The 57,671-nt window shown below is 73.6% G+C and carries 47 protein-coding genes (2 of these 47 running past the window's edge); 19 read left to right on the top strand and 28 right to left on the bottom strand.

The window, feature by feature from the left end:
* The 18 genes from CD790_RS16240 to CD790_RS16325 all read right to left on the bottom strand — a co-directional run.
* A protein-coding gene (locus CD790_RS16240; protein ID WP_144383939.1) for an AMP-binding protein crosses the window boundary here: on the bottom strand, positions 1–3,560 show its 5' portion. 166 nt of this gene lie to the left of the window's left edge; the window shows 3,560 of its 3,726 coding nt (coding positions 1–3,560); its start codon is at positions 3,558–3,560; its stop codon lies beyond the left edge, outside the window.
* Between the two features lie 8 nt (positions 3,561–3,568).
* Positions 3,569–3,886 (bottom strand): acyl carrier protein, encoded by a 318-nt coding sequence (locus CD790_RS16245; RefSeq protein WP_144383940.1) that lies wholly within the window; start codon positions 3,884–3,886, stop codon positions 3,569–3,571.
* Positions 3,879–5,405 carry a PEP-utilizing enzyme gene (locus CD790_RS16250; protein WP_144383941.1) on the bottom strand — a complete coding sequence of 509 codons (1,527 nt, stop codon included), beginning with the start codon at positions 5,403–5,405 and terminating at the stop codon, positions 3,879–3,881. The genes CD790_RS16245 and CD790_RS16250 overlap by 8 nt, the downstream gene beginning before the upstream one ends.
* The gene (locus CD790_RS16255) at positions 5,402–6,403 is read right to left on the bottom strand and encodes an NAD(P)-dependent oxidoreductase (protein WP_144383942.1); all 1,002 of its coding nucleotides are present in this window, start codon (positions 6,401–6,403) and stop codon (positions 5,402–5,404) included. The genes CD790_RS16250 and CD790_RS16255 overlap by 4 nt, the downstream gene beginning before the upstream one ends.
* Complete coding sequence (locus tag CD790_RS16260) at positions 6,400–7,602, bottom strand: SDR family oxidoreductase (protein WP_144383943.1); 1,203 nt, start codon at positions 7,600–7,602, stop codon at positions 6,400–6,402. Before CD790_RS16260 ends, CD790_RS16255 begins: the two co-directional genes overlap by 4 nt.
* Complete coding sequence (locus CD790_RS16265; RefSeq protein WP_144383944.1) at positions 7,599–8,783, bottom strand: acyl-CoA dehydrogenase family protein; 1,185 nt, start codon at positions 8,781–8,783, stop codon at positions 7,599–7,601. The genes CD790_RS16260 and CD790_RS16265 overlap by 4 nt, the downstream gene beginning before the upstream one ends.
* A 118-nt stretch (positions 8,784–8,901) precedes the next feature.
* On the bottom strand, positions 8,902–9,900 hold the full coding sequence (locus tag CD790_RS16270; RefSeq protein WP_144383945.1) for a prenyltransferase: 999 nt from the start codon (positions 9,898–9,900) through the stop codon (positions 8,902–8,904).
* Positions 9,890–11,011, bottom strand: coding sequence for a 3-dehydroquinate synthase II (locus CD790_RS16275; protein ID WP_186319049.1), 1,122 nt, complete (start codon positions 11,009–11,011; stop codon positions 9,890–9,892). The genes CD790_RS16270 and CD790_RS16275 overlap by 11 nt, the downstream gene beginning before the upstream one ends.
* 122 nt (positions 11,012–11,133) lie before the next feature.
* The gene (locus tag CD790_RS16280) at positions 11,134–11,955 is read right to left on the bottom strand and encodes a class I fructose-bisphosphate aldolase (protein WP_144383947.1); all 822 of its coding nucleotides are present in this window, start codon (positions 11,953–11,955) and stop codon (positions 11,134–11,136) included.
* A gap of 81 nt (positions 11,956–12,036) precedes the next feature.
* On the bottom strand, positions 12,037–14,553 hold the full coding sequence (locus tag CD790_RS16285) for an FtsX-like permease family protein (protein WP_144383948.1): 2,517 nt from the start codon (positions 14,551–14,553) through the stop codon (positions 12,037–12,039).
* Positions 14,553–15,251, bottom strand: a complete 699-nt coding sequence (locus CD790_RS16290; protein WP_144383949.1) for an ABC transporter ATP-binding protein — start codon at positions 15,249–15,251, stop codon at positions 14,553–14,555. The genes CD790_RS16285 and CD790_RS16290 overlap by 1 nt, the downstream gene beginning before the upstream one ends.
* Positions 15,252–15,368: 117 nt before the next feature.
* Positions 15,369–16,913, bottom strand: coding sequence for a class I adenylate-forming enzyme family protein (locus CD790_RS16295; protein WP_144383950.1), 1,545 nt, complete (start codon positions 16,911–16,913; stop codon positions 15,369–15,371).
* A gap of 206 nt (positions 16,914–17,119) precedes the next feature.
* On the bottom strand, positions 17,120–18,088 hold the full coding sequence (locus CD790_RS16300) for an ornithine cyclodeaminase family protein (RefSeq protein WP_144383951.1): 969 nt from the start codon (positions 18,086–18,088) through the stop codon (positions 17,120–17,122).
* Entirely contained in the window at positions 18,082–19,353 is a 1,272-nt protein-coding gene (locus CD790_RS16305; protein ID WP_144383952.1) for a DegT/DnrJ/EryC1/StrS aminotransferase family protein, read from the bottom strand. The genes CD790_RS16300 and CD790_RS16305 overlap by 7 nt, the downstream gene beginning before the upstream one ends.
* 14 nt (positions 19,354–19,367) lie before the next feature.
* Positions 19,368–20,744 carry a cation:dicarboxylate symporter family transporter gene (locus CD790_RS16310; protein ID WP_144383953.1) on the bottom strand — a complete coding sequence of 459 codons (1,377 nt, stop codon included), beginning with the start codon at positions 20,742–20,744 and terminating at the stop codon, positions 19,368–19,370.
* A 4-nt stretch (positions 20,745–20,748) separates the two neighbouring features.
* A complete protein-coding gene (locus CD790_RS16315) occupies positions 20,749–21,348 on the bottom strand; it encodes an NADPH-dependent FMN reductase (RefSeq protein WP_186319050.1) in 600 nt (199 codons plus the stop codon).
* A gap of 283 nt (positions 21,349–21,631) precedes the next feature.
* A complete protein-coding gene (locus CD790_RS16320; protein ID WP_144383955.1) occupies positions 21,632–22,339 on the bottom strand; it encodes a helix-turn-helix transcriptional regulator in 708 nt (235 codons plus the stop codon).
* Between the two features lie 112 nt (positions 22,340–22,451).
* On the bottom strand, positions 22,452–23,762 hold the full coding sequence (locus CD790_RS16325; RefSeq protein WP_186319051.1) for a cation:dicarboxylate symporter family transporter: 1,311 nt from the start codon (positions 23,760–23,762) through the stop codon (positions 22,452–22,454).
* A 269-nt stretch (positions 23,763–24,031) separates the two neighbouring features.
* On the opposite strand from CD790_RS16325, the gene CD790_RS16330 reads away from it, so the two are divergent.
* From CD790_RS16330 to CD790_RS16380, 10 genes are all read left to right on the top strand, one after another.
* Positions 24,032–24,712, top strand: a complete 681-nt coding sequence (locus CD790_RS16330; protein ID WP_144383957.1) for a response regulator transcription factor — start codon at positions 24,032–24,034, stop codon at positions 24,710–24,712.
* Positions 24,713–24,723: 11 nt separating this feature from the next.
* The gene (locus tag CD790_RS16335; protein ID WP_144383958.1) at positions 24,724–26,148 is read left to right on the top strand and encodes a HAMP domain-containing sensor histidine kinase; all 1,425 of its coding nucleotides are present in this window, start codon (positions 24,724–24,726) and stop codon (positions 26,146–26,148) included.
* Positions 26,149–26,265: 117 nt separating this feature from the next.
* Positions 26,266–26,913 carry a helix-turn-helix transcriptional regulator gene (locus CD790_RS36610; RefSeq protein ID WP_313956514.1) on the top strand — a complete coding sequence of 216 codons (648 nt, stop codon included), beginning with the start codon at positions 26,266–26,268 and terminating at the stop codon, positions 26,911–26,913.
* Between the two features lie 187 nt (positions 26,914–27,100).
* Positions 27,101–27,808, top strand: coding sequence for a succinate dehydrogenase (locus CD790_RS16350; protein WP_144383959.1), 708 nt, complete (start codon positions 27,101–27,103; stop codon positions 27,806–27,808).
* 2 nt (positions 27,809–27,810) lie between these two features.
* Positions 27,811–29,769, top strand: coding sequence for a fumarate reductase/succinate dehydrogenase flavoprotein subunit (locus CD790_RS16355; protein ID WP_144383960.1), 1,959 nt, complete (start codon positions 27,811–27,813; stop codon positions 29,767–29,769).
* Positions 29,766–30,512, top strand: a complete 747-nt coding sequence (locus CD790_RS16360; protein WP_144383961.1) for a succinate dehydrogenase/fumarate reductase iron-sulfur subunit — start codon at positions 29,766–29,768, stop codon at positions 30,510–30,512. The genes CD790_RS16355 and CD790_RS16360 overlap by 4 nt, the downstream gene beginning before the upstream one ends.
* 291 nt (positions 30,513–30,803) lie before the next feature.
* Positions 30,804–34,199 (top strand): LodA/GoxA family CTQ-dependent oxidase, encoded by a 3,396-nt coding sequence (locus CD790_RS16365; protein ID WP_144383962.1) that lies wholly within the window; start codon positions 30,804–30,806, stop codon positions 34,197–34,199.
* Positions 34,196–35,665 carry an NAD(P)/FAD-dependent oxidoreductase gene (locus CD790_RS16370; protein ID WP_144383963.1) on the top strand — a complete coding sequence of 490 codons (1,470 nt, stop codon included), beginning with the start codon at positions 34,196–34,198 and terminating at the stop codon, positions 35,663–35,665. Before CD790_RS16365 ends, CD790_RS16370 begins: the two co-directional genes overlap by 4 nt.
* A 10-nt stretch (positions 35,666–35,675) precedes the next feature.
* Positions 35,676–38,351 carry a SpoIIE family protein phosphatase gene (locus tag CD790_RS16375; RefSeq protein WP_260867622.1) on the top strand — a complete coding sequence of 892 codons (2,676 nt, stop codon included), beginning with the start codon at positions 35,676–35,678 and terminating at the stop codon, positions 38,349–38,351.
* A gap of 50 nt (positions 38,352–38,401) precedes the next feature.
* Complete coding sequence (locus CD790_RS16380; protein ID WP_260867623.1) at positions 38,402–39,376, top strand: serine protease; 975 nt, start codon at positions 38,402–38,404, stop codon at positions 39,374–39,376.
* Here CD790_RS16380 and CD790_RS34635 read toward each other — a convergent pair.
* Positions 39,357–40,475: a terpene synthase family protein gene (locus CD790_RS34635; protein WP_186319052.1), complete on the bottom strand. Its 1,119-nt coding sequence runs from the start codon at positions 40,473–40,475 to the stop codon at positions 39,357–39,359. The genes CD790_RS16380 and CD790_RS34635 overlap by 20 nt on opposite strands.
* Before the next feature lie 221 nt (positions 40,476–40,696).
* The gene (locus tag CD790_RS16390; protein WP_144383964.1) at positions 40,697–42,208 is read right to left on the bottom strand and encodes a PLP-dependent aminotransferase family protein; all 1,512 of its coding nucleotides are present in this window, start codon (positions 42,206–42,208) and stop codon (positions 40,697–40,699) included.
* A gap of 28 nt (positions 42,209–42,236) precedes the next feature.
* On the opposite strand from CD790_RS16390, the gene CD790_RS16395 reads away from it, so the two are divergent.
* Positions 42,237–43,124, top strand: a complete 888-nt coding sequence (locus tag CD790_RS16395) for a methyltransferase domain-containing protein (RefSeq protein ID WP_144383965.1) — start codon at positions 42,237–42,239, stop codon at positions 43,122–43,124.
* A 39-nt stretch (positions 43,125–43,163) separates the two neighbouring features.
* On the opposite strand, the gene CD790_RS16400 is transcribed toward CD790_RS16395, so the two are convergent.
* The 3 genes from CD790_RS16400 to CD790_RS16410 form a co-directional block, all read right to left on the bottom strand.
* A complete protein-coding gene (locus CD790_RS16400) occupies positions 43,164–44,495 on the bottom strand; it encodes a YncE family protein (protein ID WP_144383966.1) in 1,332 nt (443 codons plus the stop codon).
* 264 nt (positions 44,496–44,759) lie between these two features.
* Positions 44,760–45,068: an AzlD domain-containing protein gene (locus tag CD790_RS16405; protein WP_144383967.1), complete on the bottom strand. Its 309-nt coding sequence runs from the start codon at positions 45,066–45,068 to the stop codon at positions 44,760–44,762.
* Positions 45,065–45,733 carry an AzlC family ABC transporter permease gene (locus CD790_RS16410; protein WP_144383968.1) on the bottom strand — a complete coding sequence of 223 codons (669 nt, stop codon included), beginning with the start codon at positions 45,731–45,733 and terminating at the stop codon, positions 45,065–45,067. Before CD790_RS16410 ends, CD790_RS16405 begins: the two co-directional genes overlap by 4 nt.
* Positions 45,734–45,798: 65 nt before the next feature.
* On the opposite strand from CD790_RS16410, the gene CD790_RS16415 reads away from it, so the two are divergent.
* From CD790_RS16415 to CD790_RS16425, 3 genes are all read left to right on the top strand, one after another.
* Positions 45,799–46,359 carry a helix-turn-helix domain-containing protein gene (locus tag CD790_RS16415; RefSeq protein WP_186319053.1) on the top strand — a complete coding sequence of 187 codons (561 nt, stop codon included), beginning with the start codon at positions 45,799–45,801 and terminating at the stop codon, positions 46,357–46,359.
* A 104-nt stretch (positions 46,360–46,463) separates the two neighbouring features.
* Complete coding sequence (locus CD790_RS16420; protein ID WP_144383970.1) at positions 46,464–47,054, top strand: isochorismatase family protein; 591 nt, start codon at positions 46,464–46,466, stop codon at positions 47,052–47,054.
* A gap of 133 nt (positions 47,055–47,187) precedes the next feature.
* Entirely contained in the window at positions 47,188–47,943 is a 756-nt protein-coding gene (locus tag CD790_RS16425) for a sulfite exporter TauE/SafE family protein (protein ID WP_144383971.1), read from the top strand.
* Here CD790_RS16425 and CD790_RS16430 read toward each other — a convergent pair.
* Complete coding sequence (locus tag CD790_RS16430; RefSeq protein ID WP_186319054.1) at positions 47,927–49,159, bottom strand: hypothetical protein; 1,233 nt, start codon at positions 49,157–49,159, stop codon at positions 47,927–47,929. The genes CD790_RS16425 and CD790_RS16430 overlap by 17 nt on opposite strands.
* Before the next feature lie 158 nt (positions 49,160–49,317).
* The gene (locus CD790_RS16435) at positions 49,318–50,115 is read right to left on the bottom strand and encodes a VOC family protein (RefSeq protein ID WP_144383972.1); all 798 of its coding nucleotides are present in this window, start codon (positions 50,113–50,115) and stop codon (positions 49,318–49,320) included.
* Positions 50,116–50,239: 124 nt separating this feature from the next.
* On the opposite strand from CD790_RS16435, the gene CD790_RS16440 reads away from it, so the two are divergent.
* Both CD790_RS16440 and CD790_RS16445 read left to right on the top strand, forming a co-directional pair.
* Positions 50,240–51,160 carry a cobalamin-binding protein gene (locus tag CD790_RS16440; RefSeq protein ID WP_144383973.1) on the top strand — a complete coding sequence of 307 codons (921 nt, stop codon included), beginning with the start codon at positions 50,240–50,242 and terminating at the stop codon, positions 51,158–51,160.
* Positions 51,161–51,270: 110 nt separating this feature from the next.
* A complete protein-coding gene (locus tag CD790_RS16445) occupies positions 51,271–52,407 on the top strand; it encodes a PP2C family protein-serine/threonine phosphatase (protein WP_144383974.1) in 1,137 nt (378 codons plus the stop codon).
* Between the two features lie 43 nt (positions 52,408–52,450).
* On the opposite strand, the gene CD790_RS16450 is transcribed toward CD790_RS16445, so the two are convergent.
* Complete coding sequence (locus CD790_RS16450) at positions 52,451–52,777, bottom strand: putative quinol monooxygenase (protein ID WP_144383975.1); 327 nt, start codon at positions 52,775–52,777, stop codon at positions 52,451–52,453.
* Positions 52,778–53,074: 297 nt separating this feature from the next.
* On the opposite strand from CD790_RS16450, the gene CD790_RS16455 reads away from it, so the two are divergent.
* Positions 53,075–53,962 carry a sigma-70 family RNA polymerase sigma factor gene (locus CD790_RS16455; protein ID WP_144383976.1) on the top strand — a complete coding sequence of 296 codons (888 nt, stop codon included), beginning with the start codon at positions 53,075–53,077 and terminating at the stop codon, positions 53,960–53,962.
* A gap of 60 nt (positions 53,963–54,022) precedes the next feature.
* Here CD790_RS16455 and CD790_RS16460 read toward each other — a convergent pair whose 3' ends face one another.
* On the bottom strand, positions 54,023–54,784 hold the full coding sequence (locus tag CD790_RS16460; protein ID WP_144383977.1) for an IclR family transcriptional regulator: 762 nt from the start codon (positions 54,782–54,784) through the stop codon (positions 54,023–54,025).
* Positions 54,785–54,943: 159 nt separating this feature from the next.
* Between CD790_RS16460 and CD790_RS16465 the strand changes: the two genes are divergently transcribed.
* Positions 54,944–55,417: a VOC family protein gene (locus CD790_RS16465; RefSeq protein ID WP_144383978.1), complete on the top strand. Its 474-nt coding sequence runs from the start codon at positions 54,944–54,946 to the stop codon at positions 55,415–55,417.
* 64 nt (positions 55,418–55,481) lie between these two features.
* Here CD790_RS16465 and CD790_RS16470 read toward each other — a convergent pair whose 3' ends face one another.
* The gene (locus tag CD790_RS16470) at positions 55,482–57,059 is read right to left on the bottom strand and encodes a DHA2 family efflux MFS transporter permease subunit (protein ID WP_144383979.1); all 1,578 of its coding nucleotides are present in this window, start codon (positions 57,057–57,059) and stop codon (positions 55,482–55,484) included.
* Between the two features lie 341 nt (positions 57,060–57,400).
* Here CD790_RS16470 and CD790_RS16475 point away from each other — a divergent pair, with 341 nt between their 5' ends.
* Positions 57,401–57,671: the 5' portion of a hypothetical protein gene (locus CD790_RS16475; RefSeq protein ID WP_144383980.1), read on the top strand. The gene runs 230 nt beyond the window's last position; 271 of the gene's 501 nt are visible here — the first part of the coding sequence; it begins with the start codon at positions 57,401–57,403; the stop codon falls past the right edge of the window.

A 57,671-nucleotide genomic window follows, 5' to 3' on the forward strand; every position in this document is an offset into this window, starting at 1 on the left:
CGCGCCGCCCAGGTCTCGGCCACCGCCGGGTCGCCCGTGGCGACGAGGGAGCCGTCGCCCGCAGCGGGCAGCTCGTCCTCCGCGGCGCAGACCAGCGCCCGTTCCGGGGCTGATGCGGCGGCCGTCGGGTCCGAGTCCGCCGCGACGGCCAGCGGCCGGCCGGTGGCCCGGTCCACCAGAACCACGGCTCTTCCGGCCTCGACCGCGGCCGCGTCCGTGGCCTCCGGCGCCGCCGTACGGCAGACCACCGTCCCCGTCGCCACGGCGCCCGGCAGCTCCGGCGCCCGGTCCAGGTCGGGGTCGCCGGGGGCGGGTGGCACCCGGCCCAGCCAGACGCGGCCGGTGGTGCCGCAGACCGTGACCTCCGGGAGCGGTTCCCCGTCGGGCTCCGCGGCGCGTAGCCGGGCCGCGAGGTCGGGGTCCAGGAGCTGGGCGCCGACGACGGTGGGGAGGTCCAACTCGCGGGCGACGACGGCCGCGTGCGAGGTGCCCCCGCCCTCCAGGGTGAGGACCGCGGCGGCCTGGGTCATGGCGGGGAAGTCCGCGGGCTCGGTGGTCGGGCGGAGCAGCACCGCCGTGCCCGGCGGGTGCCGGAACACCTCCTCGACGCCGGTGACCAGCGGGCCGTGCGCGACGCCGGCGCAGGCGGGCAGGCCGACCGCCAGCAGCCCCGGCGGCTCGCCGGCGACCCGCGCGGGCGGCGAGGCGAACAGCGCGTCCGCGTCCAACCGGGCCAGGGCCTGCCGCGCGGTGAGCCGGCCGTCCCGCCACATGCGCTGGGCGACCCGGTTGAGGACGTGTGGCGCGGCGGCCGCGGGGCGCACCTGGACCAGCCACAGCCTGCCGCGTTCGACCACGAACTCGACATCGGCCATGGCGCCCAGCTCGTGGTGGAGCCGGGCGACCAGCTCGGTCAGCAGCCGGTGCGCCCGGGGGTCCTGCGCCTCCAGCGCGGCGACCGCCTGCGGGGTGCGGGTGCCGGAGACCAGGTCCTCCCCGGTGGATCCGGTGAGGTACTCGCCGAACAGCCCCTCGTCCCCGTTGATCGGGTTGTGGCTGAACACCACCCCGCTGCCGGAGGCGCCGCCGGCCATGCCGTACGCCAGCGCCTGCACCACCACCGCGGGGCCGGGCCGCTCCGGGATGCCGTGCGCCCGCCGGTACCGTCGGGCGCGCTCCGAGTTCCAGGAGGCGCGCACCGCCTCGACGGAGACCCGCACCTGGTCGACCGGGTCCACGGGGTAGTCGGCGCCGGTGAGTTCGGCGTAGAGCCGGCGCAGCCGGTCGTACCGCTCCGCCGGGCCGCCGGTGGGGTCCCCCTCGGCGGCGGCCAGCCGCGCCGGGTCGGCGCAGCCGACGTGGCGGCACAGCTGGCGGGCCTGGGTGAGCAGCGCCTCCCAGGCGGCGGCGCGGTCGCCCAACCGGCGGGCCAGCGGCTCGACGTCCGAGGGGGACAGCCCGATGCCGAGCAGGGTGTCCATCATCCCGGGCATGCTCCGTGGCGGGCTGGAGCGCACCGCGAGTCCCACCGCGGACTCGCGCGGCGCCATGGTGTCCGCCGCCGCCTCGGCCAGCGCGCCGAGCAGCTCGCGGATCCGCTCCGCGTCCACCGGGCGCGCGGCGAGTTCGGCCGAGGCCAGCACCGCGAACGGCGGTACGGGGAGGCCGAGTCGGCGCATCAGGGTCAGGTGGTGGCCCTTGCCGCCGAGGAGGGCGCGCGACTCCTCCGCCGAGCGCGGCGCGGCCCCGGCCGGTTGGGCGGCCCCGGCCGGTTGGGCGGCCCCGGCCGGGCGGGCGGCCCCGGCCGCGTCCTCCCCCTCGGCCTCGTCCCCGTGCCGCGGCACGACCCGTGAGCGGCCGCTGTCGGGGTCGGTGGTGAAGGCGTAGGGGAAGTCCTCGCCCAGGCGCACCGGGGTGCCGGTGAGCTCGCCGCCGACCAGCGACCGCCAGAGCTTGCCGCGCTGCGGTTTGCCGCTGGTGGTGCGGGGCACGGCGAGCGCGCCCACATGCAGCACGGCGACGCGGTCGGCGGAGAGCCCGAAGGACTCCAGGACGTCCCCGAGTCGGGTCACGTCGAGCGTCTCCGCCCCGCGCTGGACGGTGACCAGCACCGCGGGGGTGCCGGAGACGGAGTTGAGGACGACGGCGAGCTTGTCGTGCTGGAGCTCCAGCACCCGCACCAGCGCCAGCTCCACGTCCTCGGCGGTGACGTACCGCCCGTTGACCTTGACGGAGTCGCCGACCCGGCCCAGGACGTAGATCTGCTCCTCGTGGCGGAAGCCGAGGTCGCCGGTGCGGTAGCCGCCGGTGGTGAACCGCTCGTCCTCCGGCGGCGCGCCGAAGTAGCCGCGGGAGAGCGCGGGCGAGCGGACCAGCAGTTCGCCGACGTGCCCGTCGGGCAGCGCGTGGCCGTCCTCGTCGGTCACCGTGATGTCGACGCCGACCAGCTCGGTGCCGCAGGACACCACGCTGTGCAGCGTCCGGTCGCCGGGTTCGGCCCCGGCGAGCCGGCGCCGGCCCGCGATCCGCACCGGGGCGCCCTGGCTGAACTCGGTGGAGCCCAGCAGCAGCGCCTCCGGCTCCCGACCGTGGCCGACGCCGGAGACCGCGAGGGTCGCCTCGGCCATGCCGTACGAGGGCGACAGCGCCTCGCGGGTCAGCCCGTGCGGGGCGAGCAGCCCGTGGAAGGCGTCGAGCACGGACATGCTGACCCGGTCGGAGCCGACGATCAGCGCCCGCCAGCGGCCGAAGTCCATGCCCTCCAGGTCCTCCGGGCGCACCCGGCGGACCACCCGCTCCAGGGCGAAGTTGGGGATCGCGGAGATGGTGCCGCCGCGCTCACCGAAGATCTTCAGCCACTCCAGCGGGCGACGGACGAAGTGCTCGGGCCGCATCAGCGACACCTCGCAGCCGAGCACCACGGGGGTCAGGAACAGCCCGATGAGTCCCATGTCGTGGTGGAGCGGCAGCCAGGAGCCGAAGGAGGACCCCGGTTCGAGGCGGTACTTGTCCTCCAGCAGCGCGACCTGCGCGAGCGCGGCCTCACTGGTGAGCGTCACGCCGCGCGGGGCGCTGGAGGAGCCGGAGGTGAACTGGACGAGTGCCAGGTCGTCCTTGTCCAGCACGACGCGGGTGCGGTCCTCGGCGGGTGGCAGCGGCCGCCGCGCGTCGATGACGCGCGGCGCCGCTTCCGGCAGCCCGGCCAGCAGGTCCAGCACGGGCCCCTCGGCGACGACGCAGCCGGGGCGCAGGGTGTCCAGCAGCCCGGCGACGAAGGTGCCGTAGTCGACGGGGCCCTGGTAGCCGCGGGGGGCGATCGGCGTCGGGGTGGCGCCGACGGCCATGGCGGCGAAGAAGTACCGGGTGAACTCCGGCCCGGAGGGCAGGACCAGCGCGACCCGGTCCCCCCGGCCGATCCCGTGCCGCCGCAACTCGGCGGCGGCGGCGAACACCTGGTCCGCGAAGTCCGCGTAGGTGTGGCGGGTCCACTGCTTGCCGTCGTAAGTGGTGATCCCGGCGTCGGTGGCCGGATTGTCGAGCCAGCTCGTCAGGTCGCGCATCCGGTCTCCTACACCGCCTGCCCGGTATCGGCGCCGGTGGCGGCGACCTTGCTCTGGATGACGGCGGCGAGGTCGCCGACGGTGCCCGCGGTGTAGGTCTCCGGGGTGTCGATCAGCTCGATGCCGAACTCCTCCTCGACGCGGGTGAGGACCTCCAGCAGGGCGAGCGAGTCCAGCCGGATGTCCTGGCTGATGGAGTCGGTCAGCCGCAGGTCGCGGCGGGGGCGGTCGACGGCGATGGCGTCCTCGAGCGTGGCCACGATGGCCTCGATGGAGTGCGGGGCCGCGGTGCCGGCGGCCGTGTCGACGGCGGTGTTCTCAGTCAAGGATCCTCACTTCTCCCGTATCACCGTTCACGTGCACGCGGCGGCCCGGTGCGATGTCGGAGGCCAGCGGGTGCGACACCACGGCCGGCACCCCCATCTCCCGGCACAGGATCGCGACGTGCGAGTACTGACTGCCGCGCGCGGTCACCACCGCGCCGACGAAGGGCAGGATGGGCATGATGTTGGCGTCGGCGCTCTCGCAGACCAGGACCACGCCGTCCTCGGTCGGCATGTCCTCCACGCCGATGGCCACGCCCTCGAACACCCCGGGCGAGACGCCGGTGGGGCGGCGCCGGGGCACCGCGTCCGGGGAGGCCCCCGGACGCAGGTCCAGATAGTCCGGCATGACCAGGCCCAGCGCCTCGGCGCAGGACTCCCGCCGCCGGTCGATCTCCACGGGGTCGGGCACGGCCGGGCCGCTGAGCTCGTCCATGGACAGGTACGGCCAGTCGGCGTCGGCCACGCCGCGGGCGCGGGCCAGCTCCCGGGCGAGGGTGCGGTGCACGTGCAGCAGCCGCATCGCCAGGGACTTGCTCTGCTCGCGCACCGACATCATGTCGCCGAGGAAGAGCACGGAGGCGTCGACGGCCCGGCCGCGCAGCGCCCCCCGCATGCCGATGAGCGCCTCGCGCGGACTGACCTCGGCCGGGCCGCCGTTGCCCTCCATGGGCTTGGCGAGCGGGCGCACCGCGTACTCGGCCCAGGGCAGGTGCTGGTCGGCGACCTCGTAGAAGACCTTGTCCAGGAAGCCGGCGGGGCCGTCCGCCATGGGGCCGAGGCCGAACAGCCGGTTCCACGGCAGCTCGGCGGGCTCGCGCAGCCAGCCGGCCACCGAGTCGGCGTGGGGCACCAGTCTGTCGGTGACCTTGCGGCGCACGACCTCGGCGGCGACGGCGCCGGAGGTGCAGGTGATGTGCACCTCCCAGGCGATCTCCAGCAGCCGTTTGCCGCGGGCCGTGAACTCGCCCAGCCGCCAGTCGAGTCCGCCGGCGGCGGTCGCGTCCCGCACGTCCTGCTCGAAGGCGAAGACCTGCTGCTCCAGCCTGGCGTTGCGGGTGCGCAGCCGCAGCAGCTCGGTGAGCATCCGCGGGCCCACCATGACCTTGCGCCAGCCCATGACCCGCTCCACGTCGGAGGGGGGCGGCGGCTGGACGCCTTCGAAGTACGCCTCGGTGACGTCCTGCGGCTCGGTGAGCACGACCTCCTCGGCGACATGGCAGTACGCCGTGAGGTTGTGGTACGGGCGCAGGCCCAGGTAGCCGGTGAAGACGTAGGTCGAGCCGGTGGTCCAGCGGGGGTGGCCGAGGACCCGGCCGACGAAGCGTCGGGTGCCCAGCTCCATGGGACGGCCGACCAGCGACCAGGACATCGGGGAGAGTCGCTCGGGGGCGACCTCGCCGAAGTTGCCCGCGGAGTAGACCCGCAGGTGGGGGTGGACATGGGTGTCCACCCGGCTGAAGGGCGGCTGCCGACCGGTGTCCCGCTCGGTGCCGTCGGGCGCGAGGGCGGGTGTCGTCATCGAAGGCTCACTTCCGCGTCCACGGGCAGCAGCACCCGCCGCGCGTCGCGCAGGATGTCCGCTGTCGCCGAGATGTATCCGGGTCGTTCGGCCGGCACCGGCCGGGGCAGGGCGTCGAGCACCTGGGGGTCTAGGGTGGGCAGCGGCGAGGCGTACTCCAGGGTGCTGGCCGCGAGCCCCAGCCGGCGCACCGCCTGGCGTTGCAGCCAGCGGCCCCGGGTGCCGCCCTCCACCAGTCGCGGCACGACGTTCCACGGCTGGCACAGCTCGTGCAGCACGCGCGCCAGGGTGGGCCGGGCCGGGTCGAAGTAGGTGCAGACGGCGGGGGCTTCGGCGGCCCGCGCCAGCTCGGCGACCACCTGTCCGGCGGCGGCCACGTCGCCGACGTAGACCGGGTAGCGGCCGCCGTGTTCCAGGAACAGCGGCATGCCCTGGAGCAGGTTGGGCAGCGCCTGGAGCGGTCCTCCGGTGCGCGGCACCAGCTCGGCGGGGGCGGGGCCGAGCAGCGGCCCGAAGCGGACGACGCTCACCGGGACCCGCCGCTCGTGTCGGGCCACCGCCTCGCCGCGGTACTTGGCGTACTCGTACCAGTTGCGGAAGGTCTGGCCGACGGCGAGTTCGCGGTTGCCGACCAGGCCCTCGGCGCGGCCGAGCGCCAGCAGGGACGAGGTGTGCACCACGCGCTGGACGTTCGGCAGCTCCGCCGCCGTGTTCAGCACGTTCCGGGTGCCGGTCACATGGAGGTTGACCAGGGCGGAGGGGTCCAGGTCCCAGTCGACCGAGCCGAAGCAGGACACCACGGCGGTCACGTCGGACAGCTCCTCCAGCGCCTCGGGGCCCAGCCCGAGGTGGGTGGCGGTGACGTCGCCGACGATTCCGGTGCCGTGCCGGGCGTGGCCGCGCCGGCTGAGCTCCACCACCTGGTGCCCGGCCTCGCTGAGGGAGCGGGTCACCCAGTAGCCGAGGTATCCGGTGGATCCGATGACGAGAACCTTCACTGGAACCTCCCGAGCGGCAGGTCGGCCACCGGCTCCGCGGGGCGCTGTTCGGCCAGGTCGAAGGTGATGCGCAGGGTCGTCTCCAGCGGCACCGCGGGCAGCCAGCCGCCGGTCAGGGCGGCGAACCGACCGCGTTCGAAGACCCGGTTGACGGTGACGTAGCGCAGTCCGTGCAGCCGGTTGCCGGCCTGTCGGCTCCAGCGCACATAGCGGGTGCCGACCCGGGTCACGGTCTGGAGTACGCCGCGCGAGGCGGGGACCAGGCGGGGCACGTGGTAGCGGGAGCCGGCGTCCATGCCCTCCAGCTGGGCCAGCAGCGCGGCCAGGGTGGGGGCGCGTTCACCGGCCGCGACCTGCGCGATCACGCCGGAACGCCAGCCGGTGAAGCCGTCGCCGCGGCCGTGGCCGACCAGCCGCAGCAGCGACTCGCCGATCACGTCGCGGGGCAGGGTGTCCACGCGGGCGCCGCGCTGCGCGGGCAGCACCCGCAGCGCGGAGTCCTCCTCGCGCCGGGACACCAGCTGGTACAGCGAGCTGCGCCGGGTGGTGCGCCCGGTCGCCGAGTTGCCGACCACCCCGCCGACGCGGGCCACCAGCACGGGGTGTCCGGTGCGTCGGGCGCGGGCGATCAGCGCCCGCTCGGAGGTCCACTTGCTGAGCTCGTACGGGGTGCGGTCGGTGTCCGGGGAGAGCAGGTCCTCCACCACGCTGCCGTCGCCGAGCCCGGCGACGAAGACCGAACTCGCCGACAGATAGGGGACCGTGCGGCCGAGCCGCGCGCCCAGCCCCTGGGCCACCTCCAGCCCGTTGACCGCGCCGAGGACGTTCACCTTGTCCAGCAGGGCGTGGCTGGCGGTCCAGTCGGTGGCCCCGGCCAGGTTGAGCACGGCGTCGATCTCGCCGAGCCGCTCCAGGTCGGACTCGGTCAGGCCCCAGCCGGGCGCGGTGACCTCCCCGACGAGCTGTCGGACCACGGCCGGGCCCATGAGGTGCGCGGCCCGCGGGCGGCGTCGCACCAGCGCGACGATCTCGGGCGCGTCCTCGCCGAGGGCGGCGCACGCCTCAAGCAGCCCCTGGCCGACCTGTCCGGTGAGCCCGGCGACCAGGAGACGCAGGCCGCGGGTGGCGGGCGGCGGGGTCGGTCGCGGCAGCCAGGAGCCGGCCGGCCAGGCGTGCGTCATCTCGCTCGCCCCGCTCATGTCGTGATCCGCACGGCGGAGCCGTACGCCTCCGTCGCGCCGCGGAGTTCGCCGGCGACCAGGGCGAGCATCATCTCGTCGGTGCCGCCGCCGATCCGGGCCAGCCGCACGTCCTGCCACATCTGGCCGAGCGGCGTCTCCCGGGTCAGGTAGCCGGCCCCGCCGAACACCTGGAGGCACTCGCTGACCAGCCGCTCCGCCAGCCGGGCGGCGTGCACCTTGACGGCGGCGACCCGCGCCACCAGGGCACGGTCCAGCGGCTTCGTCATCAGCTGCCCGGCGGTGTGGTGCACCGCCCCGCGCAGCACCTCCAGCTCCACCAGCACGTCGGCGAGCCGGAACTCGAGGTGCTGGTGGGAGCGGAGCGGGGCGCCGAACTGCTCGCGGCGCTCGCTGTGCTCCACGGCCAGGCCCAGCGCGTGACCGACCGCGCCGAGCACCTGGGCGCCCACCGCCAGCCGCTCGAAGGACAGCCCGTAGCTGACGTTGACCAGCCCGAGCCCGGGCCGGCCCAGCAGTGCCTCGGCCGGGACCAGCACGTCGTGGAACTCCACGGCCACCGTGTCCAGGGCGTGGGTGCCAAGCTTGTCGTGCTCGCGCACCACCTGGGCCTGGTCCAGCGGCACCACCACGGTCGCCAGCCGCTGGGTGGGGCGGCCGCTGGGGTCGGCCAGCCGGCACAGCACGATGACGAAGTCGCCGACGGCGCCCAGCGAGACGTACTTCTTGCTGCCGTTGATCCGCCAGCCGCCGGCCGCCGGGGTGGCCAGGGTGCGCACCGCCGACAGGTCGCTGCCGCCGGTGGGCTCGCTGGCGGCCAGCGCCCCGATGGCGGTGCCGTCGAGGGCGCGCTCGCGCAGGTCGGCGACGTAGTCGGAGTCGCCGCCGAAGCGGTGCAGGATGGACAGCACCGACTCGGTGTGCAGACTCACCCCCACCGCGATGCCGGTCGGCGCGCTCCGGGCGACCTGCTCGGCGAGCTCGACGCCGAAGACGACGTCGCCGGGGTGCGGGCCCGCCCAGCGGCGGCGCAGCACGCCGAGCGCGCCCAGCCGCTCCAGGACGGCGCGCGGGAAGCGGCGCAGTCCCGAGGCGTCGTCGAGGCCGGAGAGGGCCTCACGGACGAGGTCGGTCAACGAGTCGGTGGATGGTTCTGAAGTGGCGTCGTGGACGACGGCCATGGCTCCCCCTACCCCCTGTGAAGGGACGTTGTTCAAGGTTTCGCGGGTGGCGAGGTGTGGCGGACGGTGGGACGGCGGGCTGCCGGAGAACGGGCGGCGGACGGTCGGTCGCGGCGGGTCAGGCGATGAACAGCGTCGGGACGAGCAGCCCCAGGAACCCGAGGTCGTAGGCGATGAACCCGCACAGCCGGGCCTTGAGCCAGTTCTCCTGGGCCACCCCGTACCGCAGTTGGGCGGCGTGCAGGGCGACCGCGGGCAGCAGGGTCAACGCGCCCCACCACGGGACGGAGGGCAGCAGCGCCCAGCCGGCCAGCAGTCCGACGTCGGCGACGAAGAACAGCACCATCGCGGTCTTGAAGACCTTCGGCCCGCTGACCACCGCCAGCGTCTTACGGCCGACGGCGGCGTCGCCCTCCTTGTCGTTGACGTTGGAGTACGAGATGACCATGACCAGCCACAAACCCATGATCAGCGCTTCCAGCACGGCCGCCGGCGACCAGCCGCGGGCCAGCGCGACATACGGGAAGATCAGCCCGCCGGCGGTGGAGAGGCCCAGCATGGTCTCCGAGCCGCCGGTGCGGAAGCTGAACCGGAAACCGCCGGAGTACTGCACCGCGCAGGCGGCGACGGCCAGGAAGACCAGGATCGACTCGATCGGCACGTCCCAGCCCAGGGCGGCGAAGCCGCCGAGCCCGGCGAGGAGCGTCAGCGCCCCGGTGGCGGCGGCGAAGAGCCGCGCCTCGCGTTCGGTGATCGCCCCGCTGAGCAGCGGCTTGCGTCGGATGTCCCGACCCAGGTCGCCCTCCCGGTAGTTGGCCGCGTCGCTGCCGTTGCGGTAGCCGACGATGTCGTCCACCGCCGAGGTGCAGGCCACGATGGCGGCCGAGGCGACCAGGAAGAGGGTCAGGGCGAGCACCGCGCCGGAGCGGTCCAGGGCCGCGCCGTCCACCAGCGCCAGGGCCAGCGCCCAGGGGAAGAAGTGCTGGTAGACGGTGACCTTCGACAGCCGCACGAAGGCGCGGGCGACGCCCCAGGCGGAGCGGTCCGCCCGGCCGCCGCGGCCGGTGTCGGCGCCGGCGCCGTGGCCCCTGTCGGCGAGGGTGGCGTCAGTGTTCATCGATGTGCTCGGACACCTTGATGCCGACGTGCCGGCCCGGCTCGGTGACCAGGCCCAGCAGGGTGCTGCCGGGGGTGACGTCGGTGAGGTTCCTCGGCTTGCCGTCGCCGCCCATGACCCGCACGTGCCAGTCGTCCTGGAGGATCACGTTGACCGTGACGTCGCCGTGGCGGGCCTCGATCAGCCGCAGCGGGCGCAGCTCGGTCTTGACCCGGCCGATCCCCACCTCGCGGAAGGTGCCGTCGGCGGCGACCGCGTGCGAGCGCTCCCCGGCGCTCAGGTCGGTGATGTACGCGGTCTCCTCGGCGCCGAAGACGTAGGAGTGCACCGCGCCGGCGTTGACGCGGAACGGACGCAGGTTCATGTAGGGCAGGTAGTGCACCTCGGCGCAGACCAGGATGCCGCCGGAGGAGGTGGAGCCGACGATCATGCCCTCGTCCTCGCCGAAGAGGGTGGTGGTGTCGACGCAGCCGCGGTAGCCCATGCCGACCGACTCGGCCCGGGTGACCTCCAGCTCCACCAGGTCCTTGCGGATCCGGCTGCGCGCGGCGACCACCGAGGCGGCCAGGTCCACGTCGGCGAGGCGCTCGGCGGAGACCATCAGGCCGGCCGGGCCGCTCTCCAGGACGCCGGCCACCGTGGCGGCCTCGGCGGTGTTCAGCAGCTGCTTGACGACGCCGGTGCGGGTGCCCTGGGCGCGGGCCAGCAGCAGTTCGAGCGGGATGTTGGTCTCGTCGCTGAAGGCGGCGACGACCGTGTCGACGGAGCCGGACAGGTCGGCGGCCTCGTTCATGGTGTCGCCGTCGACGATCTCGCAGCGCACGCCGACGGGGCGGGAGCCGGCGGTCCGGCGGGCGGTCTCGACGTCCGCGGGCGAGCGGGCGATGACGGCGTCGACGCGCTCGTCGGCGGCGATCAGCTCGGCGAGCTCCGCCTCCTCGGCGCCCACCAGGCAGGCGGTGCGCAGCCGGTCCAGCGGCTGCCACTCCTCGTACTGGTCGTAGCGCAGCACCAGCACGGTGGCGGCGGAGGAGCGCAGGTAGGCCAGCGCGTCGGGGGTCTCGGCGGGGGTCAGGGTGCTGACGTCCACCCAGAGTTCGGTCTGTGCCACGGGTGTTCCTCTGTCTCGAAGCGGGTTGCCGCGAAGCGGCGTATCGCGACCACCTGTCGCGAAGCGGCGTTCCTCGAAGTGGTGTGGTGACGGGCCGTCGGTGGCCGGGGGCGGTGGTGCGGTCACCCGCCGTGGGTGGCCGGTGTGCCCACCTGTTCCGTCCCAGCGGAACGCATGCCCACACCGGCCGCGCCGTGGACCACCGCGCGCAGCTCGGCGACGGCGGCGGCCGGGTCGGGGCTGCCGAAGACCCGGCGGCCGACGCACAGCCCGGCCACGCCGTGGCCGATGGCGTCCTTGGCGGCGGCCACGTACTCCTCCCAGCCGCTCTCGGCCTCTCCGCCGGCGAGCACCACCGGCACCTCGATGGAGGCGACCAGCTCGTCGAGGTGCTCGGTGCCGGGGTGGGCCACCTTGACGATGTCGGCGCCGAGTTCGGCGACGGCCCGCCCGGCGTGGATGACCGCCGCGCCGCGCTCGGCCGGGCTCTCGCCGGCGCCCGCCACATACGTCATGACCAGCAGCGGCAGCCCGAGCCGGTCGCAGGAGGCGGCGACCTTGCCGAGGTCGGCGAGGGCCGCCCGGTCCTCCTGGTGGCCGCCGCCGAAGGTGACGTGCACGGAGACCAGGTCGGCGCCGAGCGCCAGCGCGGTCTCCGGGTCGCAGACCCGGGTCTTCAGCTCGCCGCCCGGGCTGAGCCGGGTGTTGCCGGACAGGTGCACGATCATCGCGGTGTCCCGCTGGACCGGCATCGAGGTGGCGGCGGAGCCGCGGTGGACGACGACGCCGTCGGCGCCGCCGGCGACCACCGCGCCGAGCACGGTGCTCATCCGGGACAGCCCGCCCGCGCCGCCCGTCGTCAGGGCGTGGTCGACGGCCACCAGAAGGGTGCGGGCGTCCGCCCCCATGACGCGCCGCAGCCGGCGCTCCTTCCCACTGATCACAGTTGTTCTCCCCGTTTCGGTGAAGGGGCCGGGATACGGCCGATGGTGTGGGTGTGTGTCGTCGCCACCGCGGCGTCCGGGCTACTCCTCGGCCAGCAGCGCGCGCAGCGGCGGGTTGGCCCGGCGGGGGCCCGCCACCGCCAGGGCGAGCAGCATGCAGACCACCACGAGGGGCAGGCTGGCCACGCTGAGCAGCAGCGGCACGGTGATCCCCGGCAGCAGGCCGCTCTGGCCGGCCTGGGCGTCGAGCATGCCCGGGATGGCGAGGCAGCCGACGGGCAGCGCCACGATCCAGGCGCAGCCCGCGACGACCAGCGATTCGCCGACCAGTTGCCGGGTGACGGCCTTGCGGGTGGCGCCGGCGAGTCGCAGCAGGGCCAGCGCCCGCTGCCGCTCCGCCAGGCCGGAGGCGAGGGTGGCGCCGCCGACGAGGACGGCGAGGATGAACATCACCCAGGCGAACGCCTCGAAGGAGCTGACCAGTCGGGCGGTGATGCCCGCGAAGGCGTCGCGCATCTCGGTGCGGGTGAGCACCTCGGCCCGCGGGTAGCGGTCGGCGAGCTTCTTCTCCAGGGCGGCCTTGACCTGTCCCTGGTCCGCCCCCTCCCTGACGCCGATGTAGTACTCGTAGACGCCCTGGGCGGCGGTGAGTTCGCGGTAGAGCCGGGTACCGGCGACGATCATGCCGCCGTCGGAGGCGGAGTCCTCCAGCACCGCGGCCACCTTCACCTCGCGGTGTCCGGTGGGCAGCGGCAGCTCCATGGTGTCGCCGACGCCGAGGTCCCGGGTGCGGGCGTAGTTGGTGGAGATGACGATCTCGTCCGTGTCGAGCTTGGTGACGAAGTCCTTCTCGCCCTCGACCACCGTGAGGTCGGTGGTCCGGTCGATGTCGGACTCGCCCCAGTTCCACACCTGCACCTTGCGGCCGTCGAGGCCGACGCTGGCGTAGGTGAAGGAGGTCACCGCCTCGACGCCGTCGACCTTCCGCAGCTCCTGCTCCAGGGCGAGCGGGAACTTCTCGTTCTGGAGGTTCTGTCCGACCTCGGCGGCCTGGACGTACAGCTCGCCCTGGGTCCAGCGCTGCACCGAGCCGGCGACCTCGTCCTTGATGCTGCTGGCGGTGCCGGCCATGGCCACCGAGGTCACCACGGCGACGGTGAAGGTGATGGAGAGCGCGGCGTTGCGCTTCCAGCCGAGCTGGAGTTGGCGGCCGACGGCCAGGCGCACCGGGCCCGGCTCGCCGCGGCGCAGCAGCGCGCCGGCCAGCACCGGCAGCACCACGCTGAGCAGGGCCGCGCCGAGGAAGAGGAAGACCAGGCTGGTCGAGGTGACCATCTCGCCGCCCACCGCCACCAGGGCCACGCCGACGGCGAGCGAGACCAGACCGGCGATCAGCGGCCGCCGCACCCCGCCCGGGGTCATGGACACCTGGTCGCGGCCGGTGACCGCCTCGATGGGGGTGATCCTGGTGAACCGGCGGACGCCGGAGAGCCAGGCGGCGGCGAACATCACCACCGTGGCGACGAACGCCCCGGCCGCCGGCCACTGCCAGGGCAGCCCCGGGGTGACGGCCTGCTGGGTCAGATCGGTGATCTGGCGGGTGAACGAGCCGAGCAGGGAGCCCACCCAGATGCCGAGCGCCGCGCCGATGACATAGGTGCCGAGCAGCAGCGGCACCATCACCATGGCCGAGCCGACCATGAGGTGTCCGGTGCGCACACCCAACAGTCGCAGTCTGGCGAGGGTGGTGCGGGCGTCGTCCAGGGCGAGGCGCCAGGTGAGGAAGAGCACCACGGCGGCGGTGAGCACGGCGATGGCCGCGAACATGCCCAGGATGGTGAGCGAGGTGCGGAACGTCTTGCCGTAGCCGGAGAGCAACTCGTCGGGGCGCTTGACGTCGGCCGCGCCGTCGACGGCACGCTCGGCGGCGGCCACCACCTCAGCGCGGTCCCGCTGTCCCGGGTCGAGCAGCAGCACATCGCTGTGGGTGCCGCGGTCGAAGGCGGTGGCGACGGTGGGCAGCGGCGCGATGACCATCGCCCCGCGGTTGGCGACCTGCCCGTCGAGCAGCCCGGCCACCTTCCATCGCTGGACGCCCTGGGGGGAGGTGACACGGACGGTGTCGCCCTCGCCCAGGTCGTGGTCCTCGGCCCAGTCCGCGGAGAGGAGGACCTGGTCGGCGGCGAGCTCGGTGCGGCCGATCTGCTCGGCGAGCCGCTCGTCGGTGAGGCCGCCGAGGGCGTCGTCGACGCCGAAGACGATGACCGGGTCGGTCGAGTCGCCCTCGCCGGTGGCCGCGCGGGTGCTGATCACCAGGGCGCGGGAGCCCTTGACCCCGGTCTCCCGCTCGGTGCGGTCGACCACGTCCCGCGTCATGCCGCCGGGGGCGCGCGCCTCGACCGCGACGACCTCGTCGCGGACGCCGCTGATGGAGGCGCCCTTGATGGCGTCCAGCACCGAGGCCGAGATCAGCAGCATGGCGGTGGTCAGCAGCACGCCGCCGATGCCGGCCGCGATGGCGGCGACCATCCGGGCGGGGCGCTGCCGCCAGCTGCGGCTGAGGGAGCGGGCGACCAGGCGGTGTGGATCGAGCGCCATCACGCCGTCCTCTCGGTGGCGACCACCTGGCCGTCGGCGAGGGTGATGACGGTGTCCGCGCCGGCGGCGAGGTCCCGGTCGTGGGTGATGATCAGTCCGGCGGCGCCGGTGGTGCTGACGAGCTTGTGGAAGATCTCCTGCACCTGGCGGCCGTTCTCCTCGTCGAGGGCTCCGGTCGGTTCGTCGGCGAAGACGATGGCGGGCTGGACGACGCAGGCCCGGGCGACGGCGGCGCGCTGCGCCTCACCGCCGGAGACCTGACCGGGCCACTGCTTGGCGCGGTGCGACAAGCCCACCTCGGACAGCATCTCGCGGGCCTGCTGGAGCGCGTCGCTCAGCTTGGTGCCGCCCATGACGAGGGGGGCCGCCACGTTCTCCTCGATGGTGAAGGACGGGATGAGGTTGTCCTTCTGGAGTACGAAGCCGATCTCCCGGGCCCGCATCGCGGCGGCCTCGGCCTCGCCGAGCCGGGACAGGTCCCGGCCCAGCAGCGTCACCGTGCCGGAGGTGGGGCGGTCCAACCCCGACAGCACGTTGGCCAGCGTGGACTTGCCGCTGCCGCTCCTGCCCACGATGGCGACGAACTCCCCCGCGGACACCTCGAGGCTGCAGCCCTTGAGGACCTCCACGGCGGAATCCCCGCTGACGAACTCGCGCCGCACCTTCTCGGCACGCAGCACTACCCTGTTTTCAGCCATGCTCGGCAGACCACCCCAGTTGATGTGAACGGATGTCGGCAAGAAGTGACGGGGCCGCGAGGTGCGGCCGGGGGGAACCGGATTCGGTGACCGCGCGGACGGTCGAGGGAGCGCGGATCAGCCGTTCAGCCGGTGTCGGAGGACTTCTCGCCGCACCTTTCCGGTGGCCGTCCGCGGAATCTCGTGCCAGGCCACGAAGCGGGGTGGCGCGAGGGACGGCAGATCACGCGTGGCCGCGAGCCACAGCTCTTCGGTGACGGGTGCGGTGGACCGGCTGACGAGGACGGGCACGAGTCGTCCGTCCGTCTCCATGATGACCACCTCGGCCAACTCCGGTACGCGGTCGAGGAGTACGTCCTCCAGCGCGATGCCGCTGGTCGCCCCGGACAGCCGCTCGACCTGTCGGTCGTGCAGCCGCAGGGTCCCCGTCGCGGTCCGCGCGCCCCAGTCGCCGGAGTCCCACCAACCGCCCTCGAAGAGGTTCTCCGTGAAGCGCTCGGGGAAATTCAGATATCCGGCGAAGCGACCCTTGGAACGGACCTGGATTCGGCCGCTTTCGCCGCGTGGAAGTCGGTTTCCCTGCTCGTCGACGACTCGGATGCGGCTGTATCCGGGAATGGCCCGGCCGACGCGGTGGCCGGCCAGTTCGGCGCCGACCGTGTTTCGGGAACGGCCGGTCTTCCGGGTGCGGATACGAAAGGCTATGGGCCCGAGTTCCGATTGCGCGTATACCTCGGTGAACATCGCGAGACGGCGTCGGGAACCATTCAGCAGGGCGTCGACCGTTCGCGGGTGCATCGCGTCGAAGGTGCCCAGGAACATGCGCACCGAGGACATCGCCCCCTCGGCCGCCAGGCCCTCCCAGGTGATGTAGCTGTTCGGGTGCGTCTCCAGGTATTCCGGCCGCCAGCGCTCCAGTTGGGCGCCGACGCTGTCGCTTTCCTCGGAGGCGAGCAGCAGCAGCGAGTGGCGCAGTCGCAGGGCGCTGAGAATTCCGGAGAGGGTGCGGACGTGCACCGGGGAGATGGCCGCGGCGAGATACCCGGAGAGGAACATCGGCCGCAGCATCCGGGTCTGGATGGCGGACTGCTGGTAGAAGCTGTTCCGGGTGTGCACGACCAGCTTGGGCACGCCGGTGGTGCCGGAGGTGTGGGTGACCAGGTAGGGCTGGTCCGGGGCGAGTTCCACGCCGTGCGGGGGCGGCTCGGCCGACCCTCCGGCCACCGCCGAGACGGCGTCCTCCCAGATCAGCCGGGTCGCTCCCGGTGTCAGGGGGTCCGGGAAGTCGGCCTCGCGAGCCTCGGCGATCAGCAGGTGCAGCGGGCCGGTGACCGGCTCCAGCGCGGCGTGGGCGGTCGGCGCGTCCAGCCGGGCGCTCAGCAGCACGGGCACCGCGCCGAGCGCGGTGAGACCGGCGAAGGCCACCAGGACGTCCAGCGGCTTCTCCAGCCGTACGACACAGCGGTCGCCCGAGCGAACGCCTCGCTCCGCCGCCGTCCGCGCGAATCGTCGGGCGGCCTCGGCGACATCTCCGGGATGGACCTGTCCGTCCTTGACGGTGACGGCGGCCGATTCGTGGTCCACGGCCCAGGGGCGCTTGGCGGCACGGCCGGCGGCGTCGAGTTGCGCGAACAACAGGTCGGCGGAGCGTGGCGAATGCATGGCTTATGTGTCCCCTCAACCTCGGAAGTGACTTGCGTCGATGAGGCGGTAGCGAGGTGACGCATACTTCCGGGCGCCGGTGAGGCGGGACAATCTCTTGTCAGCAAGACGACAGCGGGGTGTCCTCCTGCGGCCAGTCGGTGGTCCGGCGGCCGTCCGGTCATTCTAGATTTACGGCCGGACGAACCCCGGAGATTTCAGCATTCCTATTCGAACGGAATCGACTGCCCGGCGTTCCGGGCCACGGCGAGCCGATAGAGGAGATCACACGTGAACGCGTCCTCGATCGGCACGCCCACGGACTTGAAGAGGGTTGTCTCGCCGGGCGACCGGCGCCCCGGACGACGTCCCGCGAGCACCTCCCCCAAGGTGGACATGGGGGGATCCGCCGGGAGGGCGCCCTCCGCGATGGGGATCAGGATGTCCCCGGCCTCGCGCAGCACCGCGGCGGCGGACTCCACGAACAGGCTGGATCTCGCCACCAGGCGCGAGGGCAGTTCCCGGCGCGTGGCGCCGTAGGCGCCCACGGCGCTGAGGTGCACCCCCTCCCGCGCCACCGCGGAGTCCTCGAACAGCGGCTCCGGCGAGGTGGTCACCGTGCAGATCACGTCCGCGTCCCGCACGGCGGCGTCGACGCTCTCCAGCACCTCGACCGCGAGGCCCCGCTCCCGGGCCCACGCGGCCAGCTTCCGGGCCCTGCGCGGATCGCGGCTGTGCAGCCGTACGGAGTCCCAGGGCCGGATCCCCGCCAGCCCCTCCAGGTGCCCCCGGCCCTGCACCCCGGCGCCGATGACGGTCAGCACCCGGGCGTCGGGTCTGGCCAGGAGGTCGGTGGCGCAGACGGTCACCGCGGCGGTGCGCAGTTCGGTGACCGCGGTGGCGTCGAGCACCGCCACCGGGCGGCCGGTCGCCGCGTCGAAGAGCGTCACCAGCCCCTGGACGCTGGGGAGTCGTAGCTCCGGCGGGTTGTCGAAGAGGCTGATCAGCTTCACCGAGAGGGTGTTGGAGTGCACCGCGGGCATCAGCAGCAGCTCGCCCGCGTCGGTCCGCACCGAGCTGCGGGCGAACTCCGTGGCCCCGTCGCCGCCCGCGGTGAAGGCCGCGCCGATCTCCGCGGCGAGTTCGGAGACCGACAGCAGCTCCCGGACGGCCCGCGCGTCGAGGATCCTCAGCACAGCGCCGCCCGCAGCGCGTCACCGAGCAGCTCGCAGAGCAGATCGACCTGCTTGTCGCTGAGACCGGGGTGGCAGGGCAGGTTCATCTGCTCATCGAACCAGAGCCGTTCGGCGGTGGGGCACTCCCCGTAGCGATGCCCGCGCGAACGCCACTCGGGCGTCAGGTGGAGCGGGAAGTAGCGGATCGGGACCTGCACCCCGCGCTCGGCCAGCTCGTGGATCAGCCGCTCCCGGCTGAGCCGTTCGGGGGCGCGCACGAAGAAGGTGAAGAGGTGCTGGGACTGCTCGACCCCGTCCGGCTCGGTGACCGCGGCGACCAGGCCCGGGTAGTCGGCGAGCACCTCGCGGAGCCGCTGGGCGATCATCCGCCGGCGGGCCACGAAGTCGGGCAGGGAGCGCAGTTGGGCCACGCCCACGGCCGCCGCCGCCTCGCTGAGCGTGGCGTTGGTGCCGTGGCGGAGCAGGGCGACGCAGTCGTGGGTGTACGAGTGTCCCGGGTAGAGCGCGCCGGGCAGTGGCTCCCGCGAGGTGCCGAAGCGGTGGTCGCGCGCCACGAAGACGGCGTCCGCCTCGTTGCCGCGCAGCCGCTCGATCCGGTCGACCCAGTCGTCGTTGGCGAAGGTGAGCATGCCGCCCTCGCCGAGCGTGGTGATGTTCTTGCTCGAGTGGAAGCTGAAGCAGCCGATGTCGGCGAGGGAGCCGGGGCGGCGGCCGTGGTAGCTGCTGCCCAGCGCGTGGGCGGAGTCCTCGATCACCAGGATGCCGCGCTCCCGGGCCAGCTCCATGACGGCGTCCATCTCCGCCGGGAGCCCGCCGTAGTGCACCAGGATGACGGCGCGGGTCTTGTCGTTCAGCAGCTTGCGCAGGCTCTCCGGGTCGAGGTTGAGGGTGTCGTCCTTGACGTCGCAGAACCGGACCCGGACCTCGGGGTACTGGAGCAGCGGCTGGATGGTCGCCTGGTAGGTCTGCGGCGTGACGACGACCTCGTCCCCGGGCCGCAGGTCCAGGAGGTGGATGGCGAGCTCCAGGGCCACCGTCCCGCTGGTGACGCTCATCGCGTGCCGGGCGCCCACATAGGCGCGGAAGTCGTCCTCGAAGCGGGTGCGCCACGCGCCGCCGGAGAGGGTCTCGCCCGAGCTGATGACCTGGGTCACCGCCTCGATCTCGGCGGGCCCCAGCGTGCTGCCGAAGGGGAGGTAGGGCACCCGGTAGTCCCGGAGGTTCTGTCGGAACGCCGCTATCTTCGGAATGTCTTGGCCGGTCATGGTACTCCCAACAGTCATCGAACAGCCGCCGTCGGGGCCGGCGCCCCGCGGTCGTCGCCGTCATCGGCCGGCGCCCCGTGGCCGTCGTCCACCAGCGTGGTCTCGTCGAACGGCAGCCGGCCGGCCAGCACCTCGGCGGCCCGCTCCCGGTCGATCTCCTTGGTCCAGGTGCCGATCAGCACCGTGGCGACCGCGTTGCCCGCGAAGTTGGTCAGGGCGCGCGCCTCGCTCATGAAGCGGTCGACACCGACGATCAGGCCGACGCCGTCGACCAGTTCGGGGCGGTGCGACTGCAGACCGCCGGCCAGGGTGGCCAGGCCCGAGCCGGTGACGCCCGCGGCCCCCTTCGAGGCGATGATCATGAAGGCGAGCAGTGAGACCTGCTGGCCCAGCGAGAGCGGTTGGCCCAGCGCCTCGGCGACGAAGAGCGAGGCCATGGTCAGGTAGATCGCGGTGCCGTCGAGGTTGAAGGAGTAGCCGGTCGGAACGGTGATGCCGGCCACCGGCCGGCTCACCCCCAGGTGCTCCATCTTGGCGATCAGCCGCGGCAGCGCCGGCTCCGAGGAGGAGGTGGACAGGATCAGCAGGAACTCCCGCGCCAGGTACTTCAACAGCGCGAGGATGCTGATCCCGGCGACGAGGCGGAGCACCGTGCCGAGCACCACGAAGACGAACAGCAGGCAGGTGACGTAGAAGCCGACCATGATGACGGCCAGCGACTTCAGGGCGTCCGCCCCGGTCTCGCCGACCACCGCCGCGATCGCGCCGAACGCGCCGACCGGCGCCACCCACATGATCATGGCGAGCACGCGGAAGACCAGCCGCTGGATGTGGCCGATGCCGGTCAGCACCGGCCGGCCCGCCTTCCCCATGGCCTGGAGCGCGAAGCCGACGAGCAGCGCGACCAGCAGGGTCTGCAGCACCTCGCCCGCGGTGAAGGCGGAGACCAGGGTGGTGGGGATGATGCCGAGCAGGAAGTCCGTGGTGGACTCGCCGCCCTTCTTCGCCTGGGCCTCTCCCGCGTGCCGCGCCGACTCGGTCAGCTCCAGCCCGCTGCCGGGCTCCAGCACGTTGCCGACCAGCAGTCCGATGGCGAGCGCGACGGTCGACATCGTCAGGAAGTACAGCAGCGCCAGGCCGCCGACCGCGCCGACCTTGGCCGCCTTGCGGACCGAGCCGACGCCGATCACGATCGTGCAGAAGATGACCGGGGAGATCATCATCTTGATGAGGTTCACAAAGCCGGTGCCGACCGGCTTCAGCTCCACCGCCGCGTCGGGCGCGGCGAAGCCGAGCGCGATGCCCAGCACCACCGCCACGATGACGGCGATGTAGAGGTAGTGCGTTCTGTCCCGTCTGACGCGGTCGTCCCGCGCCGCCGTTCCGCTCATCCCGTCACTCCCACGCGGTTCCGATGCCGACGGCGTCACCGGCGGCGAGCTGCCGGGTGACCGCGACCAGGGAGCGGCACAGGACGTCGAGTCGGCCCCGCGCCGCCGGGGCGGCGAGCAGCCGTCGCCCGTCCCCCGTTCGCTCGAAGTCGCCGGGCACAGTGACGAGTTGCTCCGGTACGGCCACTCCCTTGAGGGCCCGCACCACCGTCCGCAGCGCGTCGCAGACCTGGACCGCGGTCAGGTTCTCCCCGTGGGCGAGCAGCCCGACGGGCTTGCCGGCCATCTCATGGCCGTCCAGGTGGTCCAGGGCGTTCTTCAGGGCTCCGGAGTAGGAGCCGTGGTACGTGGGCGACGCCAGTACGAAGGCGTCCGCCCGGGCGGCCATCGGCGAGAGCTGGCGCGCCAGGGGGTCGGCGTACAGCTCCGGACGGCCGTGGCAGGAGGCGTCGACGATCGGCAGCGGGCGCGCGGCCAGATCCCACACCAGCGGCTCGGCGCCCAGTTCGGTCAGCACCCCGGCGGCGGCGCCGATGACGGCCGCCGTGTGCGAGCGTGGGCTCGGGCTGCCGCCGAGCAGCAGCACTACGGGACGGCCGGTCATGCCGACCCCCCGGGGAGGGCGCCGCGGATCCACCGCGGAACCTGACCAGCCGTCAGCCGGTGCCATCGCTTGGCCTGCATCAACGCCTCACCTTTCGCCCGTACTGCGGGGTAACGGAGCACAGGCCCACGATTGCCGGGCGACGCCGTCAGCTGAAGGAGCTTGTCCGCTGGACGACGCCCCCTGTCCCAATCCGGCGGCGGGACCCACCGAGGCGTGTACGGCGCGGACCGTCGGTCCGCGCCGTACACGCCTCGGTGGTCATGGCTCCTCCCGGCCCGGGTCAGCCGCGCCAGTCACCGGTGCCGAACCAGCCCAGGCGGGTCGCCAGCGCCCCGGCCTCGAACCTGCTGCGCGCGTTGAGCTCCCGCATCAGCTTGGCGACGGTCCTGCTCACGGTGCGCTTGGAGACGTCGAGTCGATGGGCGATCTGCTCGTCGGTGAGGCCGCGGGCGAGCATGCGCAGCACATCCAGCGACTGGTCGTCGTCCGGGGACCAGCTCTCCACGGCCAGCGGCGTCGAGCCCTCCCACAGGCCGAGGAAGAGATAGTGCAGCATGCTGACGGTGTCCGGGCAGCGGGAGACGCTCACCGAGTCCTCTCCCCGGGGCGCGCCCCGACCGGGTTCCGCGACCACCGCGGAGGTGGCGTCGTCGACCAGCGCCATGGTGACCGGTACCTCCGCGGCGGTGCGCACCTGAATTCCCGAACGGGCCTGCCACAGCACGTACTCCACGATCGCGGGGTGGGACAGCAGGCGCTCGTCCCAGATGACGGAGATCCGCACCCAGCGCCGCAGCAGGCTCATCAACATGCCTGCCTCGCGGCGGAGTTCGTCCTGGCGCGGCATGGACTCCGAGCGCACCATCACGATTTCACGCCGCGCGGTGGACAACGTGGAATGCAAAGAGGGGTTGTGGGGTCGCGGTGGCCGCACCTCCGCGTTTTCCCGGTGGTCGATGGACTGGACTGCGAGCGTGGTCACGGTCATGCCTTGTTTCCTTTTCCACTAATTCACGTGGAGCGACGTGCAGGTGGGGGTAAGGAGCGAGACGCGCAATTCTGGGGGATGTCCAGAGAGGGAAACCGGCGGACGGCGGAGCCTATTTTCCGTCGGAGATGCGGATTTCCACGACCGAGGGATCGTCCTCGGGTCGGTCCAGCTCCGCGGGGCGCTGTGCCGAGAGGGTGTGGTTGAGCCGGTCCAGGTCGAGTTGGCCGGCCCACCGGGTGATGACGAGGGTCGCCACGCTGTTGCCGATGAGGTTGGTGACGGCCCGGGCCTCGGACATGATCCGGTCGATCCCGATGAGCAGGGCCACGCCGGCCATGGGCACCGACTGGGTCACCGAGATCGTCGCGATGAGGGTGAGCAGCCCGGAGCCGGTCACTCCCACCGCGCTCTTCGAGACGATCATCGCGATGGCCAGGAAGAGCAGTTGGTCTCCGAGGGAGAGCCCGCTTCCGCTGGTCACCGCGACGAACATGGCCGCCATGGTGAGGTAGAGGCAGGTGCCGATCAGGTGCAGCGAGTAGCCGCCGGCCAGCACCGGGGCGCTGGTGCCGCGCGGCGCCCCGGCCAGCTCCAGCTTGCGCAGCACGCGCGGGAAGACCGGGCCCGAGGAGGAGGTGCCGATGACGACCAGGAGCTCATGGCGCAGATAGCGCACCAGCCGCAGCAGCGAGAAGCCGTTGGCCCTGGCCAGCAGCCCGAGCCCGAGGAAGATCACCGCCGCGCAGGTGAGGTAGAAGGCACTGATCAGGCAGGCCAGTCCACCCAGCGGTACGACGCCGATCTGGCTGGCCGTGTACGCGGCGCCGCCGAAGGCCGCCGCCGGCGCCCCGGCGACCACGATCCGCACCATGCAGAACAGGATGTGGCTGCCCCGGTTGATCAGGTCCAGCACGGGCGCGCCGCGCCGCCCCGCCATCACCAGGGCCACCCCGGTGAGCGCGGCCACCACCAGGGTGTGCAGCATGTTTCCGCCGATCACGGCGGAGGAGAAGCTGTGCGGCACCACCGCGTCCAGGCTGAGTGAGCCGTTGCCGAAGCTCTCCGCCTGTCGTCGCAGCGAGTCCAGCTTGTCGACGTCCGGCCCCGGATCGGTGGCGGGGATCGGCAGCCGGCCCAGCAGATTGCCGACCAGCAGTCCGATGACGAGCGCCAGCGTCGTGGCCGCCTCGAAGTAGAGGACGGCCTTCAGCGACAGGCTGCTCAGCAGGCGCCGGCCGCCCAGGGAGGCCAGCCCGCCGGCCACCGTGGTGAAGATGACCGGGCCGATGAGCATCGTCATCAGTGAGATGAAGGCGTCGGCCAGGAAGCGCATCCGCTCCCCCGCCTCCGGGGCGACGGCCCCGAATACGACACCGAGTCCTAACCCGCACATCGTCCAGAAGGTCAAAGTGCGGTGCATGGGACGGCCAGGCGGTCCCTTCGCCATGTTTCGCATACCCCCGTATCGCGACGAAGCCGGGGCGTGCCACTCCGTCGTTCATCCGCCCCGGATCACCACTGAGCCTAGGCAGGCTCTGCAAAATCACGGCTCCCGTACCTACAGAGTTGTGTTAAGCGTATGTAAGATCACCGACACGACAGTGGGAGCAACGTTTCTTCGAAAACCGGACGTACGGGGACGTCCGCGACGACACACACATGCGCTGATCGCCGGGGGATGACAGCCATATGAGGGTCCTGCTTGTGGAGGACGACGTCGAAGTCGCCGACGCACTGACCGAGGGACTCCAGCAGTACGGATGGACCGTGGACCATGTCTCCACCGGAGCCGCGGCCCTCCGCAGACACGAGTGCGGCGACATCGTGCTGCTCGACCTCAACCTGCCCGACATGGACGGCCTTGAGGTGTGCCGCGGGCTGCGCGCCATGTGCGCGGTGCCGATCATCGCCGTCACCGCGCGCTCCGACGAGATGGACAAGGTCCTGGGGCTGCGGCTGGGGGCCGACGACTACATCGTCAAGCCCTACCGACTCCAGGAGTTACTCGCACGGATGGCCGCGGTGATGCGCCGCACCGGGACGCGGCCGGCCCCGGCCGAGCCGGTGAACCCGGTCCTCACCCGGGGCCGGCTCACCATCGACCCGGCCCAGCGCACCGTGTCGCTGGACGGCCGGCCCGTCATCCTCACCCGCAAGGAGTTCGAGCTGCTGGTGCTGTTGGCCGGCACGCCGGGCCGGGTCTTCCTGCGCGAGCAGTTGCTGGACGCCGTATGGAATCAGCAGTGGGCGGGGAGCTCCCGCACCCTGGACACCCATGTGGCCGCGCTGCGCCGCAAGCTCGGCTCCACGAAGTGGATCAAGACGACGCGCGGGGTGGGCTTCAGCTTCCAGCCGCAGCCCGCGCCCTGAGGCCCGGGTCGATGCGGCAGATCTACTCCATCGTCCAGTGCCTCCTGATCGGCACGGTGCTGACGGCCCTGGTGGTCCCGCTCGGCTATCTCTACGCCGAGCACGCCAACCGGGCCGCCACCGACCGGCTCCGCGACAGCGCCGACGCCATGGCCACGCCGCTCTCGCACGCCATGACCAACGGCGACGCGGCGGCCGTGGACCGGCTGCTCGTCGAGTTCGCGGCGGCGCAGCGGCTGGAGGTCTCGGTGCGCTGGCCCGACGGCAGGGTGCGCGGCTCGGCGGTCGACACCGACGGCCACGCCCGCGCCTTCACCGCGTCCACCTGGGAGGGCGGCGTGCCGGAGGGACAGCTGGTCGAGCGGCCGCTGCCGCCGGTCGGCGGCCGCCTCTCCGTCGAGGCGCCGCTGAGCGTGGACGGCGCCGGCTCGGGGGTGCTGCTGCTCCGGCAGTCGGCGACGGAGCTGCGCAGCCGCATCCTGACGGTGTGGATCACCCTGGGGCTGCTGCTCCCCTTCGGCGTCGCCCTCTGCGCCCTGCCGACGCTGGTCCTGCGCCGGCGTACGCTGCGCGACCTGGACCGGATCGGCGACACCGTGCGGGCCCTGGCCGACGGCGAGTTCCACGCCCGGACCGCGGAGCACTGCGAGGGGGACGCCCTCAAGGAGTTGGCCGCCGAGGTCAACCGACTGGCCGCGGTCATCCAGTCGATGATGGAGGACCGGCGCAGCTTCCTGGCCGACGTCGCCCATCAGCTGCGCAACCCGATGGTGGCGCTGCGGCTGCGGCTCGAGAACCTGGGCCCCCATCTGCCGGACACGGCGGCCGAGCGGCACGAGCGGCTGCTCGCCGACGTGGACCGGCTGGACCGCACGCTCACCGAGATGCTGGAGCACGCCCGCTCCCACCCGGCCGACCGCTCCACCCAGGTGGTGGAGGTGTGCGGGCTGGTGGAGGAGTGCGTACGCGGCTGGGCCTCGGTCGCCGAACAGCGCGCCATCCGGATGACGCTGGAGATGCCGCGGCACGCCTGGGGGCTGACCCGGCCCGGTGCGGTGGAGCAGGCGCTGAACGTCCTGCTGGACAACGCCCTGAAGTACTCGCCCGAGGGCGGCGTCGTGGAGATCGCCATCACGGTGGCCGGCCCCCGGCTGCGGATCCGGGTCCGGGACGAGGGACCGGGGCTGCCGGACTCCGAGCGGGAGGCGGCGCTGGAACGCGGCTGGACCCGCGGCCCGTTCCCCAGCACCGGCATCGGGCTGTCGATCGCGGTCAAGCTCATCGAGTCCGCCGGCGGTCGGCTGGAGTTGCGCTCCGGGGAGGGGCGTGGGCTGAGCGCGCTGCTGCATCTGGTGGGCGCGCTGCCGGGGGACGAGGGAGACGAGGAACCGGGCCGGTCGGCCGCGGTGTCCGCTTCTGGCCCCGGCATGGCGTGAACCGGTCAACGCGCCGTTCCGCGGGGCGGTGCACCGGTTTTCATGCCGTACCGGCCGTCGGCCGACCTCCTCGGAGGCGGTAGCGCCGGGTTCGTTTCCGCTCAGAGGGGGACTGACATGGTTTCGATCACCGCCGACTCCAGACCGCTGCCGGGGGCCGTCGAACTCGCCGAGGCGACCCGGCGGTTCCTGGCGGAGGGGACCGGCGAGGTGTTCTGCTACTGGAACTACACCTCGTCCGAGGATCCGCTGCTGGACGTGTTGCGCGGGGCCGGCAGCCGGCTGTGGGACCGCGAGGGCGGGGTGCGGATCGTGCTGCCGCACGGCACCCGCGGCGTACCGGACATCGCCGAGCACGTGGCCTGGCAGCAGGACCACGGCGTCCAGGTGCGCTACAGCTCCCGGCTGCCGCCCGGCGCGATGGTGCTCACCGAGGGCGGGGCGATCCTCACCACCGGACTGCAGCCCGACTCCACCTATGTGCTGGTATCCGACCCCCACGTGCGACCCGCGTTCGGCGCCCTGGCACAGTTGCTCTGGCAGCGCGCGGAGATCCCTCCGGATCAGCGGAAGGACGCGCCCAGCGAGGCCGAGCGGCAGATGCTCCGGATGCTCATGCAGGGGCTGACGGACAGCGCGGTCGCCCGCCAGCTGGGCATGTCGGACCGCACGGTCCGCCGGGTGGTGGCCCAGCTGATGGAGCGGCTGGGCGCCCAGAGCCGCTTCGAGGCGGGGGTGCGGGCGGTCGAGCGCGGCTGGATCTGAGCCGCGGGCGGGCCGCGCGCCGTACGAGCCGCGGCCCGCGCCGGGCTCCGGCCGGCGCCCGGAGGGGCGCCGGGGCGCCGGAGCGGAGGGCACACGACGCCCCACCGATGTCGATAGGGCCAGGCTATCGAGAGCATCGGTTTAATATCTTGGATCTTTCGACCCACCTGGGCCTACCGTCGTGTTCATGGCATTGGCAACGCGGACGGACCGACGGCCGTCCATGGCGCGTACCTTCTGGGACTCGACCGTCGGCAAGAAGATCGTGATGGGTGTGACCGGCCTGATCATGATCGGGTACCTGGTCGTCCATATGGTCGCGAACGCGAAGATCTTCTTCGGCGCGGAGGAGTTCAACGCCTACGGGCACTGGCTGCGCGTCATGGGAGCGCCGGTCCTCCACCACGAGTGGGGCCTCTGGGGAGCCCGGGTCATCCTGCTGACCTCGGTGATCCTGCACGGTGTGTCCGCGTACCAGCTCAGCAAGCGAGACATCAAGGCACGCCCGGAGCGTTACGTCCACAAGAAGGCGCGGATGAGCTACGCCACCCGCACCATGCGCTGGGGCGGCGTGATCCTGGGTCTGTTCATCGTCTGGCACGTCCTGGACCTCACCGCGGGCACCGTGCACTCCGGCGGGTTCGAGGAGGGCCGTCCGTACCAGAACGTCGTGGACACCTTCTCCACCTGGTACGGGAACGTCATCTACATCACGGCCATGCTGGCCATGGGCATGCACGTCCGGCACGGCTTCTGGAGCGCCGCCCAGACCCTCGGCGCGGGCAGCAAGACCCGTGACCGCGCGCTGAAGGCCATCGCCAACGGCCTGGCGCTCGTTCTCACCGTCGGGTTCATCTCCGTGCCCGTGGGTGTCATGACCGGAGTGGTGGAGTGACCATGAGCACATCCCGCGAGTACACCGACTACCTCGTCGGCGAGCCGATCAAGGACGAGCGGGCCCCGTCCGGCCCGGTCAACGAGCGCTGGGACACCCACCGCTTCAACGCCAAGCTGGTCAACCCCGCCAACCGCCGCAAGCACACCATCATCGTCGTGGGCACCGGCCTGGCCGGTGGCGCCGCCGGCGCCACCCTGGCCGAACAGGGCTACCACGTGGTGCAGTTCTGCTACCAGGACTCGCCGCGCCGCGCCCACTCGATCGCCGCCCAGGGCGGCATCAACGCCGCCAAGAACTACCGCAACGACGGCGACTCGATCCACCGGCTGTTCTACGACACCGTCAAGGGCGGCGACTTCCGCGCCCGCGAGTCCAACGTGCACCGCCTGGCCCAGATCTCGGTGGAGATCATCGACCAGTGCGTGGCCCAGGGTGTGCCGTTCGCCCGCGAGTACGGCGGTCTGCTGGACACCCGTTCCTTCGGTGGTGTGCAGGTCTCCCGCACCTTCTACGCCCGCGGCCAGACGGGCCAGCAGCTGCTGCTCGGCGCCTACCAGGCGCTCTCCCGCCAGATCGCGGCGGGCAACGTGGAGCTGCACGCCCGCACCGAGATGCTGGACCTGATCGTCGTCGACGGCCGCGCCCGCGGCATCGTCGCCCGCGACCTGGTGACCGGCGAGATCTCCACCTACTTCGCGGACGCGGTGGTGCTGGCCAGCGGCGGCTACGGCAACGTCTTCTACCTGTCGACGAACGCCATGAACTCCAACGCGACCGCCATCTGGCGGGCGCACCGGCGCGGCGCCTACTTCGCCAACCCGTGCTTCACCCAGATCCACCCGACCTGCATCCCGCGCTCCGGCGACCACCAGTCGAAGCTGACCCTGATGAGCGAGTCGCTCCGCAACGACGGCCGCATCTGGGTGCCCAAGGCCAAGGGCGACAACCGTCCGCCGGCCGAGATCCCCGAGGACGAGCGCGACTACTACCTGGAGCGGATCTACCCCTCCTTCGGCAACCTGGTGCCGCGCGACATCGCCTCCCGGGCCGCGAAGAACGTCTGCGACGAGGGTCGCGGCGTCGGCCCCGGCGGGCAGGGCGTCTACCTCGACTTCGCCGACGCCATCAAGCGCATGGGCCGTAAGAAGGTCGAGGAGAAGTACGGCAACCTCTTCGACATGTACGCGCGGATCACGGCGGAGAACCCGTACGAGGTCCCGATGCGCATCTACCCCGCCATCCACTACACGATGGGCGGGCTGTGGGTCGACTACGACCTCCAGACCACCGTGCCGGGGCTGTTCGCGATCGGCGAGGCGAACTTCTCCGACCACGGCGCCAACCGACTCGGTGCCTCCGCGCTGATGCAGGGCCTGGCCGACGGCTACTTCGTGCTGCCGTCGACCATCAACGACTACCTGGCCCGCAACCCGCACAAGGACGAGGTCGACGCCTCGCACCCGGCCGCCGTGGAGGTCGTGCGCGAGACCGAGGACCGGCTGGCCCGGCTGCTGGCCGTCGACGGCGACCGCACCCCCGACTCCTTCCACCGGGAGATCGGCGAGCTGGTGTGGGAGTTCTGCGGCATGGCCCGCACCGACGAGGGGCTGCGCAAGGCCCTGGACCGCATCCCGCAGATCCGTGAGGAGTTCTGGCGCCGGATCAAGGTCCCGGGCACCGGCGAGGAGTTCAACCAGTCGCTGGAGAAGGCCAACCGGATCGTCGACTATCTGGAGCTGGCCGAGCTCATGTGCCTGGACGCCCTGCACCGCGAGGAGTCCTGCGGCGGCCACTTCCGCGAGGAGTCGCAGACCCCCGACGGCGAGGCGGCCCGTAAGGACGACGAGTTCTCCTACGCCGCTGCCTGGGAGTTCACCGAGACCGGTGCGGCCCCCGTGCTCCACAAGGAGCAGCTGATCTTCGAGTACGTCCACCCCACTCAGCGGAGCTACGCATGAAGCTCACCCTGCGCGTCTGGCGCCAGAAGAACGCCGACACACCCGGCGCCATGGCCACCTACGAGCTCGACGACGTCTCCCCGGACATGTCGTTCCTGGAGATGCTCGACATCCTCAACGAGGAGCTCACCCTCAAGGGCGAGGAGCCGGTGGCCTTCGACCACGACTGCCGCGAGGGCATCTGCGGCGCGTGCAGCCTGGTCATCAACGGTGACGCCCACGGCCCCGAGCGCACCACCACCTGCCAGCTCCACATGCGGTCCTTCCAGGACGGCGACACCATCGACATCGAGCCGTGGCGCGCCGCCGCGTTCCCGGTGATCAAGGACCTGGTGGTGGACCGCACCGCGTTCGACCGCATCATCCAGTCCGGCGGCTACATCAGCGCCCCGACCGGCTCCGCCCCGGAGGCGCACGCCACCCCGGTGCCCAAGCCGGACGCGGACTTCGCCTTCGAGCACGCCGAGTGCATCGGCTGCGGCGCCTGCGTGGCGGCCTGCCCCAACGGCGCGGCGATGCTCTTCACCTCGGCGAAGGTCAACCACCTCAATGTGCTGCCCCAGGGCGCTCCCGAGCGGGAGACCCGGGTGCTGGACATGGTCGCCCAGATGGACGCCGAGGGCTTCGGCGGCTGCACCCTGACCGGCGAGTGCGCCACGGCGTGCCCCAAGGGCATCCCGCTGGTCTCCATCACCGCGATGAACAAGGAGTGGCTGCGCGCGACCCGCAAGGTCAAGCGCTGACCCACCCCTCCCAGGACGGCACCCCCTCGACAACGCTCCGTGGACGGGGTGTCCCGGCGGCGGAGGTCCCCCGGACGCAACCTCCGCCGCCGTTCGGCCGGCTGAACCCTCGGTTCAGCCGGCCGCCGGCGTTTCGGGCCAGGTCCGTCGGCGGACGCCGAGGAGGGACGGGCGGGGGCGAGGTCCGTCGGCGGACCCCGAGGGGGCGGGGCGGGCCGGCTGCCGCGCGCCGCTGCTCCGCGCAGGTGACGGTCCGTGTATCCGACCCTTCGGTGCCGCAGCCTGGTCCTCGTGAACCCTGACGACGTGGTGCGCTGCGAGATCCACCCGACCATCGGCATCGCGCGCGTGGGCGACAGCCCCACCGCCTTCTTCGTCGGCCCCGAACGGCCGGGGGTGCCGCCCCAGCCGGACGGCGGCTTCAAGGACGCCGCGGGGCGGGTGAAGCGCCAGGCGGCCCGGTTCCGGGTCTACGGCTACGACGCGGACGGGAACGTCCTGGGCGAGCTGACGGCCGAGACCGCCGAGATCTCCTGGACGGTCGAGCTCGCCAACGCCAAGGCCGAGTGGTTCCGGTTCCTGGGTCGCTACCAGGAGCCGCCGGCGGACGAGCCACGTCTGCGGCGCAACCAGCACATCCCGGTCGACGACCCGCGGGCGCGCGCGGAGCTGGTGATCAAGCCGGGCCCGCGCACCGTCACCGGTCCCGGCCAGGACGGCTCCGGGGCCCGGTTCGACACCGGCACCTTCCTGGGCATCCCGGTGCCGCTGGGCGAGCTGCGCACCGACGACCGCGGGCGGCTGCTGGTGCTGGGCGGCTTCGGCCGCTCGGGCGCGAGCGAGCCGGAACGGGCGATCACGCACTACGCCAACAACGACTACTGGTACGACGACGTCTCGGACGGCCCGGTCACCGCGACGGTCACGCTGCGCGGCGCGGACGGGCCGCGGCGGCTCGACGCGCGGTCCGCCTGGGTGATCGTCGGCCCGCCGGACTTCTCGCCGCACACCACCAACCTCGTCACCCTCTGGGACGTGATCGCCGAGGCCCAGGGGCTGGAGCCGCACGGCCCGGGGGACGAGGTCTCCTTCACCCGCCACGTCCACCCGATCCTGAGCCGCCTCTCCGACCACCAGTGGGTCAACGCCGCGGCCCTGCGCGGCCACGGCACCGGTGAGGCCGGTGACTTCACCGCGCCGCGGCTGCTGGCGCGCCTCGCCTCGGCCGACCCGGCGCACCGGGAGCTGCGCCGGGCCGTGTTCCGGCGGCTGCGCGGTCCGGGCCAGAGCGTGGCCGAGGCCACCTCCGAGTTCATGCCGCAGCTCGCCGGCGACGACGGGGACCCGGTGGACGGCAGGCCGCGACGCTGGATGGCGCTGCCGCCCGGCCGGTACGAGCGGATGCGCCGCTGGGCCGAGGGCGAGTTCACCGCCGACTGGCCGGGCACGGCCCCCGCCCCGGGGGAGCCGGCGCCGGCCGAGGAGCCTCGGGCCCTGCTGCGGGCCGCCCTGGAGGCATGCTCCGGCGGGCCCTTCTACCCCGGCATCGAGACCACGTACGTCGTCCAGCGCCCGGAGAGCTTCGACGGCCCGTTCCACCTGGGTCCGGGCTTCGCGGCGGGCGATCTGACCAAGTACATGGCGGTCCCCTGGCAGGCCGACTTCTACGAGTGCCACACCCACTGGTGGCCGGCGCAGCGGCCCGACGACGTCTATCCCGAGTCCCACTTCCTGGCGCTGCTCCAGGGCGCCGGGGACTCCCCGCCGGGCGCGACCGCGCCGCTCTCCTACCGGCAGCCGTGGGCGCGCGGGGTCGGCGAGCAGGTGGTCCACAAGCCGAGGCTGCCCCGGGGTGCCGGCGAGAGCGACACGGCGTACGAGCAGCGGATGGCGGAGGAGTGGCGGCGGGTCCGCGAGCACGCCGGCGACAACGACATGGTCCGGCAGTGGAGCCGGTTGGGCTTCGTGGTTCCCCGCCGGGCGCCGGACGGCGGTCGGGTGCTGGTCGAGACCGAGCGCGCCGCGCACGTCGGGCTCAGCGACCGCGAGTGGTTCTACACCCTGCAGCACCCGGACCGCTTCCCCGAGCAGGTCGCGGCCTCGCGGGAGTATGTGCGCAAGGTCCTCGCCGACGCGGTCGCCGTCCAGCACAGCCCGCGGACCCCGCTGACCCAGCGGCCGTTCCGCTACACCCGGGAGAACCTGGAGGAGCGGCTGGACCTGATCTACACCCGGCTGGCCCAGAAGGCGGACGCCTACGATCCGCGGCGGGAGAGGTTCTCGCCCACCCGGGCGTCGATCGTCGAAAGGCTGCGCCAGATGGCGCCGTTCAACCTGCTCGACGGCGTCTGGCTGCGCCACATCACCGAGGCCAGGCCGATCGACGACATCCACGCCCTGCTCTTCACCATCTGGAAGGAGGAGGTCGGCGACGGCAACCCCGCGCTGAACCACTCGGCGCTCTACCAGGGGCTGCTCCACCAGTTGGGGGTCTTCCTGCCACCGGTCGACAGCCACGCCTTCGCGCGGCGGCCGGAGCTGCTCGACTCGGCGTTCACGGTGCCCGCCTTCGCACTGGCGATCTCACTGCACCCCGAGGAGTTCTTCCCCGAGCTGCTGGGCATGACGCTCTGGCTGGAGTGGGAGGTGCTCGACGTCGTCCCCACGGCGGAGCTGCTGGACCATCACGGGATCGACTCGCGCTTCTTCCGCATGCACATCGGCATCGACAACGCGGCGCACGGGCACGGCGCGCTCGCCCGCGACGCCATCGTCCTCCACCTCGACGAGCAGCACGCCAGCGGGGGCGACGAGGCCGTGCAGCGGCAGTGGCAGCGCGTCTGGAACGGGTACATCGCCTTCCAGACGACCGGGAACCTCGGCGAGGACCTGTTCACCCTGTTGCACCGACCGCCCGAGGTCGAGCAGCGGCTGATCGAGATGATCAAGGCCAAGGCGCCCTGGGCCGCGCGCAACCACGAGCGCAAGCGGCTCGGCGGCAGCTATCTCAACGACTGGTTCGCCGACCCGAAGGGCCTGCTGACGGCGCTGGGCGGTTCGGAGTGGGTCACCCCGGGGGACGCCGGCCGCAGCCGGCTCTTCGAGCTGTTCGCCTGGAACGGCCCGATGTACCGGGTGTTCACCGAGGCGGAGACCGCACTGTGGCGGGAGTGGATCGACTCGCTCGCCCGGGAGCGGCCGGTACCGCGCTCGCTCTCCCCGCTGGAGTCGATGGTCGCGCTGACCGATGTGCTGCGCGCCCGACCGGACGGGCTCTCCGCCAACGGGAACACGATGGTCGGCCCGCAGCCGGGCAACCCCGGTCATCTGGTGGAGCGCCCGGCCGCGTGGTGGTCGCTCCAGCCCACGGAGGTGCTGCTCGCCGCCGTCGCGCACCCGGCCAACCGGGGCGGGTCGGAGGCGGCCGGCGGCGGCACGGCCCGTACCGCACGCCGGACGGAGTTCCTCCGGGAGCTGTTCGGCCCGGTCGACCAGGCGGGGCTCGCGGCGGAGCTGCCGGTCGACTCGTCCCCCGCGGAGATCGTCGACGCCTGGGTCGAGGCCGGCTGCCCGCTGCCCGACGCCCAGCCGCCGGAGGTCCGGGTGAGCCTGTCGACGCCCCAGCCGGTGAGCGAGCCCGACAGCCCGCTGCGGCTTCGCGTCCACGGCATGGGCGGGGTCCATTGACGGACGCCGGCGGGGGCGGGCCGGAGCCCGTCGCCGAGCGTGACGACGCCGTGGACACCGTGGACGTCGTGGTCGCGGGGGCCGGGCCGGCCGGCGCGGCGACCGCGCTCGCGCTGGCCCGGGCCGGGGCCGCGGTGGTGCTGGTCGACCCCGGTCCCCGGGACGACATGTCCGTGGGCGACTCCCTTCCGGACGACACCCTCCCCCTGGGCGACGCCTTCCCGGGCGCCTCCCTCGTGGGCGACTGCCTCCCGGGCGACTTCCTCGTGGGCGGTCGACGGCCTCCGCGGTCCGCGCGACCCGCTTCCCCGCGGATCGGGGAGAGCCTGCCGCCCGCGGCCCGCGTCCCGCTGGCGCGGCTCGGCGTCCTGGAGGCGGTGCTGCGGGACGGTCACGCCCCCTGTCACGGCCACCGCTCCGCCTGGGGTCACTCCGACCTCGCCGACTCCACCTTCCTCCAGGGCCCCTACGGCCCCGGCTGGCATCTGGACCGCGACCGCTTCGACGCCTCGCTGCGCCGGGCCGCCCTCGCGGCCGGCGCCCGGCTCCGACGGGGCGGCGTCAGCGGGCTGGCGCGCGTCGACGACCGCTGGCGGGTGACGCTCTCCACGGGCACGGGCACGGGCACGGGCGGGGCGGCCGCGTACCCGGGGCGCGGTCCGGACCGCGCCGTCCGTCCATTGCCGGGCGCCGAGACGCGCGTCCTCCACGCCTCCTACGTCGTGGACGCCACCGGTGCCCGCGCCCGCGTCGCGCGGCGGCTCGGCGCGCGGGTGCTGGCCACCGACCATCTGGTGGCGGTGGGCGCGCTGCTGCCGGCGGCCGACGGGTCTGACGGGGGCGGCGGATCTGGCGGGAGCGGCGGATCTCAGGGCGGCGGCGCGTCTCACGGGGGCGGCGCGACCGGTCGCTCCGGCGAGGAGCGGACCTCCCTGGTGGAGTCCGTGCCGTACGGCTGGTGGTACACGGCTCCGCTGCCACGCGGCCGTCGCGTGGTCATGGCGGTCACCGACGCGGACCTGGCGCGCCCCGCCGGGCTGCGGACCGCGCCGGGGTGGTGGGGCGCCCTGCGCGCCACCCGACACGTCGCGGACCTGCTGGTCGGGCACGGTGGGCGGGTGGAGCGCACCGTACTGAGCGCCGGGACCAGCCGCACGGTGCCGGCCGCCGGACCCGGCTGGGTGGCCGTCGGCGACGCGGCGAGCGCCACCGATCCACTCGCGGTCCGCGGGATCACCGCCGCGCTGGCGACGGGGCTCGCGGCCGCCGCGGCGATCGCCGCGGACGCGGCCGGCGACCGGGCCGCCCTCCCCCGCTACGCCCGCGTCGTCGACGCCGTGCACACCGAGTTCCTGCACGCGCGTGCCGCCTACTACCAGGCGGAACGCCGCTGGGACGGCCCGTTCTGGCGGCGCCGCTCGGGGCCGCCCCCGCCCCTCCTTGACACCGCCGGGCACCGAGCGTAAATCGAGAGGCATGGGCCGAGACGGGCCGACCGAGCGGGTGGGAGCGCCGGTCGGCGGCGACACCGGGGGCCACGGCGGCATGGCCGCGGGCCCGCCCGGTGACCACACGCCCGAGAGCGACGAGCTGCTGACCTCCGCCGTGGCCAAGGCGGTCGAGGAGACCGGCGGCTACGCCGGCAGCGTCTTCCTCCGCTCGCACGACCGCCGCTCACTGGTGCTGGTGGCCGCCTGTGGGGCGCCGCCGTCGCTGCTGGGCGGCTGGCGGCTCATCCCGGTCAACAGCCCGATCCCCATCGCCGCCGCCTACCGCTCCGGGCGGACCGTTCACCTGGCCGACGGCGACGCCTCCGTGCGTCGCTTCCCGCAGCTCGCGGTGGCGCTGCCGTACGCCTTCGGTTCGGCGACCGTGCCGGTCCGGGCGGGGCGGGAGATCTTCGGGGCGCTGGCCGTCGTCTGGGCCGCGCCGCCCGGCACCGAGGGGCTGACCAAGACCCAGCTGAGACATCTGCGGGCCACCGCGGGCCGGCTCGGCGCCGGGCTGGACGCGCTGCGCGCCCGGGGCCACCGGGTGGAGTACGACGCGCACACGGTCGTGCTGGAGGTCCCGGCCACGGCCACCCCCTCGGTGCGGGTGGGCCTGTTCGACTGGCGGCTGGACACCGGCGCCCTGGCGGCCGACGACGAGCTGTGCGCGATCTTCGGGCTGGACCCGGCCCGGTACGACGGCCGGGCCGCCACCCTGGCCTCCCGGATCCACCCCGGCGACCTCGCCGCGTTCCGGGCCGCGGCCCGCGCCGCGGTCCAGCACGGCCGGGTGCTGGCGCGCCGGCTGCGGGTGCGCGGGGGCGACGACCGGCTGCGCACGGTCGAGCTGTGGGGACGGGTGCCCGAGGACGCCGGGGAGGCGGCGCGCTCACACCTGGTGGGTGCGGTGCTGGATCCCGGCGCGGGAAGTCGGGCCGTCGCGGCGGTCGAGCGGCTGCACGACGGGGTCGTCGCGCTCGACCCGGACGGGCGGATCACCTATGTCAACCACGGCCTGGAGCGGCTGTTGGGGATCGACGCCGCGGACGTACTGGGCCTGCGGCTGTGGGATGTGCTGCCGTGGCTGGCCGACCCCGGCTACGAGAACCGGCACCGGGCCGCGATGGTGTCCCAGCAGCCCACCTCCTTCCTCGCCCGTCGGCCACCGGACCAGTGGCTGGCCTTCGTCCTGCACCCGGCGGCCGACGGGGTGACGGCCCGGGTCGCCCCGGCCGACCGGCCCGCGCCGGCCGACGCGGCGCGGTCGGAGCCGGATTCCGACCGGGAGCGCGGGCCGGGACCGGGGCACGCCTCGATTCCGGAGGCGGAACCGGAAGCGGCGAGGGGGCCCGAGCCCGGAACGGGTCCCGAGCCCGGAGCGGGTCCCGAGCCGGGTGCCCCGACGGCGGTCGCCGTGCCGGACGACTCCGCGCCGCCCCGGCTGGGCGCCATGTACCACCTGTTGCAGCTGGGCAGCGCGCTCACCGAGGCCGTCACCGCCCGCGAGGTGTGCGCCGTCGTCGCCGAGCAGGTGCTGGCGGCCTTCGGGGGCCAACACCTGGCGATCTTCGAGGTCCACGACGGCCGCATGCGGCTGCTCTTCCGCGCCGGACCCCGCGATGACTTCCCGGGCCGGCTGGAGGGGGTGCCGCTGGATGCCCGACTGCCCGGCACGGAGACGCTGACCACCGGCACCCCGCTGTTCATCGAGTCCGAGCGGCAGCTGGCGCGGGAGTATCCGGACCTCCCGGCGGACGGGGTGCGCTCCTGGGTCTATCTCCCGCTGATCGCCTCCAGCCGGCCGGTCGGCACCTGTGTCCTCGGCTTCGACGCGGTCCACCGGTTCCGCACCGAGCAGCGCAGCGTGCTGGGCGCGCTCGGCGGGCTGATCGCCCAGGCCCTGGAGCGGGCTCGGCTGTTCGACGAGGCGCACGCCATCGCCCGCGGGCTCCAGCACGCGCTGCTGCCGCACCGGCTGCCCGCGCTGGCCGGGGTGCGCATCACGGGCCGCTATCTGCCGGGCACCACCGGGATGGACATCGGCGGCGACTGGTACGACGCGATCCCCACCGGCGGCGGGCTGGCCCTGGTCATCGGGGACGTCGAGGGCCACAGCGTCGCGGCCGCCGCCCTCATGGGCCAACTGCGCAGCGCGGTCAGGGCGTTCGCCACCGCCGGACACCGCCCCGGCGAGGTGGTGGCCGGCACCAATCGACTCATGATCGACCTCGATGCCACGCTGCTCGCCAGCTGCTGCTACCTCTGGCTCGACCCCGCGAGCGGCCGGATCCGCGCCGTCCGCGCCGGCCACTGCCCGCCGCTGCTGCGCCACCCCGACGGCAGGGCGGAGGTCCTGGATCTGCCGGGCGGGGCGGTCCTCGGTGTGGACCCGACGGCCGGCTACCCGGAGACGGAGTGGGAGCTGGCCCCCGGCTCGGTGCTGGCCCTGTACACGGACGGGCTGGTGGAGGTCCGGGACGCCGACATCGACCTGGGCGTGGACCGGCTCCGCAGCTCGCTGGCCCACGCGCGCGCCGACTCCCTGGAGGAGCTGGCCGACCGGCTGTTGCAGGAAGCCCGTCGCTCCCCCGACCGCGCGGACGACATCGCGCTGCTGGTGACCGAGTACACTCCCGACCGCGGTCCGGCCGCGGGGCTCTGACGCCCCGTCCGGTACGCCACGAACCGACGTCTTCACGGGGGATCCACACGATGCCGATGCGCCGCGCGCACCTGGCGCCCGCCCTGGGTGCCGCCCTGTCCTGTCTGCTGATGTCGCCGGCCGAGCCGGCGGCGGCCGCTCCCCGGCGACCCGCGCCGCCGTTGCCGGCCCCCTCACTCAGCGCCGTCTTCGACGCCTACTGGACCCCGGCGCGGATGCGCGCCGCCCGTCCGGTGGCGGGCGACGGCAAGCCGGCGGCGCCCATCGCGGCGCGCGCCGGGGCCCCCGGCCCGACGGCGAACAGCAGACCCTTCGGCGGCCTGCCCATGGTCGGCACCTTCTTCTGGCAGGACGCCACCGGCGCCGGCCGCTTCTGCAGCGGTTCCGTGGTCTCCTCCCCCGGCCGCAACCTGGTCATGAGCGCCGGACACTGCTTCGACGACCAGCGGGCCCGCAAGCGGCTCACCTTCGTGCCGAAGTACGACGACGGCAGGAAGCCCTACGGCGCCTTCGCGGTCAAGCCGGGCCGGGTCTACGTCGACAAGCGCTATCTCACCAAGGGCCCGAACGCGGCCGCCGATCTGGACTTCAGCTTCCTCCAGTTGGAGAAGCGCGCGGGCCGGAACGTCCAGGACGTCGTGGGCGGCTCGGAGTTGGCCGTCAACCCGGGCTACCGGCACCCCACGGTGCGGCTGATCGGCTACCCCGCCGCCAAGAAGCGCCCGCTGGACTGCACGGACAAGACCGTGCGCTACGACAGCAGGGACCCGAAGATCCCGGGCAGCTTCCTGCGCATCCACTGCGACGGCTACACCAACGGCGTCTCCGGCGGCCCCTTCCTGGTGAAGAAGGGCTCCGGCTGGCGGATCATCGGTGTCATCGGCGGCTGGAAGACCGGCGGCGACAAGGCCGACATCTCCTACAGCTCCTACTTCGACAAGGACGTCAAGGCCCTGTACGACAGCGCGGTGGCGAACAGGCCCCCGGCCCACCGCGTTCGTCGCCTCATCGCCACGGACGGCTGACGGCGGCCGATCCGGGCTCGGGCCGCCCGAGCTGGGACCAGGCGTGGTTCCAGGCGATGACGCCGCTGAGCGTGTCCCGCAGCGCGGGGACGAGCCGCTGGTGGCGCAGCCGCTCGACCGCCGGCAGCTCGGCATGCTCCAGCGCGCACAACAGCCGGTACTCGGCGGCCAGATAGTCCTCGCCGCGCCGGGTGATCCGCTCCGCCGTCCGCTGGGCCGCCTGGGGCAGGCTCAGCGCGTGCGTCCGGGCCAGCACCCGGACCAGGTTGTGCGGCCCGCCGCGGGCGGAGTCCCGGCGGACCGCGGCCAGGTCCTGGTCCCAACCCGTGATGTCCGCCGCGCAGTCGATCAGCTCCCGGTACTCGGCGCGGGCGGCCACCCGGGGCGACAGCTCGACGCCGACCGCGAGTTCGGTGAAGACGGCGAAGATCCCGGCGCGGCTGGTGTCGCGACGCAGCGCCGTGTACTCGGCCTCGTTCGGCGGCAGTCGACGGTGCCGGGAGGCGGCCTCAACGGCGAGGCCCCGCAGCACGCCGTCGAGGCCGTCCAACAGGCGGGTCAGACAGCCGCGGGGCAGGGCCGCTCCGCTCCGCCGGTGCAGATCGGCGAAGGCGCGCACCAGCGGCCCCGCGACACCGCCGCCCGACACCGCCTGCTCCGACGGCGCGTCGTCCGGCGCCGCCCGGTCCGACGCCGGGTCGTCCGGCGCCGCGCGGTTCGACCGCCGGGCGTCCGGCGTCGGCCCCTCGGGGGGTGCCGCGCCGGCGCGCGCGGTCAGCACCGCGCGGTGCACCGGATCGAGCGCCCGCGCCGCCGTCCCGTCGCGGCCGAGCCGCTCGAACCGCTCGTCGAGAGCGAGCAGCCACCACAGATGGTCACTGATCAGGTTGAGCTTCCCGGTCGGCGCCCGGGGGTACATCCGGGCGGCGGCGTGCGGGGCGCAGCCGGCCGGCCAGCCCGGCCCCGACTCGTCACCGAGCAGGCCCATCCGCGTCGCCCAGTGCCGGGTGTGGCGGCCGGCCTCCCGGGCGGCCGGGTTGACGGTGGCCGCGAACGGCAACAGGGGTCGGCGGAGCGGGGCGAGCGCGGGCGACGGCACATGCCGGCCCTGGTGGGGCGGAGCGGGCCGAAGTGGCGGGTCCTGCGAGGGCGCACGGTGCCTCGGCTGATGACGAGGGGTCATAATGCTCCCACTTTGGGACAAGAGGTGGGTTTTGCGAAGGCGCATACGGGGGCAAGGGAGGCATTCGCACCCCCGGCGCGCGCCGCCCGGCACTCCCCTTGCCGCCGTTCATCCCCCGTACGCCGGCGGTGCCGGGCTCACCGGCCCAGCTCGCGCACCAGCGCGCCGAGGGTGGCCACTCCCTCAGCGATGGCGGTCGGCGCGGTCGCCGCGTAGCCGAGCACCAGTCCCGGTCGGTCCGGGCGTTGCCAGTGCCAGGACAGCGGATGGACCTTGACCCCGCGTCCGAGCGCCGCGGCGGCGAGGTCGGTGTCCGCGAAGCCGGCGCCGGCCGCGAAGGTGACCATGAGGTGGAGGCCGGCGGCGGCGCCGTGGACGACCGCCCCCGGCAGCCGGGTCCGAACGGCCTCGATCATCGCGTCCCGGCGGCGCCGATGCCTCCGGCGCAACAGGCGCAGCTGACGCTCCAGTTCGCCCGAGTCCATCAGCCGGGCCAGCACCAACTGGGGCAGCGCGGCGTTGCCGAGGTCCGCGAGGCGCTTGGCCGCCACCAGGTCGTCCCGGTAGCGGGGCGGGGCGAGCAGCCAGCCCACCCGTAGCGCGGGCGCGAGCAGCTTGGAGGCGCTGCCCGCGTAGCAGACCCGCTCGGCGAGCATCGACCGCAGCGCGGGGGCCGGCGGGCGGTCGTAGCGGTGTTCGGCGTCGTAGTCGTCCTCGATGAGAAGCCCGCCGTCGCCGGCCCAGCGCATCAGCTGGCGCCGTCGTCCGCCGCCGAGCACCACCCCGGTGGGGAACTGGTGCGCCGGGGTGAGCAGCACCGCCGGTGCCCCGGAGGCGCGCAGCGCGTCGACGCGCACGCCCTCGGCGTCGACGGGGACGGGTGGCGTCCGCAGGCCGCAGTCGCGTACGTGCTGGCGCAGCCCCAGCGAGCCGGGGTCCTCCACCGCCACCTCGTCGACGCCGTCGGACCGGAGCACCTGGCCGAGCAGCCCGAGCGCCTGGGCGGTGCCGGCGACGATCAGCACCTCGTCCGGGTCGGCGCGGATCCCTCGGTTGCGGGCCAGCCAGTCGGCGACCGCGAGCCGCAGCTCCGGGGTCCCGCGCGGGTCGCCGTAGCCCAGTCCGGAGGCGGAGAGCCCGTCGAGGACCGCGCGTTCCGCCCGCAGCCACGCCGTGCGCGGGAAGGCGGTGAGGTCGGGCAGGCCGGGCGAGAGGTCGATCCGGGCCGGGACGGCGCGCAGCGCGTCGAAGACGTCGACGCCGGGCGTGGGGACGAACAATCCCTCGGGAACGCCCGGTTCGGCGGCTCGGCGGGGGGCCGGCCTCGGGGGTGCCGGGGCGGCGAGCGGGGCCGCGACCACGACCGTTCCGTTGCGCCCGCGCCCCACGGCGTGCCCGTCCTCGACCAGCCGCCGGTACGCCTCGGTGACCACGCCGCGCGAGATCCGGAGCTCCGCGGCGAGGACGCGGCTGGCCGGGAGCCGGCTGCCGACCGGCAGCCGACCGTCCGAGACGGCCAGCCGCAGCTGCCGGGCGAGCCAGTCGGAGAGCCCGCCCACCGGGGCCCGGGCGACGTCCAGTTGGAGGAAGTCGGAGCCGGGACCCGAGGTTATGGACCGGTCGGTAGGCCGCCCATTGGACCTGTTCATCAGGCCATTGTGGCGAAAGGGTGAGCCCATGAACACAGCGACGACCTCCCCCGCCTCCCCCACGTCTCCCGCCTCCCCCGCCTCTTCGTCGTCTCCCCCGTCCTCGACCGGCTACGTCCACGGCTACTCGGCTGACGAGTCCCGCCGGTTGGGCGACCAGGCGGACACCCTGGCGACGCTGCTGCACGCCGGCACGTCCTACGCCGCCGGCAGTCGGGTGCTGGAGGTGGGCTGCGGGGTCGGCGCGCAGACGGCGCACCTGCTGGCGGGCAGCCCCGGAGCGCTGCTGACCGCGGTCGACGTCTCCGCCGACTCCCTGGCGCTCGCCCGCGCCAGGGTGGCGGCCCAGGTCCCGGGGGCCGAGGTGGAGTGGCGGTGCGCCGATCTCCTCGCCCTGCCGTTCGCCGACGACTCCTTCGACCACCTCTTCGTCTGCTTCGTCCTGGAACACCTGCGGGACCCGCGACGGGCACTGGCGGGGCTGCGGCGGGTGCTGCGACCGGGCGGCACCCTCACCGTGGTCGAGGGCGACCACGGGTCGGCGTTCTTCCACCCCGACAGCGCCTTCGCACGCGCCACGATCGACCGGCAGATCGCGCTCCAGACCGCCGCCGGCGGGGACGCGCTGATCGGCCGGCGGCTCCAGCCGCTGCTCACCGCGGCCGGCTACGCGGAGGTGGCGGTGGAGCCGCGCACCGTCTACGCCGACGAGAGCCGGCCCGACCTGGTCGAGGGGTTCACCCGCGCCACCTTCATCGCCATGATCGAGGCGGTGCGGGAGGACGCCCTGGCCACCGGGTTGACCGACCGGGCCGCCTGGGAGCGGGGCATGGCCGATCTGCGGCGGACCGCGGAGGCCGGCGGGACCTTCCACTACACCTTCTTCAAGGGCACCGCCGTGAACCCGCCCCGCTGACCGCCGCGGCCCGGCCCGCGCGCTCCGCCGGGGCCGCGGTCAGCGGAAGATGCCGGTGTGGCCGAGCGAGTAGCGGCCCGGCTGGGGGTAGACGGCGAGGCCGTGCGGCCCGCCGCCGACCGGGATGCGGGCCAGCAGTCGACCGTCGCGCGTGTCGATGGCGTACACCTCGGAGTTGTAGCGACCGGAGAGCCAGAGCACCCTGCCGTCGGCGGACACCCCGCCCATGTCCGGGCTGCCGCCGCCGGGGATCCGCCAGCGGTCGACGAGCTCGCCGCTGGCGAAGTCCAGCACCGAGACGCTGCCCTCGCCCCGGTTGGAGATGTACATCGAGCGGGAGTCCCTGCTGACGTAGAGGCCGTGGGCGCCGTCGCCGGTGGGCAGCAGCCGGGGCTCGGTGAAGCGGTCGCCGTCCAGCACCCAGACGCCGTCCGCCACCATGTCGGCGATGTACCAGGTCCTTCCGTCCGGGGAGATCTTGACGTCCTGCGGCATCGCGCCCGACAGCGGCAGCCGCCGCTGTTCCACCACCTCCATCCGGGCGGTGTCCACCTTCAGCAGCTCGCCGGAGAACTCGCAGCTGACGATGAAGTAGCGGCCGTCGGCCGAGAAGTCGGCGTGGTTGACCCCGTAACACGACACCGGCACCGCCTTCACCACCCGCATGGTGTGCGCGTCCCGGAAGACCAGCTCCCGGTCCATGGAGGCCATGACGACCGCGTGCCTGCCGTCCGGGGTGAAGTAGAGGTTGTACGGGTCGTGGACGTCCACCGGCTCCCCCGCCCGGCCGGTCGCCGGGTCGATGGGGGTGAGGGTGTTGCCGAGGTCGTTGTTGACCCACAGCGTCTTCAGGTCCCAGGAGGGGACCACGTGCTGCGGCTGGTGCCCCACCGGGATGGTCTCGACGACCTTGAACGTCCTGGGGTCGATGACGGACACCGTGTCGGAGAGCGTGTTGGGCACGTACACCCGCTCGGGGAAGTCCCTGACCACCGGCGACAGCCGGCCCGGTCGGTCCGCCGCGTAGAGGTCCTCGGGATCCAGCGGGGGCGGCATGCCCGGCAGCAGCCGGGGGTCGCGGGCCGCCTCGGGCTCGGCCTTCGGCGCCGTGCGCGGCTGCCGCCGTTCGGCGCGCCGCTCGTCCGAGCCCCGCTCCTCGCTCCACGCGCAGCCGGGCAGCGCGGCGCAGCAGCACAGCAGCGCGGCGGCCACGGCGGTCCGCAGCGCGCGGTGGCGCCGGTGGGCTGCCGGGCGGGTGGGCCCGCGGGATTCCGAGCGGCGGGGTCGACTCGGTCGACAGGCCGTCAGACGGGCCGGTCGCGGCGGCGTGGGGCGGGCGGCGCGGTGGGGGCGGGCGGCGGCAGGGGCCATGGGGACCTCCACGAGGCGGGTTCGTCCAGGACGCGGAGGCCGGGGCGAGGGGTGCCGCCGCCGGTCGCACCACCGTTCACGCTGCCATCGCCCCGGCCGGGCCGCGCGCGCCGCGACCCGGACAGCGGAGCCGTCTACTGCGTTGGGGTGGCGCGAGCCCCGACGCACACACGCGGGTCACGCCCCGCACCACGAGGGCCCGACCCCGCGTCATCAGCCGGGTGCCGCCGGCGTCGAGTGGGTGGCCGGCGCGGCGGGCCCGGCTCAGGACACGCCGGCGAGCCGCAGCAGCCCCGTGGTCGCGGCCGCGCCGACGACGACGAGGACGAAGGAGGCCCGCCGCCACGCCAGGACGCCGCCGACGAGGACGCCGGCCGGTCGGGCCCAGCCGGCGAACCCCTGGGACTGGGTGAGGGCGGCGGTGGCGACCAGGGCGACGAGCAGCACGACGGCGCCGGTGGCCAGGGTGTCGCGCACCCGCGCGGACAGCTCCACGCGCCCGTGGAGCAGCGGACCGACCAGCCGGAAGGCGTAGGTGCCGGCGGCCAGGACGAGGATCGCGGCGAAGGTCATGACCCCCTCCGCACGGCCAGCAGCCCGGCGAGGGCGAGCAGCACGGGCAGGCCCGGAGGCAGCAGCGGGGTGGCGGCCAGGGCGACGGCGGCGCCGAGCAGCGCCGCGCGGCGGGTCCCGGCGTCCCGCAGGGCGGGCAGCACCAGGGCGATCAGCACCGCCGGATAGGCGGCGTCGAGGCCGAGGGCGTCGGTGTCGCCGACCGCCTTCCCGGCCAGCGCGCCGGCCAGCACGCAGACGTTCCAGACGGCGTACAGGCTCAGCCCGGAGAGCCAGAAGGCGGCCCGGCGGCCGGCGCGGTCGGACCGGGCGAGGGCGAAGGCGACCGTCTCGTCGGATATCAGATGCGCGCCGAACGCCCTGGTCAGCCGGTTGGCGCCGAGCACGTCGGCGACGGCGAGACCGAAGGGCACATTGCGCACGTTGAGCAGCAGCCCGGTGGCGACGGCGGCGACCGGCCCGCCGCCGGCCAGCACGATGCCGACGGCGCTGAACTGGGCGGCGCCGGCGAAGACCAGGAGCGACATGGCCACCGGCACCCAGACCGGCAGGCCGCCGGCGACCGCGAGGGCGCCGAAGGAGGCCCCGACCACACCGTCGGCCAGACACACGAGGGTGACATCGCGCAGCAGTCGGGGATCTTTTGTTCGGAGGAGCGAACGCATGTTTCATAGAATGAACAGCATGGAATGTGTTCGTCAAGGCGAACGATCGTACTTCTGGAGCGAACATGACTGAGGGCACCCGCCTACCGCTCGACCGGATCGCCTCCTCCCTGCGCCGGGAGCGCACCCGCGCCGGGCTCTCCCTCTCCGAGCTGGCCAAGCGGGCCGGGATCGCCAAGTCCACGCTGTCCCAACTGGAGTCGGCGAGCGGCAATCCGAGCGTGGAGACCCTCTGGGCGCTGAGCGTGGCGCTGGACGTCCCCTTCAGCACACTGGTCGACCCGCCGCGCCCGGCGGTGCAGATCATCCGGGCCGGGGAAGGGCCGACCGTGCCCTCCGAGCGCGCGGACTACACCGCCACCCTGCTCTCCTCCAGCCCGCCGGGCGCCCGCCGGGACATCTACCTGCTGCGCGTGGAACCCGGCTCCGCGCGGGACTCCGATCCCCATATGCCGGGCACCGTCGAGCATGTGATCGTGTCGACCGGGCGGGTGCTGGCCGGCCCCCAGGACGAGCCGGTCGAGCTCGCCGCCGGGGACTATCTGTCGTACCCCGGCGATGTGCCGCACACCTGCCGGGCACTGGAGCCCGGCACCACCTGCATCATGATCATGCAGCACGGCTGACCCGGGCCCCGGCCGGGGCCCGGGGAGGCCGCGCCCCTCGGCGCGGAGCGCGCCCCGGGCCCCAACCCACGGCGACCCAAGCCCGGTTGGCATAATCCGATCATGTGTCCAAGAACCCGAGTCCCGTTGAAGCCCTGATCATCGTCGACGTCCAGTCGGCCTTCGTCTCCGGTGACGGCGCGGTGCCCGCCGCCGCCGAACTCCTTGAGCGCGTCACCGACCTGCTCGCCCGCGCGCGGGCGAGCGGCGCGCTCGTCGTGCACCTCCAGAACGACGGCGCGGAGGGCGAGGACGACGAACTCGGCAGCCCCGGCTGGGAGCTGCACCTCCCGGTGGAGCCCGGACCGACCGAGATCGTGCTGCACAAGACCGCGGACGACGCCTTCGAGGAGACGCCGCTGGAGGACCTCCTCGACAAGGTCGGCGTGGAGTCGCTGGCCATCTGCGGCCTGTTGTCGGAGATGTGCGTCAGCGCCACCGCGCGCACGGCGCTGGACCTGGAGTACCGGGTCGTCCTGCCGCACGACGCCCACGCCACGTACGACATACCGGCGGCGCCGGACATCAGCGAGGAGGTGCCCGCCGCCGTGGCCTCGCGGGTGGCCGAATGGGCCCTCGGCGACGAGGTGGAGATCGTCCCGCGCGCCGCCCAGGTCTCCTTCACCGCGCCCCCCGGTACGCCGACTTCCGACTGACCCTTCCGTCGCCCCTTAGTGATCCCTTGGATATCTTCAAGGAAATCCGAGGATTGACTTGGGTTTTCGCCCTGGACGACGATCTTCAACGAGTCCAGGGCGGCAACCCGCCAGCGTCTTCGGAAGGTGACCCGTGGAACCACTAGAGATGGCGGCCATCGGCGCCGCCGGCATCGCCGCCGGCGGGATCAACGCGATCGTCGGCTCGGGCACCCTGATCACCTTTCCCACCCTGCTCGCGTTCGGCTACCCGCCGGTGCTGGCCAACGTCTCCAACAACATCGGCCTGGTCCCCGGCACGCTCAGCGCCGCGTACGGCTACCGCAGGGAGCTCAGGGGCCAGATCCGGCGACTGGTCCGCTTCGGCACCGGATCGCTCCTCGGCGGCCTCATCGGCGCGCTCCTCCTGCTGAAGCTGCCCGCCGAGACCTTCGACGCGGTGGTGCCCGTGCTGATCCTGGCCGCCTGTGCCCTGGTCCTGCTCCAGCCACGGCTCAACCGTTGGCTGAAGGAACGTCAGGGGCGACGGCGCGAGGACGGCGGCGTGCCCATGTGGCTGGGCGTGTTCGGCACCGGAATCTACGGCGGCTACTTCGGCGCCGCCCAAGGGGTCCTGCTCATGGGGCTCTTCGGCAGCTTCCTCCAGGACGACCTCCAGCGGCTGAACGCTGCCAAGAACGTCCTGGCCTCCATCGTCAACGGCGTCGCCGCGGTGGTCTTCATCGCCGTCGCCGAGGTCGACTGGGCCGCCGCCGGACTGATCGCCGGCGGCTCCACGGTCGGCGGGCTGCTCGGTGCCCGCGTCGGCCGACGACTCCCCCCGAGCGCCCTGCGCGGCGTCATCATCGCCGTCGGCGTCACCGCGGCCACCGTCATGATCGCCCGCTGACCTCCGGCCCATGGCCCGCGGCCCCGACCCCGGCCCGAACACCCGAGCGGACCGCGCCCGCGGCCGGGTTCCGGGCCGCGCCACGGGCGGCGGCGCAGACCGGGCGGGTGCGGGCGGCGTAGGAACGGGCGCCCAGCAGCAGGCCGATGCCCAGCCCGCCGAAGGCCAGGCCGCCGAACTCGACCATCCACAGCACACCCGAGGCCGAGGTGAACGGCGGCTTCGGGTCCGGCCCGGACAGCAGGCCGACCGCGCACAGCGGGGCATAGCCGATGAGGAAGACCCCGTACACCGACAGGCCGGCGCCGACCAGCCGGGCCGGGACCAGGGGCAGCATCCGCGGCACCCGCCGACCGGCGAGGAACAGCGTCCAGCGCGGGAACACCTGCCCCCACCGGTACACCAGCCCCAGCATCAGGAAGACCCCGAGCAGCCCGGCCAGCACGGTCACGTCCACGCCCACCGAGGCCAGCGCCCGCGACGGCCCGGAGGCCCCCCGCTCCACCTCGCGCCGCCATCCCTCCGAAGTGACGCCGAGGGCGTCGCCGCCCAGCGTCCAGACCGTCTTGACCAGCGCCCACGGCAGCAGCCCGGACACCGCGAGCCAGACCGCCCGCCGGGTCCGCGGTGAGGCCGTCGAGGGGGCCGGATGGACGAGCGGACCGTCCGCGCCGCCCGGGTGGGCCACTCCGCAGCGCGGACACCGCCCGCGCCACCGGCGCAGGTGAGCCAGGCCGACGAGCGCCAGCAGACAGCTGCCCGCCGTGTTCAGCAGCAGCTGCGCCAGCCCGGTGGCGCTCTCCACGCCCGAGCCCGACAGCAGGGACACCGTGTGCATCGGCAGCCCCAGGGCCCCCCACCCGAACACCGGGAGCAGCACGACCACCGCCACCGTCACCGCCCGGTGGCGCGCGGGCCCGCCCGCCGTGCGCACGCCGGCCAGTGAGACCGCGGCGGCCAGCAGGGCCGCCCCGGCCGACAGCAGCTGCGCCTCCGGCGCGTAGGAGACGCGCCCCGTCCAGGGCACCGTGGTGCCCGTCGCCGCCCACGCCACCTCGACGACCGCGTGGAGCAGGCCCCATGCGGCGGTGGCGTACGGCGCCCACCGCGGCCAGCGGCCCCACCACGGGGAGCGGGTCGGCGCGTGCGGCGACGGAGTGGGGCCGACCCCGTCCGGTGTGGGGGAGCGCGGGTGAGCGGGCGGCGGGACGGCCATGATGCCTCCGGGTGCGTTGGGGCGACCTCCCCAGCCTGCGGCTCGCCCGCCGCGGGCACATCAGCCGTGCGACGCGACCGCCTCCACCGCGCGGGGGAGGCGGTCGACCGTCGTCCCTCCGAAGTCCTCGTCCCGCGGGCGCCGTTCGCCGGCGGGGGTCAGGGGATCTCGCTCATCGCGGGCATCTCGCCCCGCGTCGTCCCGACGTCGATCACGGCGAAGGCCGCGCCCTGGGAGTCGGACAGCGCGGCGAAGCGGCCGAAGGGCGTGTCCATGGGCCCGAAGTGGAGCTGTCCGCCGTGCTCGGTGGCCTTCGCCACCGCCGCGTCGCAGTCCGGAACGGCGAAGTAGACCTGGATGTACGCGGGGACCTCGGACGGGAAGTCCTCCCCCATCGCCATCCGCCCCAACACCGGGTCGCCGCCGAGGGTGAAGACCCGGAAGTCCATGGCGTCGTCCTCCATCCGCTTCGCGCCGTAGGGGAAGACCGCGGGGAAGAACGCGTCGGCCTTCGCGGGCTCTCGGGTGAAGACCTCGGCCCAGCAGTAGGCGCCCGGCTCGCCGCGCTTCTCGAACCCCTCGTGGCGGCCCGCCTGCCAGACCCCGAAGGTGGTGCCGCTGGGCTCCCGAGCCAGCAGCATCGATCCCAGGTCGCCGACTCGCATGGGCTCCATCAGCACCTGGCCGCCGTTGTCCTGGATCTTCCGCGCGGTGTCGGCGACGTCCGGCGACGCGAAGTACAGACACCAGGCGGACGGCGTCTCCTGGCCGGGCATCGGCGGGACGACGGCCGCCACCGCCCGGCCCTCCGCGTACGCCTGGGTGTAGTTCCCGAACTCGGCCGCGCTCTCGCCGAACGTCCAGCCCAACACGTCCGCGTAGAAGCTCTTCGCCGCCTCCACATCGGTGAACATCGCGTCCACCCAGCACGGCATGCCCTCCGCCGGCGCGGCCATGGCCCCACTCCCTCCGGCTCCGGAACCCGGTTCCCCCTGCCACGCTAACCAGTGATCCGCCGCCGCGCGCGCGGAGCCGCCCGCCGCGCGCCGGCGGCGGCGCGCCCACGTCTAGGCTCGGGGTATGCGCATCGTCTCGCTGCTCCCCGCGGCCACCGACATCGTGGCCGAGCTCGGGCTGATCCGAGACCTGGTGGGGCGTACCCACGAGTGCGACTGGCCGCCCGACGGCGTCGCCGGGGTGCCGGTGGTCACGGCCTCCGGGCTCGCCTCCGACACCATGAGCAGCCGGGAGATCTCGGAGGCCGTGGGCGGCGCCACCCACCGCGGCTCCTCGCTGTACACCCTCGACACCGAGGCGCTCGCGACCCTCGCCCCGGACGTGGTCCTCACCCAGGACCTCTGCGACGTCTGCGCGGTGTCGTACGACGCGGTGTCGCGGGCGGTACGGGTGCTGCACGGCCCCACCCGTGTGCTGAGCCTGGAGCCGCACACCCTGGACGAGGTGCTCGACTGCCTGGTCCGGGTCGGCGGCGAGCTGGGCGTGGCGGAGCGGGCGGAGCGGCGGCGCGCGGCGCTGCGGGAGCGGCTGACCGCCGTGGAGCGGGCCACCGCCGGACGACCCCGGCCCCGGGTCGCCGCCCTCGAGTGGCTGGACCCGCTGTGGCCCGCGGGTCACTGGGTGCCGGAGCAGGTCCGATGCGCCGGCGGGGAGCCGCTGCTCGCACAGGCGGGCGACCACACCAGGCCGGTGGAGTGGGAGGCGGTCCGTGCGGCCCGGCCCGAGGTGGTCGTGCTGATGCCCTGCGGCTTCAGCCCGCGCCGCACCGAGGAGGAGTGGGAGCTGCTGACCCGGCTGCCCGGCTGGGCGGAGCTGCCCGCGGTGCGCGCCGGCGAGGTGTGGGTGGTGGACGGGCCGGCCTACTTCAACCGGCCGGGGCCGCGCGTGGTGCGCGGCGCGGAGGTGCTCGCGCACGTCCTGCACGGCGTGGCTCCGGCGGAGCCCGTCAGCCCGGCGGAGGCGCGCCGGCTGGTCGCCGGCTGACCCCGCCCCGTCGACGTCCTCGTGGGTCACGGCGCCCGCCCCCGGCCGTCCTCCGGGTGACCGCGGAGGCGGAGCGGGCGCCCCCGGCCGGGGTGGTGTATTCAGGAGACATGCACCTTCGGCCACGCCAGCGGGAGCACCGATGGCCAGGGCAGCGGAGTCTCGCGCTGCTGGCGGTCCCGCTCGGGCTGATCGTGGTGGTCACGGTGGTCGACATCCTGGCTCCGCCCGAGGTGCACCTCGGGCCGTTCCTGGTCGCCGCGCCCGCCGTCACCGCGTCCTTCGCCGGGCCGTGGATGACCGGCTTCGTCGGCGCGGTCGCCGTCCTGGCCCAGGCGGTGGTGGCCATGGTGCGGACCAGCCTGACCGACCTGAACCACTCCTTTCAGATCACCGCGTTGATCCTGATCTCGATCTTCGTCACCTACTTCGCGCAGCGGCGGGTGCGGCACGAGCAGGAGCTGACCCGGCTGCGCTCGGTGGCGGAGGCGACACAGGCGGTGCTGCTGCGTCCATTGCCGGAACAGATCGGTCCGCTGCGGATCGCCTCCGTCTATCTGGCCGCCGAGGCCGAGGCGCAGATCGGTGGCGATCTGTACGCGGCGGCGCGCACCGCCCGCGGCACCCGACTGATGATCGGCGACGTGCGGGGCAAGGGGCTCAAGGCCATCGGGGACGCCGCGCTCGTGCTGGGCGCCTTCCGGGCCGCCGCCCACCGGCAGGCGGAACTGCCGGTGCTGGTGGCCTATCTGGAGGGAACCGTCTCCTCGGACCTGGACGACCCCAGCGCGCCGCACGACGAGAGCGAGGACGACGGGGAGTCCTTCATCACCGCGGCCCTGCTGGACGTCCCCGACGAGGAGTCGGTGCTGCACGTGATCAACTGTGGTCACCCCCCTCCCCTGCTGCTGCGCGACGGCGCGGTCACCCCGCTGCAGACCCACCGGCCCGCGCCGCCGCTGGGCCTCACCGAGTTCGCCGCGGCGGACTTCACCGTGGAGACGTTCCCCTTCCGGGTGGGCGACGTGGTGCTGCTCTACACGGACGGCGTCATCGAGTCCCGAAACGCCGACGGCGTCTTCTACCCGCTGGACGGGCGCGTGGCCAGCTGGCCGGGCGGCGATCCGCAGACGCTGCTGCGCCGGCTGTGCGCGGATCTCCTGGACCACGCCGGCGGGGTGCTGGGCGACGACGCCGCGATGGTCGCCGTCCAGCGCCTTCCGGCCGCGGCCCCCGGCAGCGGTTGAAGCGCCCTGCCGGGGCGCCGGGACACCCTGACCGCGGCCGCGCTCAGCCGCGCGGAGTGAGCTCGGCCATCTCCGACCAGCCCTGGCCCGGCACCTCGGTGCTCACGATCCGCGGCTTGACGGCGATGGCGCCCGCCAGGGTCTCCATCGCCGCCTTGAAGTGGTCCGACTCCACGTGCGCCCGGCCGGCCTCGCCGTCCGCGAAACCCTCGACCAGCACGTACTCGTGCGGGTCGTCGACGCTCCGGGACCACTCGTAGAACAGGTTGCCCGGCTCGGCGCGGGTCGCCTGGGTGAAGTCGTCGACCAGCGACAGCCACTCCTCGCTGTACTCGGGACGGACGGTGAACTTCACGACGATGAAGATCATGGCACTGCTCCTGTGCTGGAACCACGGTGGACACCGGCCGGTGGCGTGCCCCCGGCCGGTGTCCACCGTGCCCGCTCCGCCCACGGGCCGCGGAGTCGCAACGCGGGCGCTTCCGACCCTGCCGGAAAGACCCGCCGTCCGGACGCCGGGCTCGGGCGCCGTCGGCCCGGCCGGTCCGGACGGCTGACGTCCTGTCCGGCTGCGGGTCCAGTCGTACCGGGAGCCGGACTCCCGTTCGGATCGGCTAGGTTCGTGCCGCTACGGCTGTGATCCCGCGGGCGGAAGGAAAGTGACACGGTGGACGAGCGCGAATGGCTCGCGGAGCGGTTCGAGGAGCACCGGCCACGGCTGCGGGCGGTGGCCTACCGCATGCTCGGATCCCTCAGCGAGGCCGAAGACGCCGTCCAGGACGCCTGGCTGCGCGCCAGTCGCGCCGACACCGACGAGGTGGAGAACCTCGCCGGGTGGCTGACGACGGTGGTGGCCCGGGTGTGTCTCAACATGCTGCGCAGCCGTCAGTCCCGGCGCGAGGATCCCCTGGAGCCGACCCACGAGCCCGGCGCGGACGGCGGCCGCGAGGAGGGCGTCGACCCCGAGCGGGAGGCGTTGCTGGCCGACTCGGTCGGCGTGGCGCTGCTGGTGGTCCTCGACACGCTCTCGCCGGCCGAGCGGCTCGCCTTCGTGCTGCACGACATGTTCGCCGTGCCGTTCGACGAGATCGGCCCGATGCTGGAGCGCTCGCCGGCGGCCGCCCGGCAGTTGGCCAGCCGCGCCCGACGCCGGGTCAAAGGGGCCGCCCCGGCGCCCGACGCCGACCTGACGCTGCGCCGGCGGGTGGTCGACGCCTTCCTGGCCGCGACCCGCGGCGGCGACTTCGAGGCGCTGGTCTCGCTGCTCCACCCCGATGTGGTGCTCCGGGCCGACCCGTCGGTCGTTCCCACCCCGGAGCCCCTCGTCATCCTCGGCGCGCACACCGTGGCCAAGGGGGCGATGGCCGCCACGGGTCGGGCCCGGTTCACCGGACTCGCGCTGCTCGACGGCGCCGTGGGACTCGCCATGGCGCCGCGCGGCCGACTCGCCCTCGTGCTCGGCTTCACGATCACGGACGGTCAGATCACCCAGATCGACGTCATCGCGGACCGGGAGCGCCTCCGCGAGATCGAGATCGCCGTTCTCGACGGCTGACGTGCGGTCGGCCCGCGCTCCGGCGCGGGCCTTCGCCCACCGTGGGCGCGCCCCGCAGCCTCAGTGGACGTCCCGGGCCGCGCGGGTCAGCGCCTGGACCAGGCGCGCGTGGTGACGCTGGTACGCGCGGGCGGGAAGGGAGACCGAGAGGGCCCGTGCCTGGCCGGGGAGTCCCGGGGCGGGGAGCGGCACGGCGAGACAGGCGTAGCCGGGGTCGGACTCGGCCACCGACACGGCGACTCCGCCGCGCCGGACCCGGCGCAGCTCGGCCTCGAAGCGGTCGCGGCCGGTGATGGTGTGCTCGGTGAGCCGCGGCAGCCCGTGCTCGGTGAGATAGCGCTGACGCACGGCGCGCGGCAGCGCCGCGAGGAGCGCCTTGCCGTGGGCGGTGGCGTGGGCGCGGGACTCCGGGCCGACGACGAAGGGCGTGGGGCGGTCGGCGTGCGCGGCGGTGCTGTCCACGATGGCGATCCCGCCGTCCCGGAAGGTGCTGAAGTACGCCTGCGCCCCGGTCGCGTCCCGCAGTCGGAGCAACACCTCACGCGTGTCCCGGCCCAGGTGCAGCTGGCGCTGGAAGTCCTGGTGAAGGGTGGGGATGCGGTGACCGAGCGCGTAGCCGGCCGAGGTGCGCACCACCAGGCCACGGGCGGTGAGCGGGCCGAGGAGGTGGTACACGGTCGACAGCGCGCAGCCGGCGCGCCGGGCGAGCGCCTTGGCGCTGACCGGGTCCGGCGCCTGGGCGATCACGTCCAGCAGCTCCAGGGCACGGTCGACCGACTGCGGACCCGCGCTGGGCGACGCGGGAGTGGCGTCGGGGGTGATGAGGGGCTCCTTCCGGGGGCTCCGTCCGGCGGACGTGGCGGCACCAGCACATCACATCGCGATGAGTTCCGGCGGCCGGACCGGTCTGGGCAGACAGCCGTCCGATCCCGACGATCCGCGATCCGCGAGCCGCGATCCGCACGAGCACGGAGGACCGTCATGCAGAAGATCACGCCATGTCTGTGGTTCGACACCCAGGCCGAGGAGGCGGTGGCCCACTACACGTCCATCTTCCCCGACTCCCGGGTGGTGGACGTGCAGCGGTTCGGCGAGGCCGGGCCGCGGGAGGCGGGGATGGTCATGCTGATCGTCTTCGAGCTGGCCGGGCAGGAGTTCCAGGCGCTGAACGGCGGCCCGGAGTTCACGTTCAACGAGGCCCTCTCGCTCTCCGTGGACTGCGCGTCCCAGGAGGAGGTGGACGAGTTGTGGGCCCGGCTCACCGAGGGCGGCGAGCCGGGCCCCTGTGGCTGGCTGAAGGACAGGTTCGGGGTGTCCTGGCAGATCGTCCCGAGCAGGCTGACGGAGCTGATGAGCGACCCGGACGCGGCGAAGGTGGCCCGGGTGACCAGGGCGATGCTGGGCATGGGGAAGATCGACATCAAGGCGGCGGAGGACGCCTACGAGGGGCGCTGACGACGGCGCGGGCCCCGGACCGAAGGTCCGGGGCCCGCTCGGGGAGGACGTGCCCTCCCCGAGGTCAGGCGTGGTGCGCCGGCACCCGCTCCTCGTCGCCGGCCCGCGCTCCGGCCCCGGGCTCCTCGGCGTTCGGGTCCTCGGCCTGAGCGCCCTGGGTCTGAGCACCCTGGGTCTGAGCGCTCCGGTCGGCCTGGTCGGCCTCGGCGCCCTGCTCCTGGGGCTGGACCGCGGCGGGGCGGCGCAGCGGGAGCCGGAGGGCGGGGAGGGCCGCGGCGAGCATCAGGGCCACCGCCCAGAAGTAGGTGTCGGCGAAGGGCTCGGCGTGGGTGGGGGCGGTGCTGCCACCGTCGCCGTTGACCGAGAGGAGCACCGAGAAGAACGCCATCCCGATCGAGGCCCCCATCTGGGAGGTGATCTGGAGGGTGGTGGAGGCCGAGGGGGCCTGCTCGCCGGTCAGGCCGCGGGTGGCGGCGGCCATGGTGGGCATGATGGTCATCCCGACGCCGACGCCCATGACGAAGAGCGCCAGCCCGATCCGCCAGTACGGGGTGGTGTCGGTCAACTGCCCGGCGAAGAGCGCCATGCCGAACGCCGCCAGGACGATGCCCGAGGTGATGAGCTTGCGCGGGGAGACCCGGTCCGAGAGCCGGCCGGTGAACTGCATGGTGATGCCGGCGGCGAGCGCCAGCGGGGCGCCCAGCAGACCGGAGGCGGTGACGCTCTCGCCCCGGACGACCTGGAAGTACATCGGGAGCAGCAGCATGCTGCCGAAGTAGCCGACGACGAACAGGGCCATGGTGGCGGCGCCGGCGGCGAAGGCCCGGCGGCGGTAGAGCCGCAGGTCGATCAGCGGGTGGGCGGAGGTGCGGGCCCGGAGCACGAAGCCCACCATCAGCGCGACGCCCAGGATGGCCGGAAGCAGCACGTCGAGCGAGGAGAAGTCACGGCGCTCGGCGCCGGTGGACAGACCGTAGAGGGATCCGGCCAGACCCGGGGAGAGCATCAGCAGACCGGGCACGTCGAGCCGCTGGCCGGGGGCGCCGGCCGAGCGCGGGAAGACGCGGGCGGCCAGGGCGAGCGCGAGGAGGCCGATGGGCACGTTGATGGTGAACATCCAGCGCCAGGAGAAGGAGTCCACCAGCCAGCCGCCCAACACCGGCCCGGCCAGCGGCCCGATGAGGATCGGGATGCCCAGGATGCTCATGATGCGGCCCATGGTCTCCGGGGTGCCGGCCCGCATCATGATCGTCATGCCGGTCGGCATGATCATGCCGCCGCCCAGCCCCTGGAGCACCCGGAAGGCCACCAGTGACTCGGTCGACCAGGCCAGTCCGGCGGCCAACGAACCGCTGACGAAGAGCACCAGCGCCGTCATGTAGACGCGCTTGGTGCCGAAGCGCCGGATCGCCCATGCCGTCACGGGGATCACCGAGGCGAGGGCCAGCGAGTAACCGGAGGCCACCCACTGGATCGTGGCGAGCGAGGCGTCGAAGTGCTCGGCCAGCGGGTGCATGGCGACGTTCACCACGGTCACGTCGAGCACCGACATGATCGAGCCGAGGATGACCACGGTGGCGAGCGCGGCGAGCTTCGGCGAAGACGTCGGTGTGTCGCTGGAGCGTTTCCCTATCGGGGACATGACGGGACCTCGGCTTCGTAGTGGTGGCGGAGCGGCGGTCCGGTGCGTCCGCCGTGTGCCAAGAGGCTCCAACATGAACCAAGGTTCAAGTCAAGCGGATGATCTGGCCGCGGGCCCGGCGATGGCCGAAATCACGAGAGGTATGTCCCGGTGCGGCGAGGTTGCAACCGACCTGTATAGCCGATTTCAGGACAGCTCATCGCATGTTCCACAGGAAATTGCCAAAAGCTCTCACACGTCATGGCACGTTGCGTAACCTCTTCGTCACCCGCTCGGCCGCCCGCGCGAGCGTGCGATGAACCCCCGTATGAGCGTGTGACCCAGTGAGGGAAGGAAGCCGCGTGCCCGGGATCGACGAGTGCCTGCTGGAAGCCATGGCTCTGCCGGGAGCGCGCGGCGCCGCGGTGATCGACTGGGTCAGCGGCCTCTCCCTCGGCGTGATCGGCCACTGCCCCAACGGCGACCACGAGGCCAGCGCCGCGGAGAGCGCCGAACTGGCCCGTATGGCGGCCGAGTCCACCACCTACGCGCTCGAGGACGCGGCCGGGACCGGCTCCGGTTCCCACTCCGGTTCCCACTCCGGGGACCCGACCGCGGCCCGTACCGGGACGG

The organism is Streptomyces sp. SAJ15, from assembly GCF_007595705.1.
In the GTDB taxonomy this organism is placed as follows: domain Bacteria; phylum Actinomycetota; class Actinomycetes; order Streptomycetales; family Streptomycetaceae; genus Streptomyces.

What these genes read in the sequence shown, in the direction of transcription:
- CD790_RS16335 (WP_144383958.1), top strand. Translation starts at nt 24,724, where the DNA reads ATGCGGCAGATCTACTCCATCGTCCAGTGCCTCCTGATCGGCACGGTG.
- CD790_RS16375 (WP_260867622.1), top strand. Translation starts at nt 35,676, where the DNA reads ATGGGCCGAGACGGGCCGACCGAGCGGGTGGGAGCGCCGGTCGGCGGC.
- CD790_RS16465 (WP_144383978.1), top strand. Translation starts at nt 54,944, where the DNA reads ATGCAGAAGATCACGCCATGTCTGTGGTTCGACACCCAGGCCGAGGAG.
- CD790_RS16360 (WP_144383961.1), top strand. Translation starts at nt 29,766, where the DNA reads ATGAAGCTCACCCTGCGCGTCTGGCGCCAGAAGAACGCCGACACACCC.
- CD790_RS16325 (WP_186319051.1), bottom strand. Translation starts at nt 23,762, where the DNA reads ATGCACCGCACTTTGACCTTCTGGACGATGTGCGGGTTAGGACTCGGT.
- CD790_RS16320 (WP_144383955.1), bottom strand. Translation starts at nt 22,339, where the DNA reads ATGACCGTGACCACGCTCGCAGTCCAGTCCATCGACCACCGGGAAAAC.
- CD790_RS16250 (WP_144383941.1), bottom strand. Translation starts at nt 5,405, where the DNA reads ATGACGACACCCGCCCTCGCGCCCGACGGCACCGAGCGGGACACCGGT.
- CD790_RS16270 (WP_144383945.1), bottom strand. Translation starts at nt 9,900, where the DNA reads ATGAACACTGACGCCACCCTCGCCGACAGGGGCCACGGCGCCGGCGCC.
- CD790_RS16330 (WP_144383957.1), top strand. Translation starts at nt 24,032, where the DNA reads ATGAGGGTCCTGCTTGTGGAGGACGACGTCGAAGTCGCCGACGCACTG.
- CD790_RS16415 (WP_186319053.1), top strand. Translation starts at nt 45,799, where the DNA reads ATGACTGAGGGCACCCGCCTACCGCTCGACCGGATCGCCTCCTCCCTG.
- CD790_RS16380 (WP_260867623.1), top strand. Translation starts at nt 38,402, where the DNA reads ATGCCGATGCGCCGCGCGCACCTGGCGCCCGCCCTGGGTGCCGCCCTG.
- CD790_RS16430 (WP_186319054.1), bottom strand. Translation starts at nt 49,159, where the DNA reads ATGGCCGTCCCGCCGCCCGCTCACCCGCGCTCCCCCACACCGGACGGG.
- CD790_RS36610 (WP_313956514.1), top strand. Translation starts at nt 26,266, where the DNA reads ATGGTTTCGATCACCGCCGACTCCAGACCGCTGCCGGGGGCCGTCGAA.
- CD790_RS16285 (WP_144383948.1), bottom strand. Translation starts at nt 14,553, where the DNA reads ATGGCGCTCGATCCACACCGCCTGGTCGCCCGCTCCCTCAGCCGCAGC.
- CD790_RS16435 (WP_144383972.1), bottom strand. Translation starts at nt 50,115, where the DNA reads ATGGCCGCGCCGGCGGAGGGCATGCCGTGCTGGGTGGACGCGATGTTC.
- CD790_RS16410 (WP_144383968.1), bottom strand. Translation starts at nt 45,733, where the DNA reads ATGCGTTCGCTCCTCCGAACAAAAGATCCCCGACTGCTGCGCGATGTC.
- CD790_RS16400 (WP_144383966.1), bottom strand. Translation starts at nt 44,495, where the DNA reads ATGGCCCCTGCCGCCGCCCGCCCCCACCGCGCCGCCCGCCCCACGCCG.
- CD790_RS16310 (WP_144383953.1), bottom strand. Translation starts at nt 20,744, where the DNA reads ATGAGCGGAACGGCGGCGCGGGACGACCGCGTCAGACGGGACAGAACG.
- CD790_RS16445 (WP_144383974.1), top strand. Translation starts at nt 51,271, where the DNA reads ATGCACCTTCGGCCACGCCAGCGGGAGCACCGATGGCCAGGGCAGCGG.
- CD790_RS16350 (WP_144383959.1), top strand. Translation starts at nt 27,101, where the DNA reads ATGGCATTGGCAACGCGGACGGACCGACGGCCGTCCATGGCGCGTACC.
- CD790_RS16295 (WP_144383950.1), bottom strand. Translation starts at nt 16,913, where the DNA reads ATGCATTCGCCACGCTCCGCCGACCTGTTGTTCGCGCAACTCGACGCC.
- CD790_RS16405 (WP_144383967.1), bottom strand. Translation starts at nt 45,068, where the DNA reads ATGACCTTCGCCGCGATCCTCGTCCTGGCCGCCGGCACCTACGCCTTC.
- CD790_RS16440 (WP_144383973.1), top strand. Translation starts at nt 50,240, where the DNA reads ATGCGCATCGTCTCGCTGCTCCCCGCGGCCACCGACATCGTGGCCGAG.
- CD790_RS16265 (WP_144383944.1), bottom strand. Translation starts at nt 8,783, where the DNA reads ATGGCCGTCGTCCACGACGCCACTTCAGAACCATCCACCGACTCGTTG.
- CD790_RS16390 (WP_144383964.1), bottom strand. Translation starts at nt 42,208, where the DNA reads ATGAACAGGTCCAATGGGCGGCCTACCGACCGGTCCATAACCTCGGGT.
- CD790_RS16450 (WP_144383975.1), bottom strand. Translation starts at nt 52,777, where the DNA reads ATGATCTTCATCGTCGTGAAGTTCACCGTCCGTCCCGAGTACAGCGAG.
- CD790_RS16315 (WP_186319050.1), bottom strand. Translation starts at nt 21,348, where the DNA reads ATGACCGGCCGTCCCGTAGTGCTGCTGCTCGGCGGCAGCCCGAGCCCA.
- CD790_RS16355 (WP_144383960.1), top strand. Translation starts at nt 27,811, where the DNA reads ATGAGCACATCCCGCGAGTACACCGACTACCTCGTCGGCGAGCCGATC.
- CD790_RS16305 (WP_144383952.1), bottom strand. Translation starts at nt 19,353, where the DNA reads ATGACCGGCCAAGACATTCCGAAGATAGCGGCGTTCCGACAGAACCTC.
- CD790_RS16395 (WP_144383965.1), top strand. Translation starts at nt 42,237, where the DNA reads ATGAACACAGCGACGACCTCCCCCGCCTCCCCCACGTCTCCCGCCTCC.
- CD790_RS16290 (WP_144383949.1), bottom strand. Translation starts at nt 15,251, where the DNA reads ATGGCTGAAAACAGGGTAGTGCTGCGTGCCGAGAAGGTGCGGCGCGAG.
- CD790_RS16470 (WP_144383979.1), bottom strand. Translation starts at nt 57,059, where the DNA reads ATGTCCCCGATAGGGAAACGCTCCAGCGACACACCGACGTCTTCGCCG.
- CD790_RS16260 (WP_144383943.1), bottom strand. Translation starts at nt 7,602, where the DNA reads ATGAGCGGGGCGAGCGAGATGACGCACGCCTGGCCGGCCGGCTCCTGG.